The 55,646-nt window shown below is 60.4% G+C and carries 54 protein-coding genes, 1 pseudogene and 1 riboswitch (2 of these 56 only partly in view); of the genes and pseudogenes, 28 read left to right on the forward strand and 27 right to left on the reverse strand.

Translation table 11 applies throughout. The features are described 5' to 3' along the window. Window positions 1–62 carry the beginning of a 30S ribosomal protein S9 gene (gene rpsI, locus CAF63_RS09705; protein WP_007956794.1) on the reverse strand. 331 nt of this gene lie to the left of the window's left edge, so 62 of the gene's 393 nt are visible here — the first part of the coding sequence; its start codon is at window positions 60–62; its stop codon lies beyond the left edge, outside the window. Window positions 63–76: 14 nt separating this feature from the next. Beyond that, a complete protein-coding gene (rplM, locus tag CAF63_RS09710; protein WP_003228062.1) occupies window positions 77–505 on the reverse strand; it encodes a 50S ribosomal protein L13 in 429 nt (142 codons plus the stop codon). Between the two features lie 244 nt (window positions 506–749). Between rplM and CAF63_RS09715 the strand changes: the two genes are divergently transcribed. After that, window positions 750–1,790 carry an NADP(H)-dependent aldo-keto reductase gene (locus CAF63_RS09715; protein ID WP_085684717.1) on the forward strand — a complete coding sequence of 347 codons (1,041 nt, stop codon included), beginning with the start codon at window positions 750–752 and terminating at the stop codon, window positions 1,788–1,790. A 104-nt stretch (window positions 1,791–1,894) separates the two neighbouring features. Here CAF63_RS09715 and CAF63_RS09720 read toward each other — a convergent pair whose 3' ends face one another. Beyond that, complete coding sequence (locus CAF63_RS09720) at window positions 1,895–3,031, reverse strand: acyl-CoA dehydrogenase family protein (RefSeq protein ID WP_085684719.1); 1,137 nt, start codon at window positions 3,029–3,031, stop codon at window positions 1,895–1,897. 247 nt (window positions 3,032–3,278) lie between these two features. Here CAF63_RS09720 and CAF63_RS09725 point away from each other — a divergent pair, with 247 nt between their 5' ends. Further along, window positions 3,279–4,175 (forward strand): GlxA family transcriptional regulator, encoded by an 897-nt coding sequence (locus tag CAF63_RS09725; protein ID WP_170929381.1) that lies wholly within the window; start codon window positions 3,279–3,281, stop codon window positions 4,173–4,175. Window positions 4,176–4,238: 63 nt separating this feature from the next. Here the strand turns inward: CAF63_RS09725 and zapE are convergent, their stop codons facing one another. The 3 genes from zapE to CAF63_RS09740 form a co-directional block, all read right to left on the reverse strand. Then, window positions 4,239–5,333, reverse strand: a complete 1,095-nt coding sequence (gene zapE / locus CAF63_RS09730) for a cell division protein ZapE (protein WP_085606932.1) — start codon at window positions 5,331–5,333, stop codon at window positions 4,239–4,241. A gap of 90 nt (window positions 5,334–5,423) precedes the next feature. Then, entirely contained in the window at window positions 5,424–6,779 is a 1,356-nt protein-coding gene (locus tag CAF63_RS09735) for a tryptophan--tRNA ligase (RefSeq protein ID WP_085684722.1), read from the reverse strand. Between the two features lie 24 nt (window positions 6,780–6,803). Then, a complete protein-coding gene (locus CAF63_RS09740) occupies window positions 6,804–7,433 on the reverse strand; it encodes an alpha/beta hydrolase (protein ID WP_085684865.1) in 630 nt (209 codons plus the stop codon). Window positions 7,434–7,577: 144 nt separating this feature from the next. Between CAF63_RS09740 and CAF63_RS09745 the strand changes: the two genes are divergently transcribed. Next, window positions 7,578–8,012, forward strand: coding sequence for a YhcB family protein (locus CAF63_RS09745; protein WP_039766275.1), 435 nt, complete (start codon window positions 7,578–7,580; stop codon window positions 8,010–8,012). A 67-nt stretch (window positions 8,013–8,079) separates the two neighbouring features. Here CAF63_RS09745 and CAF63_RS09750 read toward each other — a convergent pair whose 3' ends face one another. Further along, complete coding sequence (locus CAF63_RS09750) at window positions 8,080–8,811, reverse strand: OmpA family lipoprotein (RefSeq protein WP_007956806.1); 732 nt, start codon at window positions 8,809–8,811, stop codon at window positions 8,080–8,082. 114 nt (window positions 8,812–8,925) lie between these two features. Beyond that, window positions 8,926–9,570 (reverse strand): MBL fold metallo-hydrolase, encoded by a 645-nt coding sequence (locus CAF63_RS09755; RefSeq protein WP_085684724.1) that lies wholly within the window; start codon window positions 9,568–9,570, stop codon window positions 8,926–8,928. A 201-nt stretch (window positions 9,571–9,771) separates the two neighbouring features. On the opposite strand from CAF63_RS09755, the gene CAF63_RS09760 reads away from it, so the two are divergent. After that, on the forward strand, window positions 9,772–14,613 hold the full coding sequence (locus tag CAF63_RS09760) for a matrixin family metalloprotease (RefSeq protein ID WP_085684726.1): 4,842 nt from the start codon (window positions 9,772–9,774) through the stop codon (window positions 14,611–14,613). Between the two features lie 81 nt (window positions 14,614–14,694). Here CAF63_RS09760 and CAF63_RS09765 read toward each other — a convergent pair whose 3' ends face one another. The 5 genes from CAF63_RS09765 to CAF63_RS09785 all read right to left on the reverse strand — a co-directional run bounded on the left by CAF63_RS09765 (window position 14,695) and on the right by CAF63_RS09785 (window position 24,247). Next, complete coding sequence (locus CAF63_RS09765; RefSeq protein ID WP_085684728.1) at window positions 14,695–17,427, reverse strand: LuxR C-terminal-related transcriptional regulator; 2,733 nt, start codon at window positions 17,425–17,427, stop codon at window positions 14,695–14,697. 187 nt (window positions 17,428–17,614) lie between these two features. Then, window positions 17,615–18,979: a DUF1329 domain-containing protein gene (locus tag CAF63_RS09770; RefSeq protein ID WP_085684732.1), complete on the reverse strand. Its 1,365-nt coding sequence runs from the start codon at window positions 18,977–18,979 to the stop codon at window positions 17,615–17,617. Window positions 18,980–19,005: 26 nt separating this feature from the next. Then, window positions 19,006–20,895 carry a DUF1302 domain-containing protein gene (locus tag CAF63_RS09775; protein WP_085684734.1) on the reverse strand — a complete coding sequence of 630 codons (1,890 nt, stop codon included), beginning with the start codon at window positions 20,893–20,895 and terminating at the stop codon, window positions 19,006–19,008. Between the two features lie 337 nt (window positions 20,896–21,232). Continuing rightward, a complete protein-coding gene (locus CAF63_RS09780) occupies window positions 21,233–22,915 on the reverse strand; it encodes a fatty acid--CoA ligase (RefSeq protein ID WP_085684736.1) in 1,683 nt (560 codons plus the stop codon). A 147-nt stretch (window positions 22,916–23,062) separates the two neighbouring features. Continuing rightward, complete coding sequence (locus tag CAF63_RS09785; protein ID WP_085684867.1) at window positions 23,063–24,247, reverse strand: MFS transporter; 1,185 nt, start codon at window positions 24,245–24,247, stop codon at window positions 23,063–23,065. A gap of 84 nt (window positions 24,248–24,331) precedes the next feature. Here CAF63_RS09785 and CAF63_RS09790 point away from each other — a divergent pair, with 84 nt between their 5' ends. After that, entirely contained in the window at window positions 24,332–25,105 is a 774-nt protein-coding gene (locus CAF63_RS09790) for a helix-turn-helix domain-containing protein (RefSeq protein ID WP_085684738.1), read from the forward strand. On the opposite strand, the gene CAF63_RS09795 is transcribed toward CAF63_RS09790, so the two are convergent. Next, window positions 25,089–25,718: a LysE family translocator gene (locus CAF63_RS09795; protein ID WP_064599339.1), complete on the reverse strand. Its 630-nt coding sequence runs from the start codon at window positions 25,716–25,718 to the stop codon at window positions 25,089–25,091. The genes CAF63_RS09790 and CAF63_RS09795 overlap by 17 nt on opposite strands. 179 nt (window positions 25,719–25,897) lie before the next feature. Between CAF63_RS09795 and CAF63_RS09800 the strand changes: the two genes are divergently transcribed. The 3 genes from CAF63_RS09800 (at window position 25,898) to CAF63_RS09810 (ending at window position 28,731) form a co-directional block, all read left to right on the forward strand. Beyond that, a complete protein-coding gene (locus CAF63_RS09800) occupies window positions 25,898–26,863 on the forward strand; it encodes a 2-hydroxyacid dehydrogenase (protein ID WP_085684741.1) in 966 nt (321 codons plus the stop codon). A gap of 33 nt (window positions 26,864–26,896) precedes the next feature. Continuing rightward, window positions 26,897–27,895, forward strand: a complete 999-nt coding sequence (locus tag CAF63_RS09805; RefSeq protein WP_085684743.1) for a class I SAM-dependent methyltransferase — start codon at window positions 26,897–26,899, stop codon at window positions 27,893–27,895. Between the two features lie 40 nt (window positions 27,896–27,935). Continuing rightward, window positions 27,936–28,058: riboswitch (yybP-ykoY riboswitch) on the forward strand. A gap of 88 nt (window positions 28,059–28,146) precedes the next feature. Further along, entirely contained in the window at window positions 28,147–28,731 is a 585-nt protein-coding gene (locus CAF63_RS09810) for a TMEM165/GDT1 family protein (protein ID WP_007956837.1), read from the forward strand. Between the two features lie 44 nt (window positions 28,732–28,775). Here the strand turns inward: CAF63_RS09810 and CAF63_RS09815 are convergent, their stop codons facing one another. Continuing rightward, entirely contained in the window at window positions 28,776–29,594 is an 819-nt protein-coding gene (locus tag CAF63_RS09815; RefSeq protein ID WP_085684745.1) for a M48 family metallopeptidase, read from the reverse strand. Window positions 29,595–30,945: 1,351 nt separating this feature from the next. On the opposite strand from CAF63_RS09815, the pseudogene CAF63_RS29205 reads away from it, so the two are divergent. Beyond that, window positions 30,946–31,143 (forward strand): annotated as a pseudogene (locus tag CAF63_RS29205) (HAMP domain-containing protein); the annotation flags it as partial. Window positions 31,144–31,254: 111 nt separating this feature from the next. Then, window positions 31,255–31,998, forward strand: coding sequence for a methyl-accepting chemotaxis protein (locus tag CAF63_RS29210; protein WP_371807400.1), 744 nt, complete (start codon window positions 31,255–31,257; stop codon window positions 31,996–31,998). Window positions 31,999–32,136: 138 nt separating this feature from the next. Here the strand turns inward: CAF63_RS29210 and CAF63_RS09825 are convergent, their stop codons facing one another. The 3 genes from CAF63_RS09825 to CAF63_RS09835 are packed head-to-tail and all read right to left on the reverse strand — an operon-like array spanning window position 32,137 to window position 33,249. Then, a complete protein-coding gene (locus tag CAF63_RS09825; RefSeq protein WP_085684750.1) occupies window positions 32,137–32,760 on the reverse strand; it encodes an SOS response-associated peptidase in 624 nt (207 codons plus the stop codon). A 36-nt stretch (window positions 32,761–32,796) separates the two neighbouring features. Further along, complete coding sequence (locus CAF63_RS09830) at window positions 32,797–33,057, reverse strand: putative signal transducing protein (protein ID WP_085684752.1); 261 nt, start codon at window positions 33,055–33,057, stop codon at window positions 32,797–32,799. Between the two features lie 9 nt (window positions 33,058–33,066). Further along, entirely contained in the window at window positions 33,067–33,249 is a 183-nt protein-coding gene (locus tag CAF63_RS09835) for a CPXCG motif-containing cysteine-rich protein (RefSeq protein WP_011335896.1), read from the reverse strand. Window positions 33,250–33,388: 139 nt separating this feature from the next. Here CAF63_RS09835 and CAF63_RS09840 point away from each other — a divergent pair, with 139 nt between their 5' ends. Further along, window positions 33,389–34,555, forward strand: a complete 1,167-nt coding sequence (locus CAF63_RS09840; protein ID WP_085684754.1) for a 1-acyl-sn-glycerol-3-phosphate acyltransferase — start codon at window positions 33,389–33,391, stop codon at window positions 34,553–34,555. Window positions 34,556–34,604: 49 nt separating this feature from the next. Here CAF63_RS09840 and CAF63_RS09845 read toward each other — a convergent pair whose 3' ends face one another. Continuing rightward, the gene (locus CAF63_RS09845; RefSeq protein WP_085684756.1) at window positions 34,605–34,883 is read right to left on the reverse strand and encodes a hypothetical protein; all 279 of its coding nucleotides are present in this window, start codon (window positions 34,881–34,883) and stop codon (window positions 34,605–34,607) included. A 193-nt stretch (window positions 34,884–35,076) separates the two neighbouring features. Between CAF63_RS09845 and CAF63_RS09850 the strand changes: the two genes are divergently transcribed. After that, a complete protein-coding gene (locus CAF63_RS09850) occupies window positions 35,077–35,283 on the forward strand; it encodes a hypothetical protein (protein ID WP_039766399.1) in 207 nt (68 codons plus the stop codon). 57 nt (window positions 35,284–35,340) lie between these two features. On the opposite strand, the gene CAF63_RS09855 is transcribed toward CAF63_RS09850, so the two are convergent. Next, window positions 35,341–35,925 carry a YajG family lipoprotein gene (locus CAF63_RS09855; RefSeq protein WP_085684758.1) on the reverse strand — a complete coding sequence of 195 codons (585 nt, stop codon included), beginning with the start codon at window positions 35,923–35,925 and terminating at the stop codon, window positions 35,341–35,343. A gap of 190 nt (window positions 35,926–36,115) precedes the next feature. Here CAF63_RS09855 and CAF63_RS09860 point away from each other — a divergent pair, with 190 nt between their 5' ends. Both CAF63_RS09860 and mqo read left to right on the forward strand, forming a co-directional pair. Next, window positions 36,116–36,349 carry a hypothetical protein gene (locus CAF63_RS09860; RefSeq protein WP_039766297.1) on the forward strand — a complete coding sequence of 78 codons (234 nt, stop codon included), beginning with the start codon at window positions 36,116–36,118 and terminating at the stop codon, window positions 36,347–36,349. A 699-nt stretch (window positions 36,350–37,048) separates the two neighbouring features. Beyond that, the gene (gene mqo, locus CAF63_RS09865) at window positions 37,049–38,557 is read left to right on the forward strand and encodes a malate dehydrogenase (quinone) (RefSeq protein WP_085684760.1); all 1,509 of its coding nucleotides are present in this window, start codon (window positions 37,049–37,051) and stop codon (window positions 38,555–38,557) included. A 75-nt stretch (window positions 38,558–38,632) separates the two neighbouring features. Here the strand turns inward: mqo and CAF63_RS09870 are convergent, their stop codons facing one another. From CAF63_RS09870 to CAF63_RS09880, 3 genes are all read right to left on the reverse strand, one after another. After that, window positions 38,633–38,920 carry a PA4642 family protein gene (locus CAF63_RS09870; protein ID WP_064383989.1) on the reverse strand — a complete coding sequence of 96 codons (288 nt, stop codon included), beginning with the start codon at window positions 38,918–38,920 and terminating at the stop codon, window positions 38,633–38,635. A gap of 63 nt (window positions 38,921–38,983) precedes the next feature. Beyond that, window positions 38,984–39,463 carry a hypothetical protein gene (locus CAF63_RS09875; protein ID WP_085684762.1) on the reverse strand — a complete coding sequence of 160 codons (480 nt, stop codon included), beginning with the start codon at window positions 39,461–39,463 and terminating at the stop codon, window positions 38,984–38,986. A gap of 193 nt (window positions 39,464–39,656) precedes the next feature. After that, window positions 39,657–40,214 carry a hypoxanthine-guanine phosphoribosyltransferase gene (locus CAF63_RS09880; RefSeq protein ID WP_085684764.1) on the reverse strand — a complete coding sequence of 186 codons (558 nt, stop codon included), beginning with the start codon at window positions 40,212–40,214 and terminating at the stop codon, window positions 39,657–39,659. 165 nt (window positions 40,215–40,379) lie between these two features. Between CAF63_RS09880 and upp the strand changes: the two genes are divergently transcribed. Next, the gene (gene upp, locus CAF63_RS09885) at window positions 40,380–41,018 is read left to right on the forward strand and encodes a uracil phosphoribosyltransferase (protein ID WP_085684766.1); all 639 of its coding nucleotides are present in this window, start codon (window positions 40,380–40,382) and stop codon (window positions 41,016–41,018) included. Window positions 41,019–41,020: 2 nt separating this feature from the next. Beyond that, window positions 41,021–42,295, forward strand: a complete 1,275-nt coding sequence (locus CAF63_RS09890) for a uracil-xanthine permease family protein (protein ID WP_085684768.1) — start codon at window positions 41,021–41,023, stop codon at window positions 42,293–42,295. A 174-nt stretch (window positions 42,296–42,469) separates the two neighbouring features. Here the strand turns inward: CAF63_RS09890 and hemH are convergent, their stop codons facing one another. Continuing rightward, a complete protein-coding gene (hemH, locus tag CAF63_RS09895) occupies window positions 42,470–43,495 on the reverse strand; it encodes a ferrochelatase (RefSeq protein WP_085684770.1) in 1,026 nt (341 codons plus the stop codon). A gap of 13 nt (window positions 43,496–43,508) precedes the next feature. Beyond that, window positions 43,509–44,411, reverse strand: coding sequence for a TIGR01777 family oxidoreductase (locus CAF63_RS09900; protein ID WP_085684773.1), 903 nt, complete (start codon window positions 44,409–44,411; stop codon window positions 43,509–43,511). 197 nt (window positions 44,412–44,608) lie between these two features. Between CAF63_RS09900 and CAF63_RS09905 the strand changes: the two genes are divergently transcribed. The 12 genes from CAF63_RS09905 (at window position 44,609) to CAF63_RS09960 (ending at window position 54,639) form a co-directional block, all read left to right on the forward strand. Continuing rightward, a complete protein-coding gene (locus tag CAF63_RS09905) occupies window positions 44,609–45,595 on the forward strand; it encodes an NAD(P)/FAD-dependent oxidoreductase (RefSeq protein WP_085684775.1) in 987 nt (328 codons plus the stop codon). Beyond that, on the forward strand, window positions 45,592–45,807 hold the full coding sequence (locus CAF63_RS09910; protein WP_085684777.1) for a TIGR02450 family Trp-rich protein: 216 nt from the start codon (window positions 45,592–45,594) through the stop codon (window positions 45,805–45,807). Before CAF63_RS09905 ends, CAF63_RS09910 begins: the two co-directional genes overlap by 4 nt. Window positions 45,808–45,917: 110 nt before the next feature. Continuing rightward, entirely contained in the window at window positions 45,918–46,880 is a 963-nt protein-coding gene (locus CAF63_RS09915) for a DUF523 and DUF1722 domain-containing protein (RefSeq protein ID WP_085684779.1), read from the forward strand. Then, window positions 46,880–47,821: a MerR family transcriptional regulator gene (locus tag CAF63_RS09920; RefSeq protein WP_085684781.1), complete on the forward strand. Its 942-nt coding sequence runs from the start codon at window positions 46,880–46,882 to the stop codon at window positions 47,819–47,821. The genes CAF63_RS09915 and CAF63_RS09920 overlap by 1 nt, the downstream gene beginning before the upstream one ends. A 20-nt stretch (window positions 47,822–47,841) precedes the next feature. Next, window positions 47,842–49,287 carry a deoxyribodipyrimidine photo-lyase gene (gene phrB, locus CAF63_RS09925; RefSeq protein WP_143492439.1) on the forward strand — a complete coding sequence of 482 codons (1,446 nt, stop codon included), beginning with the start codon at window positions 47,842–47,844 and terminating at the stop codon, window positions 49,285–49,287. Next, window positions 49,280–49,702 (forward strand): nuclear transport factor 2 family protein, encoded by a 423-nt coding sequence (locus tag CAF63_RS09930; RefSeq protein WP_085684785.1) that lies wholly within the window; start codon window positions 49,280–49,282, stop codon window positions 49,700–49,702. The genes phrB and CAF63_RS09930 overlap by 8 nt, the downstream gene beginning before the upstream one ends. Then, entirely contained in the window at window positions 49,699–50,481 is a 783-nt protein-coding gene (locus CAF63_RS09935; protein ID WP_085684788.1) for an SDR family oxidoreductase, read from the forward strand. The genes CAF63_RS09930 and CAF63_RS09935 overlap by 4 nt, the downstream gene beginning before the upstream one ends. After that, window positions 50,478–51,725, forward strand: coding sequence for an NAD(P)/FAD-dependent oxidoreductase (locus CAF63_RS09940; RefSeq protein WP_085684789.1), 1,248 nt, complete (start codon window positions 50,478–50,480; stop codon window positions 51,723–51,725). Before CAF63_RS09935 ends, CAF63_RS09940 begins: the two co-directional genes overlap by 4 nt. After that, a complete protein-coding gene (locus tag CAF63_RS09945; RefSeq protein ID WP_085684791.1) occupies window positions 51,722–52,528 on the forward strand; it encodes a DUF1365 domain-containing protein in 807 nt (268 codons plus the stop codon). The genes CAF63_RS09940 and CAF63_RS09945 overlap by 4 nt, the downstream gene beginning before the upstream one ends. After that, window positions 52,525–53,796: a cyclopropane-fatty-acyl-phospholipid synthase family protein gene (locus CAF63_RS09950; protein ID WP_085684793.1), complete on the forward strand. Its 1,272-nt coding sequence runs from the start codon at window positions 52,525–52,527 to the stop codon at window positions 53,794–53,796. Before CAF63_RS09945 ends, CAF63_RS09950 begins: the two co-directional genes overlap by 4 nt. After that, window positions 53,789–54,280, forward strand: coding sequence for a DUF2878 domain-containing protein (locus tag CAF63_RS09955; protein WP_085684795.1), 492 nt, complete (start codon window positions 53,789–53,791; stop codon window positions 54,278–54,280). Before CAF63_RS09950 ends, CAF63_RS09955 begins: the two co-directional genes overlap by 8 nt. 53 nt (window positions 54,281–54,333) lie before the next feature. After that, window positions 54,334–54,639: a YkgJ family cysteine cluster protein gene (locus CAF63_RS09960; protein WP_085684797.1), complete on the forward strand. Its 306-nt coding sequence runs from the start codon at window positions 54,334–54,336 to the stop codon at window positions 54,637–54,639. A 132-nt stretch (window positions 54,640–54,771) separates the two neighbouring features. On the opposite strand, the gene CAF63_RS09965 is transcribed toward CAF63_RS09960, so the two are convergent. Beyond that, window positions 54,772–55,290, reverse strand: a complete 519-nt coding sequence (locus CAF63_RS09965; protein ID WP_085684799.1) for an acyloxyacyl hydrolase — start codon at window positions 55,288–55,290, stop codon at window positions 54,772–54,774. 110 nt (window positions 55,291–55,400) lie between these two features. Next, window positions 55,401–55,646, reverse strand: partial view of a glutamate racemase gene (murI, locus tag CAF63_RS09970; RefSeq protein ID WP_085684801.1) — the 3' portion only. The gene runs 546 nt beyond the window's last position; 246 of the gene's 792 nt are visible here — the last part of the coding sequence; its start codon lies off the right edge, out of view; the stop codon is at window positions 55,401–55,403.

Here is a 55,646-nt window from a genome sequence, read left to right on the forward strand (position 1 = left end):
AGGAAAACGCGTGCGGTTGCGGTCTTGCGACGGCCAGTGCCGTAATTTTGAGTCGCCGACATAATGAACTATTCCGTTAAATCTTCAGTTCTTGGGGCTGCTGAGCAGTATGAGGGTGTGCAGCGCCCGCATAGACTTTCAGCTTACGGTACATGTCGCGACCCAGTGGGTTTTTAGGCAGCATGCCTTTAACCGCGGTCTCGATCACGCGCTCAGGGGCCTTGGCGATCAGCTTTTCAAAGTTGATCGACTTGATGCCGCCCGGGAAACCGGAGTGGGAGTAGTACATTTTGTCAGTGGTTTTAGCACCGGTAACACGGATCTGCTCGGCGTTGATTACGACGATGTAGTCGCCGGTGTCAACGTGAGGAGTGTACTCAGGCTTGTGCTTGCCACGCAGACGGCTCGCGATTTCGGTGGCCAGACGACCCAGGGTCTGACCAGCAGCGTCGACGACAAACCAGTCGCGCTTTACTGTTTCCGGTTTAGCAGTAAAAGTTTTCATTCTTTATAGCCTCAGGGGCCGCCTGTAAATAAGACGGCGGATCTTACTGAATAGTGCGTACTTTGACAAGTCAAAGGCAGCCGGATACAGACGCTTTCGGGGGCTCGGGTCGGCGCGTCCGTTCAACGGCAAGATTCTTCGGCGGCGGGGCATCACTTCCACTGCAGAAAGAGGTCGGCAATTATGCAGATTGCGAAAAAAATTTCAACCTGCTTTTATGCTTGTTTTGCCCAAGGAGCACCCGATGGACTATCGCCAGCTAGGCCGTACCGACCTGAACGTGAGTGCAATCTGCCTCGGCACCATGACCTGGGGCGAGCAAAACACTGAAGCTGAAGCCTTCGCCCAGATCGAACGGGCAAAAGAGGCCGGGATCAATTTCCTCGACACAGCCGAAATGTACCCGGTGCCACCGAAAGCCGAAACCTACGCCACCACCGAGCGCTATATCGGCAATTACTTCAAGAGCCGCGGCGACCGCGCCGACTGGATCCTCGCCAGCAAGATCGCCGGCCCCGGCAACACCATCGACTACATCCGCGACAAAAACCTGCGCCACAACCGCCAGCACATCACCGAAGCCGTGGACGCCAGCCTCAAGCGCCTGCAGACCGACTACATCGATCTGTATCAATTGCACTGGCCGGAGCGCAGCACCAATTTTTTCGGACAGCTGGGCTACAAGCACCAGACCGAAGCCAACCTGACGCCGCTTGAAGACACCCTCGAAGCGCTCGATGAGCAAGTGAAGGCCGGCAAGATCCGCCACATCGGTCTGTCCAACGAAACGCCGTGGGGCACGATGCGCTTTCTAGCCCTGGCCGAAGCCCGTGGCTGGCCGCGCGCTGTCTCGATCCAGAACCCCTACAACCTGCTCAACCGCAGCTTCGAGATCGGCCTGGCGGAAATCGCCATCCGCGAGCAGTGCGGCCTGCTCGCCTATTCGCCGCTGGCGTTCGGTTTCCTGTCGGGCAAGTACGAAGGTGGGGCGCGTCCGCCAAAAGGTCGCCTGAGCCTCTACAGCCGCTTCAGCCGCTATTTCAACCCGCAATCGGAAGCGGCGTGCAGCCGTTACGTGGCTCTGGCCCGTGAACATGGCCTGGATCCGGCGCAAATGGCGCTGGCCTTTGTGAATCAGCAACCGTTCGTCACCAGCAACATCATCGGGGCGACGACGCTGGAGCAACTGGACAGCAACATCGCCAGCTACGAGCTGAAGCTGTCGAGGGAAGTGCTGGAAGGGATCGAAGCGATTCACAGGGATCATCCGAACCCGGCGCCTTGATCAGCCGCTAAAAGCTTCGCGAGCAGGCTCGCTCCCACAGGTACAGCGTGATCCCTGTGGGAGCGAGCCTGCTCGCGAAGGGGCCAGTCAACTCACTGCAAAACTCAAAGCGACCGCGCAATGATCTCCTTCATGATTTCATTGGTGCCGGCATAGATCCGCTGCACCCGCGCATCCGCCCAGGCTCGCGCCACCGGGTATTCCCACATGAAACCGTAGCCGCCATGCAGCTGCACGCACTCGTCGAGCACCTTGCATTGCAGGTCGGTGCCCCAGTACTTGGCCATCGCCGCCGTCGGCACGTCGAGTTTGCCTTGCAGGTGCAACTCCAGGCAGCGGTCGACGAACACCCGACCGATCTGAATTTCGGTGGCCATTTCCGCCAGTTTGAAGCGGGTATTCTGGAAGTCGGCAATCGACTTGCCGAACGCCTTGCGGTCACGGGTGTAATCCAGCGTCCATTGCAGCGCTGCCTCGGCTGAAGCCAGACCGCCAATCGCCACAGTAAGACGTTCCTGCGGCAGTTCCTGCATCAGATAGGCGAACCCCGCCCCGGCCTGACCCAGCAGGTTTTCTTTCGGCACGCGTACGTCCTGGAAGAACAATTCCGACGTGTCCTGAGCCTTCATTCCGACCTTCTCCAGGCGCTTGCCCTTGTCGAAGCCCGGCGTATCCGCCTCCACCAGAAACAGGCTGGTGCCCTTGGCGCCAGCCTTGGGATCAGTCTTGGCGACGACGATCACCAAATCTGCCAGGAAGCCATTGGTGATAAAAGTTTTCGAACCATTGATCACATATTCGTCGCCATCCAGCACCGCCGTGGTCTTGACCCCTTGCAGGTCGGAACCGGCACCCGGCTCGGTCATGGCGATCGCGGTGACCATCTCGCCGGACACCAGTTTCGGCAGGTACTTCTGCTTCAGCGCCTCACTGCCGTAATGCAGGATGTACGGCGCAACAATGTCCGAATGCAGTGAGAAGCCGATGCCGGTCAGGCCCAGCCGCCCTACTTCTTCGATCACGACCGCGCTGTAAAGAAAGTCCGCCCCCAATCCGCCGTATTCCTCCGGCAAATGCGAGCAAAGCATCCCCGCCTCCCCCGCCTTGTTCCACAGCTTGCGGTCGATGTAGCCTTGTTTTTCCCATTGCCCATGGAACGGCACGGCCTCTTTTTCGAGGAATGTTCGTACGCTGTCGCGGAACAATTCGTGCTCGGGGCTGAACAAGGTTCTGGGAATCATGCGGCACCTTTTCTTTATTGTTGGGGGGGATCAGACCTTCAGAGACTAAGCCTCGCTTCCGATACAGGACACTGGACACATCCGACAAAAAATAAGACGATCCAGCCGTCTGGTGACCACTTTCCCTTATAAAAACAAAAGTTGAATTATGTCCAAGCAAGTCTCCACGCCCTTGCGGCGCGTCAGCATCCTGGCGATCGACCGGGTTTTCGCTTCCACCCTCATGCAAGCCAAGGATTTCTTCCATCTGGCCAGCCTGCGTTACGGCAAACAACTGGGCCACGGCCTGACTCCGGCGTTCGAAACCCGCCTGGTCAGCCCCGACGGCAAACCGGTGAACAGTTTCAGTGACGTGGTCATGCCGGTGGACGGCGGCCTGGAAAACGCCGACGTCATCATCCTCCCGGCCTTCTGGGACGATTTCGATACGCTGTGCCAACGTTATCCACAGATCCTGCCGTGGCTGCGCGAACAGCACGCACGGGGCGCCGTGCTCTGCGGCGAAGCCACCGGGGTGTTCTGGCTGGCCGAGGCCGGATTGCTCAACGGCAAGGAAGCGACCACCTACTGGCGCTTCTTCAATGCCTTCGCCGAGCGCTTTCCGCAGGTCTATCTCAATCAGGACAAGCATCTGACCGACGCCGACAACCTGTATTGCGCCGGCGGCACCACCTCAGCCTGCGATCTCTACATTTACCTGATCGAGCGCTTCTGCGGCGCCAATGTGGCCCAGGCGGTGGCCCGCGACATTCTTTATGAAGTGCAGCGCAGCTACGCGCCTGGCCGCATCGGTTTCGGCGGCCAGAAGCTGCATCAGGATGTGATCATCCTGCAGATCCAGCACTGGCTCGAGGAGCATTTCGCCGACAAATTCCGCTTTGAAGACGTGGCCCGCGAGCACGGCATGAGCATCCGCAACTTCATGCGCCGCTTCCAGACCGCCACCGGTGACAAGCCACTGCACTACCTGCAACGGCTGCGCATCGAGACCGCCAAGGGCTTGCTCTCCGGCAGTCGCAAGAGCATCAAGACCATCAGCTACGAAGTCGGATACGACGATGCGAGCTTCTTCGCACGGCTGTTCCGCCAGCACACCGAACTGTCGCCGAACCAGTACCGGCAGCAGTTCCAGCAAGCTGCCTGACGATTCGACCAGACACAAAAAAGGGCCTGCATTTGCAGGCCCTTTTTTGTTTGCCGAATTCGTTTAAGGCTTGTGTGCCCGGGACAGGAATTCGTGGGATTGCATCTCCAGCAGACGGCTGAGGGTACGCTGGAACTCGAATGTCAGACGCCCACCGGTGTACAGGTCTTTCAACTCGACTTCGGCAGAAATGATCAGTTTGACGTTACGGTCGTAGAACTCGTCGACCATGTTGATGAAGCGTCGGGCGATGTCGTCGGTGGTGACACTCATCTGTTCCACGCCACTGAGAAGCACGGCGTGGAAGATCTTGCCCAGCTCGATGTAGTCGTTCTGGCTGCGCGGACCGTCGCACAGTTCGCGGAAGTCGAACCAGGCCACGTCGTCGCAAGTACGCAGGGCGCGGATTTCGCGGTTCTCGATGATCAACACATCGTTTTCCACGGCAGCCGTGCATTCTGGCGTCAGCGCGCGGAAGCTCTTGCGCAGACTTTCATGAGCGGCTTCGTCGAGCGGAAAGTGGAACAGCTCCGCCTGCTCTAGGTGGCGCAGACGGTAGTCGACGCCGCTGTCGACGTTGACGATCTCGGTGTTCTGCTTGATCAGCGCGATAGCCGGCAAGAAGCGCGCGCGTTGCAGGCCATCCTTGTACAGGCCGTCCGGCACGATGTTCGAAGTGGCAACCAGCGTTACGCCGTTCTTGAACAGTTCTTCCATCAGCGTGCCGAGGATCATGGCGTCGGTGATGTCGGAAACGAAGAATTCATCGAAGCAGATGACCCGCGATTCAGTCGCGAAACGCTTGGCGATGATGGTCAGCGGGTTTTTCTCGCCGCCAAGGGTCTTCATCTCCTCGTGCACGCGCTTCATGAAGCGGTGGAAGTGGGTACGGGTCTTTTCCTTGAATGGCAGCGCTTCGAAAAAGGTGTCCACCAGGTAAGTCTTGCCGCGACCCACGCCGCCCCAGAAATACAGGCCCTTGACCGGCGTCTGATCCTTTTTGCCAAACAGCTTGCCCAGCAATCCCGGCTTGTTCTGCTCGGCCGCGATCAGGTCGTCGTACAGGCGTTGCAGATGACGCACGGCAGTTTCCTGCGCCGCATCGTGGAAGAAGTCCGGGCGTTTCAGATCAGCTTGATATCGTTCTAGGGGCGTCATAATTCGTTAGCAAGGCAACAAAAACGGGCCGTCACTGTAGCGATGGCCCGTGGGAATGGCAATCGGCCCTTGGTCGGGCCGGCCCGTTGATTATTCCTGAACCGGCGTCAGAGCGATCCGCAAGGCCTCGACTGCCGCATCTCGCGCAGCAGCATCGGCGAACGCCGGGCTGTCGCCGACGCACTCGCCTTCCAGCCACACGCTGAAGCTCAGGTCTTCGCTGCGTACATCCAGCGCCTGACCCGATTGCAGCTGTTTGGTCACCTGACCGGCGGTTTTACCGTCGGTGAAGTTGCGCGACAGCAGCAGCTGCTCGCCGTCAGCTGCCAACAGACGGAAACGGAAACTGCCGTCGTCTTCACGGAAGCTGACGAAACGTGCGGCTTTCGCGGCCTTCTTCTTGGTGGTCGCGGCCACCTGAACCTGATTGACGAATGAGCGCAGGCCAACCGCCTCGCGCAGCTCGTTGAGGAACGGCGTCGCCACCGCACGGGCCTTCTTGGCGCCGTGTTGCAGGATGTCTTCCAGATCTGCCGGACGCTCGATCAACTGGTGATAACGCTCGCGGGATTCGCCCAGCTCGTTGTCGAGCAACTGGAACAGACGGTTCTTCGCCTCGCCCCAACCCAGACCGCCCAGCAGCTCGCTGCGGAATTCGTCGGCCTGCGCCGGCGTGGAGAAGGCCTGGAACAGGGTGAACAGGTGCGAGTTGTCCGGATCTTTCGCTTCGCCCGGCGCGCGGGAGTCGGTGACGATGCGCGAGATCGCGTCCTTCATTTCCTTGGCGCTGGAGAACAGCGGAATGGTGTTGTCGTAGCTCTTGGACATCTTGCGACCGTCCAGGCCCGGCAAGGTGGCCACGCTTTCCTCGATCAGCGCTTCGGGCATGGTGAAGAACTCCTTGCCCTGGCCGAACAGGTGGTTGAAGCGCTGACCAATGTCCCGCGCCATTTCCACGTGCTGGATCTGGTCACGGCCGACCGGCACCTTGTGCGCGTTGAACATCAGGATGTCGGCCGCCATCAGCACCGGATAGCTGTACAGGCCCATGGTGATACCGGCATCCGGGTCTTCGCCGGTCTCGACGTTCTTGTCCACCGACGCCTTGTAGGCGTGGGCGCGGTTGAGCAGGCCCTTGGCGGCAACGCAAGTCAGCAGCCAGGTCAGCTCGGGGATTTCCGGGATGTCGGACTGACGGTAGAAGGTTACGCGATCCACATCCAGGCCACCGGCCAGCCAGGTCGCGGCGATTTCCAGACGCGAGCGCTGGATGCGCAGCGGGTCATCGCACTTGATCAGGGCGTGATAGTCGGCCAGGAAATAGAACGAGTCGGCATTGCTGTCGCGGCTGGCGAGAATCGCCGGGCGGATGGCGCCGGCGTAGTTGCCCAGGTGCGGGGTGCCGGTGGTGGTGATGCCGGTGAGGATGCGGGTACGGTTAGTCATGGGTAATCGCTTGTCAGACTGCAATCAATTCGAGAGACGCGGCAGGATCAGATCCTTGAGATCGGTCAGCTTGCCATGAAAAAAGTGTCCGCATTCTGCCACTTTCAGCAGCTCATGGGGGCGCTGGAGTTTGTCGGACCAGTCGTAGACCAGCTGCGGATCGATCACTTCGTCAGTTTCCGGCTGGATCACGGTCAGTTCGCCCCGCTGCGGCAGTTGATCCTGATCGCCCAGACGCATCACCGCCGGCGCAACCATGAACAGGTGCTTGAGCGTGATGCCTTGGGCTTCGAGACGGCCGCCGAGACTTGCCGCAACAAATCCACCGAAGGAGAAACCGAACAGGGTCAGCGGCAGGTCCGGGTGTTTTTCCAGCAGCCAAGCGGCAGCGGCCTGGGCGTCGTCGACCTCACCGGTGCCCATGTCATGGGAGCCTTCGCTGGCACCGACGCCGCGGTAGTTGAAGCGCAAGGTGATCAAACCGGCGTCGCGCGCGGTGCGCTGCAGGGTCGAGACGACCTTGTTGAGCATGGTGCCGCCCTGCACCGGGTTGGGATGGCAGATCAGCGCGATGCCGCGAGGCTGCTCGTTGTCCAGATACAAAGACTCAAGTTGCCCCACCGGGCCATCAATTACTACAGGGGTTTCACGCATCAGCAAGGAAGGAACTCCGTGACCTCGAATCGGGTCGACTCGTCTAGCAAATTGTCTGTGCCAGTCTATTGCGAGTGAATCGCGGTATACAGCGCAGGTTCGAGCCGTTAACGTAAAGCAAAGCCGTTTATAGAGGAAGGACTCGTGGAACACTCGCTCTTAGTTTGGTTGTTACCGACTCTTGCCCTGGTTGTGGGTGTCGCCATTGGTTTCCTGATCGCTCGCGTTGCGCCGAACGCCGCGCCCAGCCGCACGCAGCGTCAACTGGATGATATTCAGGAACGTTTCGACAGTTATCAGAACGAAGTGGTGACTCACTTCAACAGCACCGCCAATCTGGTCAAGAAACTGACCCAAAGCTATCAGGAAGTGCAGGATCACCTCGCCGAGGGCGCCAACCGCCTGGCCCTGGACGAGCAGACTCGTCAACGCCTGCTGGCTTCGTTGCACTCCGAGGCCGCACAGGCTCCACGGGAACGCCTGACGCCACCACGGGATCAGGAACCGCCGCGTGACTACGCGCCAAAGACCCCGAACTCGCCGGGCATGCTCGACGAGCATTACGGCCTGAAGAAGTAATCAGCCTTCGCGCCAACAAAAAGCCCCCGGACAATCACTTGTCCGGGGGCTTTTTTGTACCTGACGGTTACGGGTACTGCTGAACCGTACCCGGTTGTTGCTGACCACCGTACTGCTGGCCAGGGATCGCCTTCAGGTTGACTTCAACGCGACGGTTCTGCGCCCGGCCGTTGACGTCACCATTGCTGGCAATCGGATTATCCGGACCCGCACCGCGAGCACTCAAGTTGGCACCGCTGACGCCTTGAGAAGTCAGGTAGGTGGCCACGCTCTGCGCACGACGCTGGGACAGGTCCATGTTGTGCTGGCGACTGCCGGTGCTGTCGGTGTAACCGACGATTTCGATCTGGTTCTGGTTGAACTCTTTGAGCGAGTTAGCCAGGTTGTTCAGCGGCTGATAGAAGCTGGAAGCGATGTTCGCCGAATCGGTGGCGAACGTGATGTTGCCCGGCATGATCAGCTTGATCTGATCGCCCTGACGCTGCACTTCAACCCCGGTATTGGCCATGCTGGCGCGCAGTTTTTTCTCCTGCTGGTCGGCGTAGTAGCCGTAACCGGCGGCCGAGGCACCGACGACGGCTGCGCCGATCAGCGCACCCTTGCCGCGGTTGTTGTGGTCGATGGCGGCACCGGCCAGCGCGCCGGCCAGTGCTCCGAGGCCACCGTACTTGGCGGTTTTGCTCATGCCTTGGGAGCCGCCATCGGCCTGACCCTGATTGTCATACGGGTTGGGCGAGGCGCAGCCGGACAAGACGGCCACGGCAGTAGCGACAATAATCAAACGACGCGTGGTGAACATGGAGTGCTCCTACATTTTGCATTCTGTGGTGCAGCGGCCATTGGCAACTGGCCCGTGCGGGCGTTGGATCATGACAATGCACAAAAATTCCGCTGGGCACCCGTGACAAAATGTTTAGGCACGCACAAACGGGTTCTCGCGCATTTCATCCCCCAGACGCGTATCCGGCCCATGTCCGGCCACAACGGTCGCGTCCTCATCCAGGGTGTACAGCCGCTGCTTGATCGATCGCACGATGGTCGCCTGATCGCCGCCCCACAAATCCGTGCGCCCTACTCCGCGACGAAACAATGTGTCGCCGGCTATCAACAGCTTAGCCTCGGAAAACCAGAAGCTCATGGAACCTGGCGTATGCCCCGGGGTGTGCAGCGCCACGCCACAACCACAGGCCAGCTCTTCATCGTCGCTCAACCAGCGATCGGGAGACGGCACCGGGGTGTAAGGCACGCCGAACATCTGGCATTGCATCTCGAGGTTGTCCCACAGGAACTGATCCTCTTTGTGCAGATGCAAGGTGGCGCCGGTCTTCTCTTTCATCTGGCCGGAAGCCAGGAAGTGATCGAGGTGCGCGTGGGTGTGAATGATGCTGACCACTTTCAGGCCCAGCGCATCGAGGCGCGCCATGATCAGGTCAGGATTGCCGCCTGGATCGACGACGATGGCTTTTTTGGTGATCGGGTCGCCGATGATCGTGCAATTGCACTGGAGCGGGCCGACGGGGAAGGTTTCGCGGATGAGAGAAGGCGTTACAACTGACATGAAAAATCCTCGACAGGCGGCGGACAGCATTTTTTCAGAATTCTACTGCACACGCCGATACAGAGTGCCAGGCCAGTAATTTGACGCCACTAATCAGAAATAGTGGCCATATGATGTCAAATGTATAAATTCTGGTGCAAAATCGCGTTTTTTTTGTAGCGGCCGCATTCAGGAAGGGTCGCATAGCTCTCAGGAAATCCTATGCCAACGCCCAAGACGTATTCGATCAGTTTGCCCTCCACGCTGACAGGCAATGCCCTCGTCGACAGCCTCATCTCCGGCACCTATTGGCTGGGAGCCAACTGGAGTCCGACTGGGCCGACCAACCTGAGCTATAGCTTCATGGCACCGGTCACTTCGTATTTCGTGACCGATTACAGCCCCGACAACGAATACAACGCACTGTATGAGCTCACGGCCGGACAAAAAACCGCAATCACCAGCGCGCTGGGCGCCTGGAGTGCCGTCGCCAACCTCAACTTCACGCTGACCACCGACACCCTTTTCAACGTCGGTGACATGCGTTTTGGCGGCTATCGCTTGATGGACGACAAGACCGCTGCGTGGGCTTACTTCCCGGCCAATACGCCAGTCGCCGGCGATGTCTGGATCGGTCCGCAGACCAATGATCCGAACCCGGGCAAAGGCACCTACGACTACATGACGTTCGTGCATGAAATCGGCCATGCGCTGGGACTCAAGCACCCGTTCGACGCCAGCTCGACCAACAAGACCCTGCTCGACCCGACGCTCGATGATGTTCACTTCACGGTGATGAGCTACAACAGCAATTATTCCTACCAGCCAACCACGCCAATGGTGCTGGACATCATCGCGATCCAGAGCCTGTATGGCGCCAACATGGCGTGGCAGGCCGGTGACACTGTTTACAAGTGGGCAGCCAACCAGTCGATTTTCGAGACCATCTGGGATGGCGGCGGCAACGACACCATCGATGGCAGCAACCAGCTCGCGGCCGTCAGCATCAACCTCAATGAAGGCGCTTACAGCCAGATCGGCAAGGCGTTCATCGATTACAACAACCAGACCGCGATTAATGACGGGCTGGCGATTGCCTACGGGGCCAAGATCGAGAACGCCATCGGTTCTGCGTTCAACGACATCCTCACCGGTAACGCACTGAACAACACGCTTGATGGCGGCGCAGGTGCCGACACCATGTCCGGTGGCGACGGCGTCGACACCTACTACGTCGACAACGTCGGCGATGTAGTAATCGAAACCGATGCCTCGCTGACCGCCCTTGACCGCGTATTCGCGTCCATCGATTACACCCTCGGCAACAACGTCGAAAACCTGATCCTGACCGGCACCGGCAACCTCAACGGTACCGGCAACTCGGTCAATAACCGCATCACCGGTAACGATGGCAATAACATCCTTGATGGCAGCACAGGCGCTGACACATTGATTGGCGGACTCGGCAACGACACCTATATCGTCGACAACGTCGGCGACACCATCGTCGAAACCAGCACCCTGGCCGGCGAGATCGACAGTGTCTGGTCGTCGGTCGACTTCACCTTGAGCGCCAACATAGAAGTCCTCTCGCTTTCCGGTACCGCCAATCTCAACGGCACCGGCAACAGCGGCGTTAACTACATCAATGGTAATTCGGGCAACAACATCCTCGATGGTGGCGCGGGTGCCGACGTCCTGAATGGCGGCTTGGGCAATGACACTTATATCGTCGACAACATCGGCGACACGGTGACTGAAAGCAGCACGCTGGCCAGCGAAATCGACACCGTGCGCGCGTCGGTGAACTGGACTCTGGGCGCCAACCTGGAAAACCTCGTGCTCACCGGCGATGCGATCAACGGCACCGGTAACGCGCTGGACAACACGCTGACCGGTAACGCTGCAGCCAACACCCTCAATGGCGGCGCAGGTGCCGACACCATGATCGGCGGTGATGGCGTCGACACCTACTACGTCGACGACGTCGGCGATGTAGTGATCGAAACCGATGCCTCGCTGACCGCACTCGACCGCGTGTTCGCATCCATCGACTACACCCTCGGCGCCAACGTCGAAAACCTGATCCTGACCGGCACGGCCAACCTCAACGGCACCGGCAGCGCGGTCAGCAACCGCATCACCGGCAACGACGGCAATAACATTATTGACGGCGGCCTGGGTGCCGACACGCTGATCGGTGGTCTGGGCAATGACACCTATATCGTCGACAACGTCGGCGACACCGTCACCGAAACCAGCACCCTGGCGAACGAGATCGACACCGTACGTGCATCGGTTGACTGGACACTCGGCGCCAACCTGGAAAACCTCGTGCTCACCGGCAACGCCGTCAACGGCACCGGTAACGCGCTGAACAACACGTTGACCGGCAACGTAGCGGCCAACATCCTCGATGGCGGCCTCGGCGCCGACACCATGATCGGCGGCGACGGTGTCGACACCTACTACGTCGACAACGTCGGCGACGTGGTCATCGAAACCGATGCCTCGCTGACCGCGCTCGACCGCGTGTTCGCCTCCATCGACTACACCCTCGGCGCCAACGTCGAGAACCTGATCCTGATCGGCAGCGCCGTCAACGGCACCGGCAATGAGCGGGATAACCGCATCACCGGCAACGCCCTGGCCAACACCCTCAATGGCGGCGCAGGTGCCGACACCATGATCGGAGGTGATGGCGTCGACACCTACTACGTCGACGACGTCGGCGATGTAGTGATCGAAACCGATGCCTCGCTGACCGCACTCGACCGCGTGTTCGCGTCCATCGACTACACCCTCGGCGCCAACGTCGAAAACCTGATCCTGACCGGCACGGCCAACCTCAACGGCACCGGCAGCGCGGTCAGCAACCGCATCACCGGCAACGACGGCAATAACATTATTGACGGCGGCCTGGGTGCCGACACGCTGATCGGTGGTCTGGGCAATGACACCTATATCGTCGACAACGTCGGCGACACCGTCACCGAAACCAGCACCCTGGCGAACGAGATCGACACCGTACGCGCATCGGTTGACTGGACACTCGGCGCCAACCTGGAAAACCTCGTGCTCACCGGCAACGCCGTCAACGGCACCGGTAACGCGCTGAACAACACGTTGACCGGCAACGCAGCGGCCAACACCCTCGATGGCGGCCTCGGCGCCGACACCATGATCGGCGGCGACGGTGTCGACACCTACTACGTCGACAACGTCGGCGACGTGGTCATCGAAACCGATGCCTCGCTGACCGCGCTCGACCGCGTGTTCGCCTCCATCGACTACACCCTCGGCGCCAACGTCGAGAACCTGATCCTAACCGGCAATGGCAACCTCAACGGCACCGGCAACGCGGTCAGCAACCGTATGACCGGTAACGCCGGTGACAACATTCTCGACGGCGGCGCCGGCATCGACACGCTGATTGGCGGCTTGGGCAACGACACTTATGTCGTCGACAACGCTGGCGACATCATCACCGAGACCAGCACCCTGGCGAACGAAATCGACACCGTCCGTGCGTCGGTTGACTGGACACTGGGCGCCAACCTGGAAAATCTGGCGCTGACCGACAACGCCATCAACGGCACCGGCAACAGCCTGAACAACGTGCTCACCGGCAACGCCATGAATAACACCCTCAGCGGCGGCGCCGGTGACGACACCCTCGACGGCGGCCTCGGCGCCGACACCATGATCGGCGGCGACGGCGTTGATACCTACTACGTCGACAACGTCGGCGACGTGGTCATCGAAACCGACGCCTCGCTGGCCGCACTCGACCGCGTGTTCGCGAGCATCGACTACACCCTCGGCGCCAACGTCGAAAACCTGATCCTGATCGGCAGCACCAACCTCAACGGCACCGGCAACGCGGTCAACAACCGTATCACCGGCAACATCGGCAACAACATTCTCGACGGCGGCATGGGAGCCGACACCATGATCGGTGGCGCCGGCAACGACACCTACGTTGTGGATAACATCAACGATGTCGTGATCGAGCAGATCGGCGAAGGGCATGATCTGGTCAGAACCAGTATCAGCTACACCCTCGGCGCCAATGTTGAAGACTTGACGATGTTTGGCGACACATGGGGTGCACTCACCGGCAATGCGCTGGACAACACCATCACAGGCAACTCCGCCACCAACTACATCGATGGCGGGCTAGGCGCAGACACCATGATTGGTGGAGCCGGGCATGACGTCTACAACGTGGATAACATCAACGACGTTATCGTTGAACTCGCGGATGAGGGGATTGATACCGTCAACACCAGCATCGACTACACACTGGCGGACAACGTCGAAGATGGTCAGATGATTGGCAGTGCCAACCTGAATCTGACAGGTAATGCCATGGAAAACGTCTTGCACGGCAACGATGGCAACAACATCCTGTCGGGCGGTCTCGGCGCTGATCGCATGATTGGCGAGGGCGGCGACGATATCTTTATTGTGGATAACGTCAATGACCTCATCTTCGAGTTCCAGAATGGCGGTCACGACCTGATCCGCACTTCGGTTGATTACAACCTTTCGGATTACGTCGAGGACGGCACCCTGCTCGGCAGCGCAGACCTGACAATGTGGGGCAACAACCTCGATAACATTCTGACGGGTAACGCCGGCAACAACGTACTCGGCGGCAATGGCGGAACCGACAAACTGTTCGGTGGGGAAGGAAACGACACACTGTACGGTGGGTGGGGACATAGCACGTTGACGGGCGGTACCGGGGCTGACACCTTTGCCATCACTAACATGATCAATCTCGGAAAGGAATTCGGAACAAGCTCCTCGCAGAACGTCATTGCCGATTTCAACGCACTGGAAGGGGACAAAATCGATTTCTCCAAATTCGACATTGACCCGATGACCCTCGGCTATCAACACTTGACGTTCATTGGCTCCAGTGAATTCACCGGGCTGGGGCAACTGCGTTTTGCAGATAACGTCCTGTCGGGCAACCTGAGCGCAGACGCTGGGGGGCACTTCGAAGTGCAAGTGGTGGGCGTCAACTCGCTCAGTGCGAACGACGTCATCGTCTGATCCCTTAGCTGCCTGAAACATTCGAAGCTGAAAAATGAAAACACCCCGCCATCGCGGGGTGTTTCTTTTGTCCACTTTTTTCTAGGCCAACAGGCCCAGCTCTTTGGCCCGCGCCACTGCCTGCGTCCGCCGCTCAACCCCCAGCTTGCTGTTGATATGACTTGCGTGGGTTTTCACGGTGTGCAGCGAAATGAACAATTGCTCGCTGATTTCCTGATTCGAATAACCCTGGGCAATCAACCGCAGTACGGCCAGTTCGCGACTGCTGAGCTGTTCAGTGACCGTGGACTCCGGCATCTGCCGGGGCGGCGCTGGCGGTAGATGCTCGAGCAATTGCTGGCCTGCCAGTCCGGGGAACGCCAGCAATTGCCCACGCAACCAGTCCGTGTGCTCCCTGGCCAATCCATCGAATGGCTGCAACACCCCGCCGGCCGCCAGCTCCAGCGCCTGGCTCAAAGTCTTGCGTGCTTCCGGCTCGCGCCCGCCCGCCAGTAGCAACGCCACCTTTTGCGTTAACGCCATCACGCTGAGTAACTGGCGCCCGGTTTGCTCACCGTTTTCGTGCAGCACGTCCAACCGCCCTTCGGCGAGCATCGGCTGGCCGCGGGTCATGTCGAGCAGCGCTTGTTGCAGCTCAACGTGCAATGGCAGTTGGGGGTGAAACTCCGGCGGCGCAGCGGCGCGCTCGCCGGTGTAGGTCTGGCCCAACCGCGCAAGCCACGCCTCGGCCAGATCGGTGCGGCCCTGCGCCAGCCACAACTCACATTTGACCAGCGTGATCATTGCCAGATAGTAGATCGGCGGCACGTCCCAGATGTGCATCAGGCGTTCGGCTTCGGCCAGTTCGGCGAAAGCCTTGGCGAACTCGCTGCTGCTGCCATCCAGACGCGCGATCACGCAATGGCCGATCAATACGCTGATGTCGCGACAGGCCCGTGCCTCGCCGATCCCGGCCAACAAGCGCACGCGTGCGGCCTGAGGCTGCAAGCGCATCGCCAACAGAAAACCCTCGTACAGGGTCAGCCGCGCGCGCACCGCATACAAACGTTGTGGCGACAGGCCGCGCAACCGCTCCAGCCCCTGATGGACTTCATCGAGTGCGCGCAGGATTTCACCGCGTGCCTGTAACACCCGCGCACGATCGTAGTGCGCCAACGCTTCGAACAACGGGTTGCCGACGCGCTGCGCCAGCTCCAGGGATTCACGGTTGAGGCCGCGGGCGCGCCACAGATCGCCATTGGCAATGGCCAGATTAGACAGGGTCGATAAGCACATCAGCCGCTGGCCATAACGTTTAGCCGGCAGACTTTCCAGGGCTTCGCTGCAGTATCTGAGCGTCAGCTCACGATGGCCGCGGCCCCGGGCAATGATTCCGCTCAGTGCCAGCCATTGCGCCAGCATCGATTTTTGCGCGGTGGCGGAAGGTGCCGGCAGGAAGCGGCTCAAGTGGCTGGACAACTCTTCGGCGGCATCGAGCTGGCAGGCCAGCCCCAGCGCCCAACTGTAGAGAACGATCAACCGCGGTGTGCTGATCAACAGGCTGTCGGGCAAGTCCATTTTCCAGCGCAGCAGCATACCGACGTTTTGCTCGGCCAGCAGTTGCTCCTCCGAGAGGTTCTGCACCAGATTCGCGGCGACATCGAGGTGACCGGCGCGCAACGCCTGTTCAACCGCTTCATCCAGCAACCCCTGCGCGTTGAACCAGCGACAGGCGCGCAGGTGCAGCGTGGCCGTCGGCACCATCGCCCGAGCAATCGGCCGGCTGCGCAATAAATCAGAGAATAAATGGTGATAACGATACCAGTGCCCATGCTCATCCAGCGGCACCAGAAAGACCTGATGCGCCAACAGGAAACGCAGAATCTCGGCGCTGTCGTGGGCCTCACGAACGGCATCGCACAACTCACTGCAAAAACGCTCTTGCGGTGCGGTTTCATAGAGGAACGCCTGCACTTCGGCTGGCAGGCAATCAATGACTTCTTCCAGCAGGTAGTCGCGGATCAGCCCTTCCCCGCCGTTCAGCGCTTGTGGCAGCGCCGCATCGCTGCCGGCTTCGGACACCGCGAGCAGCCAGAAACGCAAACCGGCGACCCAGCCTTCGCTGCGCTGGATCAGGTTTTCCAGGGCTTCGCCGCGCAAAGAGCTGCTGTGGCGATCGAGTAACGTGAGGGCTTCGTCGTGGGTCAGGCGCAGATCCTGCTCGTGCAGTTCCAGCAACTGCCGGGACAGGCGCAGACGGGCCAGGTGCCAGTCCGGGCGCTGACGGCTGGTGACCATGACCAGCAGACCATCGGGCAAATGGTTGAGGAAAAATTGCAGGCAACGATCGAGGACCGGCCCTTGGGCGAGGTGGTAATCGTCGAGTACCAGCAGCAGCGGTGAGGTCGGTAGCAGGTGCAGTGCCAGCTCATCGAGCAAGCCGTCGAGCCATTCTTCGAAGGCGAACGGCTGGTGACGCTGGCGCATTTTCAACAAACCGAGTGCGCGGCTGCCGAGTTCGGGAAAGTAGTCCTGCAGTCCCTCGAGCAAGCGTTCGAGGAAGCGTCCCGGATCACTGTCGCGAGCGCTAAGTCCCAGCCACAGGCTTTGCCAATGACCCGGCAGGCTTTGACAGAACTCCACGGCCAGCGAGCTTTTGCCAAACCCGGCCGGAGCGCTGACCAGCAACAGACGTCCACCGAGCCCGGCTTGCAGGCGCTCGCAAAGTCGTGGTCGCAATACGTACCCATCAGGCAGCGGAGGACGGAAAAAACGCCCGTCCAATGCCGCGACGGCAACGCTTGCGGGACCCGGAAGTGGGGACAGATCAGTCATGGCCGGCTCTTGTTCGTATGGCTGTTGGCGGCGTAGCAGATGTCCGCAGACTAGCGTTAAAAGAGTCGGTTATGAAGGTCGTTGCTACAAATGGCTACAAAAAGGCTACGGAAAAAGCGACCGGCAAAAAAACGCCCCGAACGTGTCGGGGCATTTTCACGAGGATGCGGCCTCGGTTTACAGGAGCTTAGCGAACACCATCCTGACGCAGTGCAGCCGGGGTGAAATCACTGGTGGTGGCGGTGAAGCCGAAGTCATACGCCGATTTTTCTTCGTTCTTCATGCCCAGTGCCAGATAACGACCGGACTGCAGATCGTAAAGGGTCTCCAGGGTGTACCACGGTACCTGAACGTTGTAGTAGTCCTGAGCGTGAGCTTCCGCCACGCGCCACAATTGACCACGACCGTCGTAGTGGTCGATCACGGCCGCTTGCCAGGTATCTTCGTCGATGAAGAAGTCACGCTTGGCGTAGATGTGGCGCTGACCTTCCTTCAGGGTCGCAGTCACATGCCAGACGCGACGCAGTTCATAACGCGCCAGATCCTGGTTGATGTGCCCAGCCTTGATGATGTCGGCGTATTTCAGTTTCGGATCGTCGAGCTTGTAGCTGTCGGACGCAATGTACATCTCTTGCTTGCCCACCAGTTTCCAGTCGTAACGATCCGGCGCACCGTTGAACATGTCCAGGTTATCGGAAGTACGCAGGCCGTCCGCAGCAGTACCCGGCCCGTCATAGGACACTTGCGGGGCACGGCGCACGCGACGCTGACCAGCGTTGTAGACCCACGCCGAACGTGGTTCCTTCACTTGGTCGAGGGTTTCGTGCACCAGCAGCACGCCACCGGCCAGACGTGCCGGCGCAGTCACTTTCTGCTTGAAGTAGAACAGGATGTTGCCCGGGTTCGCCGGATCGTAATCCTTCATCTTGTCGCGGAACACGAACTGATCCTGGAAATACACCAGACTGAACGAGCCGTTCGGTTGCGGCGTGGCCTGGGTTACCAGACGGGTCACGCTGCCGCCGCGATAGCGGGTGATGTGGTTCCAGATGACTTCCACACCGGTTTTCGGAATCGGGAACGGCACGGCGGTATCGAAGTTTTCCAGACCGTTGCCGCCCGACACCAGCGTCGTGGTGGTGGCGTTCTTCTTGATGGCGGCGAACACCGCATCCGGCACGGTAGCACCGCGATGGGACGGATAGACCGGCATCTTGAAGGTGTCAGGGTAGCGCTGGAACATCGCGTACTGGCCCGGCGCGAGCTTGGCCTTGTACTGATCGACGTTCTGCTTGGTGATGGTGAACAGCGGTTTTTCACTGGCGTACGGGTCAGACAGGAAGCCCTTGCTGTCGACGGTGCCGGCATTTTTCGGCATCGGTTTCCAGGCCGGGATCGAGCCGTCGGCGTTACCGGCCATTTCGGCGCCCATCGGGGTCAGGCTCTTGCCCAGTTTGTCCGCTTCGGCGGCAGGCACCGCCGCCATGACGCTGGTCGCCAGCAGCGACAGGCCCAGAACACCGGCGTGGAACAGACTCTTTGTTATTTTCATAAATTCGTTCGTCCTGAATGCAGTGCTTAGAAGTTCACGCCAAGGCTGAGCGCCACGAAGTCGCGGTCATCCACAGTGGTGTACTTGCCGTCGAAGAAGTTGGTGTAAGCCAGGCTCGCGGTGTAGGTGTTCTGGTACTCGGCATCGACACCCAGGCTGACGGCCTTGCGACCTTCCTCGAAGTTACCGCCAGGGCCCGGCGAGTAGCCGCTGACGTCGTGGGACCAGGCCACGTTCGGCTTGAGGTTCACGCCAGCGAATACGTCGTTGTATTCCCAGATTGCACGACCGCGATAACCCCAGGACACCGACGTGGTGAAACCGTCATTGTCGCAGTTGCGGCTGCGGTTGTTCTGCGGCGAGCCAGGTCCGGCGCCATTGATGGTGCCGTTGTTGAGGATGTTGACGCAGGTGTTGGTGGTGCCTGTGGCTGGCAACTCACCCGGACCGTAGACCGGATCGCGGCCATAGCGTTTGTCGGATCGGCTCTCCAGACCGCCCACGTAAGTCGCGCCCACTTCACCCACCAGGGTCAGACGGCTCGCGCCCATGACCTGATCGAAGAAGTGCGTGAAGGTGGTTTGCAGTTGAGTGATTTCCTTGCGTTCGTAGCCATGCAGATCCTGGCCCGGTACGCCGTTGAGCAGCGATGCGTTCGCGTACGGGCCGCCCAGTGGACGTACACCGGCGAACAGGATATCGGTGGAGTTCAGTTGTACAGGTGCATTCGGGCGATAGCTGATTTCACCACTCCACGCAGTACCCGTAGGCAAGGTAGTGGAGAAGCTCAGACCGTAGAGACGGATGTCTTCAGGGTATTCGACGAAGTACTTCGAGTTGCCTGCGACCAACAGTGGTCCGAGCGCCTGAAACGGGCCTGGCAATGCGGCTACGGTGTTGTAGACCGATTGCGGCGCGCCGGTGGCACTGAAAATCGGCGCCCGGCTGTGGTAGTTCATGAAATAGGCACCGAATTCGGTGTCCAGCGGTTCGAACATGTACTTGAGGGACGCGCCCCACTGGCCGCTGTCGCGGGCATCGCGATCGCCGCCGCGTGGCACCAGCACGCCTTCTTCATTGACGTTGACGCCATTGGCAGCCAATGGTCCCAGGGCAATGGCCGGGATCTGCGAGCGTTTGTTCAGCACGCGCAGGTTGTCGGTGCAGCCATCGGCAATGATGTCCGGCTGGGAGAAGAAGGTGCCGCAGTTGTCGACGACAGTCTGATCCCACTCGAGCTGATAGAAGGCTTCGGCGGACAGGTTGTCGGTCAGGCTCTGGGACACGTAGAACATGTTGACCGGGATCAGGCCTTCCTTGATCTCGGCGCCCGGACGACGGAACGCGGACACGTCGATCGGGTTGATCGAGTTGATGCCGCCGCCGATGAAGGTACTTTCACCCCAGCTCACCACCTGTTTGCCCAGACGCACGGAGCCTGGCTGATCGGCGACCGAATAGTTGTGGTAGACGAAGGCATCGAGGATCTGACCGCCGGCGGACTTGGCGCCTTCCTTGCGGTTGTGGTCGCTGATGTCCTTGAACTCGCGGCTCTCGTCCTTCAACTCGAAGTCGTACCAGTATTTGCCACGGACGAACACGCCGGTGTCGCCGTATTTCAGTTCGAGGTCATGGATGCCCTTGAAGATCTTCGAGAAGGTTTCACCGCTCTTGAAGTTGGCATGGCCGTCGTCGGACGTCTGGGACAGACCGTGACCGCCGTTGTTGACGCCGATGAGGTTCTTGTTCGGGCTCTGGGTGGACCAGCTGGCACCGATCGACAGGGAGGAGTCGAACTGGCCTTCGATTTCACCGACGTTGAAACTGACGCCGAATGCGGGCCCGGCGAGCGAAGAAGCAAGACTGACGGCCAGAGGCAGCTTTGCCCGGCGCCAGAACTGGTTTACTGAGGTCATCGACGCTACTCCATGTGCATTATTGTTATGGCAGTGAGTACTTTTAAAAACGCCTGAAGGACCGGGCGCCAGAGGCTTCCCGAAATCGCTTCAATGTTGCATCGCCCCGTTTGTGCGTGTGCCCCGTTCTTAAAAATCCTTGAGCGGACTATAGCCAGCAGGTGGTACTGCTTGATCCCTCTAAAGTGTGATTTGCAGCTGCCGGCCACTCTGGAACAGTCCTTTCGCCAGTCCGACACATGTCGGCACGGCAAGGATGGCTGAAAATCCGGATTTGACAAGCCAAGCGCTTGCTTGGTGGGTCTGGCGCGCCGTTTTTCGGCGCGCCAGGGGACGCTCAGAGCGTCGAAAGGAAGGTGCTGTTGGTGGCCTGCCATTCGGTGATGTCGAGGCGGATGCGCTTCTTGTCGAGCTTGCCGACACTGGTCTTGGGAATTTCAGTAACAAGCGCGATCTGGCTCGGAATCGCCCACTTGCTCAAGTGCCCCAGTTCAACGAACGGCTTGAGGTGTTCCTTGAGCTCGCGCGCCCCGATGGCGTGCCCTTCGCGGACCACCAGCAAGGCAAACGGACGCTCGCCCCACTGCGGATCGGCAATGCCCACCACTGCTACTTCACGTACCGCGACGTGGCGACTGATCAGGTCTTCGAGGTCCAGCGAGGAGATCCACTCGCCGCCAGTCTTGATCACATCCTTGATCCGGTCGCGGATGTCGATCACGCCCATGCTGTCCAGCGTGGCGACGTCGCCGGTGTGCAGCCAGCCGCCGGCCCACAGCTCGGCGCCCTTTTGCGGCTCATTGAAATAACCTTCGGTCAGCCACGGTGCGCGCAGCACCAGTTCGCCCTGGGTTTCGCCATCAGCCGGGAGGAAATGGCCCTCGGCGTCGACGATCGCCGCTTCGACCAATGGCCCCGGCACGCCGGCCTTGATCCGGTAAGTGGTGCGCTCGTCTTCGGTGCCCGCCATCAATTCATCGTTAAGATGCGCGCATGAGACCAACGGCCCGGTTTCCGACATGCCGTAAGCGGCCGTCAGTTGAATGCCCTTGCTCTTGGCCGTTTCATACAGCGTGCGATTGAGCGCGCTGCCGCCGATGACGATTTTCCAGCCGCCGAAATCGGTGCCTTGCGCGCCCTTGGCGTTGAGCACCATCTGCAGAATGGTCGGCACGCAATGGGAGAACGTGACCTTTTCCTTGCGCCACAGCTCGACCAGGAACTCCGGATCGTAGCGCCCCGGATAAACCTGCTTGAGCCCGAGCATGGTCGCCACATACGGCAAGCCCCACGCATGCACATGGAACATCGGAGTGATGGGCATATACACATCGTTGGTGCCCAGCAGCCGCACGCTGTCGATGGCGCCCATGATGGTCGACACGCCCATGGTGTGCAGCACCAGTTGCCGATGGGTGAAGTACACGCCTTTCGGATTGCCGGTGGTACCCGTGGTGTAGAACGTGGTGGCGACCGAGTTCTCGTCGAAATCCTGGAAGTCGTACTGCGGACTCGCGGCCGCCAGCAGTTGCTCGTACTCCCCCACCAGATTCGGCAAATCCGCGGTTTTTTCCGGCAGATCGGTCAGCAGCAGGGTTTTCTCCACCGTGGTCAGGTGTGGCGCAATGGCCTGGTACAGCCCGACGAACTCGCTGTTGACCAGCACGAAGCGGTCCTCGGCGTGGTTCATGGTGTAGAGGATCTGCTCCGGCGACAGGCGCACGTTGATGGTGTGAATCACCGCGCCGATCATCGGAATCGCAAACATGCACTCGAGGTAGCGATGGCTGTCCCAGTCCATCACCGCCACGGTATCACCGGCCTTTACCCCGGCCGCCGTCAGCACATTGGCCAGCCGTGCGACGCGCTCGATCAGGGTCGGGTAGCTGTAGCGCAGCTGGTCACGGTAGATGATCTCGCGGGTTTTCTCGTAACGGGCGCCCGACATCAGCAGCCGTTTAATCAGCAATGGATACTGGTAGGCCCCTTCGGCGGGCGGAATAACGCGAGTCTGCAACATAAGAATCCCTTTTCTGACTGCACGGTGTTGGCTTTGGAGTTTCGTACTCTAGAACCCTTATACGTCAGCCAAATCAGCCAAAGGAATGATTTGCAGAGCCGTACAAATGCTAGCTTTGCGCCAGCATTTGCCGGGAGTCGTCACCGCTCAGGCCGTTTGCCCTACAGCCGCTTCAGAAGGTGTGCGTGGGAAAACCACTGCCGCAAGGAAAGTCAAAGCGCCAAAACCCGCCAGAATCAGGTAAAGCCCCACAAAACCATAGCGCGGTTCAACATAAGAAATCAGCGGAATCGCCGTCGCACTGGCACCGAACGATAAACAGTAACGCAGGGCAAATACCCGCGACTGCCATTGCGGCGCGACGAAGTTGGCGACCATCGAATCGTTCACCGTCACCTGGCCGAACACCACGAACATGAACGCCGCCCCGACGGCGATTACCGCCCAGCCATCGACATAGGCCAGCGCGAACAGCAACGGTGCCTGACACACCGTCAGCGCGATAAACGGCCATTTCAGACTGACGCGGTGCAACACCCGGCCGATGCTCAACTGGGCGATCGCACCAAAGGCATAGGCCAGGCTGACCACCACACCGAGGGTTTGCGGCGAGGCGAACAGGTCATGCAAGCGGTCTTGAAACAGTTTCGGATAGGTCATGGTGGTTGCGTTGAACACCACCCCGCCGGTGGCCGTGGCCAGAGCCAACACGCCGAACACCATCACCATCGAAATGCGCTGGCCGCCGGCGCCTTTGAGCGCGGTGTGCGGGCGCTTGGGGATCGGCTCCTCGCGCACCTGCAAGGCAAAACCGATTCCCAGCACGATGGCCACCGCTCCCGGGATCAGAAACGCCGAACGCCAGCCGAACTGTGCCACCAGCAACCCGGTAATCAGCGCCGAGAACGCCACGCCGAGGTTGCCCCACATACCGTTGATGCCGATTTCGCGGCCACGATTTTGCGCATAGGCCACCAGCATCGCCGTGCCGACCGGGTGATAGATCGCGGCGAAAATGCCGATCAGGGTCAGGCCGATGACCAGCATCGTCGGGCTGCTACTGAGACCTGTGAAGATTGCCGAAGCACCGATGCCCAAGAAAAACACCAGCATCATCTGCCGTCGACTCCAGTGATCCCCCAGCCAGCCGGCCGGTAGCGAACACGCGCCGAACGCGATGAAGCCGCCCAGCGACAGGCCGATCAGCGCGGCGTAGTCGAGGGCGAAGGCCTGGGTCATGCCAAGCACGGCGGCGGGAAAAATCAGCATGAACATGTGATCGATCACATGGGCGGCGTTGATGTAGCGAATGACGTTTCTGGACTGGTTCATGACGGCACGCTTTACGTTGTAGTGAGCGTTCATGCTAAGTTGGCCGGAAAGCGCATTCCTGCCAACCAAGTCATCGAATCCGACATGTTGATCAGCCATTTCGAACACGGACCGGTCAGTGCCTATCCCCGGGACTATCTGGACGGCTCGCACCAGCCGTTGCACCTGCACCGCGAGGCGCAATTGCTCTATGCCGTGAGCGGGGTGATGCGCGTGGTCACGGCGCAAGGCGCCTGGGTGCTTCCGCCGAGTCGGGCGGTGTGGATTCCGCCCGAAGTCGCCCACGAGATTTTCATGTCCGGCGACGTGCAGATGCGTTCATTGTTCATCGCCCCCGAACTGGCGCCGGCCAGCCTGCGAAACTGCTGTGTACTGGCGGTGACGCCATTGCTGCGCGAACTGATCCTGCGTGCGGTGCAGGGCCCGCCGCATGCCGACAATCCGCTGATCCAGCAACTGATGCTGGAAGAACTCGCCAGCCTCGAAAATCTGCCGCTGCACATCCCGATGCCCACTGACCGGCGCCTGCAAGGCATTTGCCTGGCGCTGTTGCGCACGCCGGACCATCCGAACACCCTGGAAGACTGGGCGCAGCAGGTCGGCGCCAGCTCACGCACGTTGGCGCGGCTGTTTCAGCAACAGCTGAAGATGAACTTCAATGCCTGGCGCCAGCAACTGCGCCTGATGGAAGCCCTGCCCCGCCTGCTCGCCGGGGACAGCGTGCAGAGCGTTGCGCGGGATCTGGGTTACGGCAGCGCGCGGGCGTTCAGCGCGATGTTTCGCCGTTTGCTCGGGGACAATCCCCGGGAGTACCTCAACGCCCTGAATCAGCTCAGCTCGATCAATGCATCTCGGTGAACGCGAGTTTCACGCCGATGGCAATCAGCACAGCGCCCATGGTGCGATCGAACCAGTGGCCCATGCGGGCGAAACCGGCACGCACGCGCTGCTGGCTGAACAGCATGGCCACCAGGCAGAACCAGGTGGCGGTCGCGACGGCGAGATAAATGCCGTAACCGGCCTGGACTGTCAGCGGGGTGTGCGGGTTGATCACCACAGTGAACAGCGACAGGAAGAACAGCGTGGCTTTCGGGTTCAGGCCATTGGTCACGAAACCCGAAGTAAACGCGCCACGGGCGGTGCGTTCGCCGGCCTCTTTGTGCAGATCATCGCTCACGGTTTTCGCTGGTTGCGCGCGCAGGGCCTTGAAGCCGATGTACAGCAGGTACGCGGCGGCTGCCCATTTCAAGGCGTTGAACAGCACGATCGATTGGGAAACGATCAGGCCGATCCCCAGCAGCGAATAACCGACGTGCAGGAAAATCGCCGTGCCCACGCCCAACGCCGTCCAGGTCCCGGCGCGCCGGCCATGGGTCACGCTTTCGCGCACCACCACGGCGAAATCAGGACCGGGGCTGGCAACGGCCAACAGGTGGATCAGGGCAACGGTCAAGAATTCGGTCCAGTACATGGGGGCTCCTTTGAAGTCATTACATTCCTGTGGGAGCGAGCCTGCTCGCGAAAAGGGAGTGTCAGCCGCCTCATTATTGCCTGACACGACGCCTCGCGAGCAGGCTCGCTCCCACAGGTGTTTCATCTGGTAGGCTCGGCAGATTACGCCTTCCCTTCAAAGCACAACAGGTACAGTTGATGACGAACGCCCACCGCGCCGTATTCCTCGATCACCCGTCACTGGATCTTGGCGATCTCGACTTGAGCCCTTTGCGTGACTGCTTCAGCGATCTGCAACTGTTCCCCCAGACGTTGCCTGCGCAAGTGAGCGACCGCCTGCAAGGGGCGACCGTGGCGATCAGCAACAAGGTCCTGATCGACGCCGCCGCCATGGCCGCCAACCCACAGCTGAAGCTGATCTTGATCACCGCCACCGGCACCAACAACGTCGATCTGGCCGCCGCCCGCGCCCACGGCGTTACCGTGTGCAATTGTCAGGGTTACGGCACGCCGTCGGTGGCGCAGCACACGATCATGCTGTTGCTCAACCTCGCCACACGCCTGGCCGATTATCAAAAAGCCGTAGGCGAAGGCCGCTGGCAGCAGGCGAAACAGTTCTGCCTGCTGGATTACCCGATCATTGAGCTGGAAGGCAAAACCCTTGGCTTGCTTGGACACGGCGAACTCGGTGGCGCGGTCGCGCGACTGGCCGAAGCCTTCGGCATGCGCGTGTTGCTGGGGCAGATTCCGGGGCGCCCGGCCCGTCCGGATCGCCTGCCGCTGGAAGAACTGTTGCCACAGATCGACGCCCTCACCCTGCACTGCCCGCTCAACGAACACACCCGGCACTTCATCGGTGCCCGCGAACTCGCCTCGATGAAACCCGGCGCTTTCGTAGTCAACACTGCGCGTGGCGGGCTGATCGACGAACAGGCCCTGGCCGATGCCCTGCGCAGCGGTCATCTGGGCGGCGCGGCCACCGATGTGCTGAGCGTCGAACCACCGACCAACGGCAATCCGCTGCTGGCCGTCGACATCCCGCGCCTGATCGTCACCCCGCACAACGCCTGGGGCAGCCGCGAAGCGCGGCAGCGAATCGTCGGCCAACTGGTGGAAAACACCCAGGCGTTCTACAGCGGTAAGGCGCTGCGGGTCGTCAGTTGATAAACTGCGGCACTTTTTTTCACAGGAGCAGTTATGGATCCGCGCAGTGAAGTACTGCTTCGTCAGGCCGAGTTATTCCAGGGTTCGGTGCTGCTGGCCGGTTTGCCTGCCGATGATCTGCTGGGGCGCCTGCCCGATGCGTTTGGCTGGTGCTGGCACGCCGGCGATCAGGCCGCACTCGAAGCCCGCTTCGAAGGCCGCAGCCATTTTGGCGTGAACGTGCCGGAACGCGAATTCACCAGCGCCGTGGTGTTTCTGCCCAAGGCCAAGGACCTGACCGATTACATCCTCAATGCCGTGGCTTCGCGCCTGGCCGGGCGTGAGGTGTATCTGGTCGGGGAAAAGCGCAGCGGCATCGAAGGCGCGTCCAAACAGCTCAACCCGTTCGGCAAACCGCGCAAGCTCGACAGCGCCCGACACTGCCAATTGTGGCAAGTGACCGTGGCCAACGCTCCCGAAGCCAAACCGCTGGAAAGCCTGGCGCAGACTTATGAGCTGCCGCTGGCCGAAGGCCCGTTGAAAGTCATCAGCCTGCCGGGTGTATTCAGCCACGGCCGACTGGATCGCGGCAGCGCCCTGCTGCTGGAACATCTGGACAAACTGCCGAGCGGCCATCTGCTGGACTTCGGTTGCGGCGCCGGTGTGCTCGGCGCGGCGGTCAAGCGTCGTTACCCGCACAATCAGGTCACGTTGCTCGACGTTGATGCCTTCGCTGCTGCCAGTAGCCGGCTAACCCTGGCGGCCAATGGTCTGGAAGCCGAGGTGTTGACCGGTGATGGCATCGACGCCGCACCGATGGGTTTGAACGCGATTCTGAGCAACCCGCCGTTCCATGTCGGCGTGCACACCGATTATTTCGCCACCGAGAACTTGCTGCGAAAAGCAGCCAAACATCTGAAAAACGGTGGCGAACTTCGTCTGGTCGCAAACAGTTTCCTGAAGTATCAACCGCTGATCGAAGAGCATCTCGGGGTCTGCGCGATCAAGGCCGAAGGCAATGGTTTCCGGATTTACCGGGCCAAGCGCGGCTGAAAATTAGCACTTGCCGAATGGATTCTGCCTAGGCAGAATCCGCTCCGTCCTAGGGGAGTAGTCTCCCACGAGCGCCAAGCTCGTCCGGCGTACGTCAACATACTTGATCCTCAGATCATGGCGTATGCGACCCAAGCGTCCGCACCAGACGGATCGCAGGGTTTGACAAGACCTATGACACGAACACCTTACCCGGGGCGGGAAGGCTGTACGTGTCATAGCCGTGTCGACCCGCCCCTTAGGAAATCCTGATGCTGGACTCGTTACTCGTTCCCACCGCAATCGTTGCCTTGGCCGAAATCGGCGACAAGACGCAACTGCTCGCGCTGATTCTCGCCGCTCGCTTTCGCAAACCCTGGCCGATCATCGCCGGTATCGTCGCTGCGACCCTGGCCAACCACGCGGCAGCCGGTGCGGTCGGCGCCTGGTTCGGCAGTTTCTTCTCCGATTCGGTCCTGCACTGGATTCTTGCCGCGAGCTTCGCCGCCACCGCCCTGTGGACGCTGGTGCCGGACAAGATGGATGACGATGAAGCCAGCACCGCCCGCAAGTTCGGGCCATTCCTGACCACGCTGATAGCGTTCTTCCTCGCGGAAATCGGTGACAAGACCCAGATCGCCACGGTGATGCTTGCAGCGCAATATCCAGAGCTGTGGCTGGTGATCATCGGTACGACGGCGGGCATGCTGATCGCCAACGTGCCGGTAGTACTGGCGGGTAATTTTGCAGCTGAGAAACTGCCGCTGACCCTGATCCGTCGACTGGCCGCCTCGGCGTTCCTGATCCTGGCGATCGTCGCGGTGTACAAGGCGATGCAGAGCAGCGGCTGGGTTTGATCCGGCAGATCGCTCCCGCACCGAGTGCGGGAGCGATCATGGCTTCAGGACTTGGGCGCTTTCTCGTAAAGCGGCATGACCTTCGGAATCGCCGCCTGCAACGCAGCCGTGCGGCTGCTGGAAGACGGGTGAGTGCTCATGAACTCCGGCGGGGCCCCTTCGGATGCCTTGCTCATCTTGTTCCACAAGGTGATTGCGGCGTTCGGGTTGTAGCCGGCACGAGCGGCCAGTTCCAGACCGATCAGGTCGGCTTCGTTTTCGTTGGCGCGGCTGTTGGGCAGCGTCATGCCGTAGTTGGCCACGGTATCGGCCAGCGCCAGACTGTCCTGACCCAGGCCGAGCAACGCACCGGCGCCCTGCTTGGCCATTTCGATGCCGTAGGCCTTGGACATGGCTTCACGACCATGCTCGCGCAAGGCGTGGGCGATTTCATGGCCCATGACCGCAGCGATTTCATCGTCGGTGAGTTTCAGGCTGTCGATCAGCCCGGTGTAGAAAATGATCTTGCCGCCAGGACCGCAGTTGGCGTTGAGCTCGTCGCTCTTGATCAGGTTCACTTCCCACTGCCATTGCGCCGCATCCGGACGGAAATTCGGTGCCTGGGCGATCAGCCGGTTGGCGATGGCCTGAATGCGCTTGGCATCGTTGCTGGTCTTGTCCAGCACGCCCTTGCTGGACGCTTCGCCCACGGTCTTCTGATAGGACTGGGCATACATCTGGTCGACCTCTTGCGAGGACAGCATGCTGAACATGTACTGCTTGCGCTCCACGCCCACGGCACCGCCGCTGGTGGTGTTGACCGACTGACAACCGGCCAGCAACAGCGCCGCGCTCAGTGCACTTACAACCAATGTCTTGTTCATTCAAAAGCTCCCTGAAAACCTGCCGCGTATCCTAGGCGGGTAATTGTATCGACGCCAGATACAACGGACGTGTTGCACGCACTTTCAGAAAACGCCCTCTGACCTGTAGGAAAAAATTCATACCCACCGGCAAACCCTGCGCATCCGCGTCGCGCACGGGTCCATTTGCGACATCCGCCTGCAATTACTCGTCCGCAACCTCATGGCGCAATAACGGCTGCCGATACAACAGCGCAGACGTCCTCTCGCGTGCGGAGCTCCCATGAAGTTCAAGTCGATCCAGTTTTCCGTGGCCGCCCTGGCCGGCGCCATCGTACTCAGCGTAGTCGCCGCGCTGGTGCTGTACGCGCTGTTCTCCGGCGCCCGCACCCAGGAAATGGTCCAGCAACGGACCCAGGCCCAGTTCGAGCAAGTCATCGAACAGCGCCTGACCTCGCTGGCTCAGACCCAGGTCAGCCAGATCCAGCGCGAACTGGAAGCGCCGCTGTTGATCGCTGGCGGACTGGTGCGGGTCAACGCCCTGCTCGGCACGCCGGGCGCCGATGGCCAGCCGCGACTGACCGTCAGCCGCGAGCAACTGATCAGCCTGATCAAGGAAAACGTCGAGAAGAATCCGAAGATTCTCGGCACTTACATCGGCTGGGAAAAAAACGCACTGGACCATAATGACGCGGCCTACGTCGGCACTCAGGTTATCGGCATCGACCCTGGCAACGGGCGCTTCCTGCCGTGGTGGTTCCGCAACGACGACGGCACCCTCGGCCTGGACAAACTGGTGGACGTCGATGACCAGAAAGTCCTGTCCACCGGCATACGCGCCAGCGAGTACTACCTGTGCTCGAAAGAAACCAAAAAATCCTGCGTGATCGATCCCGCCCCGTACAAGGTCGGCGAAAAGATCGTCATGCTCGCCTCCTTTATTGAACCGATCATGCTCAACGGCGCCTTCCAGGGCATCGTCGGCGCCGACCTGTCGGTGAACTTCATCCAGGAAATGCTCCTGGGCGCCAACCAGAAGCTGTACAGCGGCGCCGGGCAAATGGCCCTGATCGGCGGCAACGGCCGGATCGTCGCCTACACCAAGGATCCGAGCAAATTCGGCGAGAAGGTCAGCGACATCCTCGACGCCCAGCAGATTGCCAACATGGCCAACCTCAAGCGCGGCGAAGTGACCTATTCCGTCAATAAAGAGCAAGGCCGGATCGAGCTGTACCTGCCGTTCGGCATCGGCCAGACCGACGCGCGCTGGACGCTGATGCTGCAACTGCCGCTCGACGCGGTGATGGCCGATCTGCAAAAGCTCCAAGGCGACCTCGACGCCCAGCGTAAATCCGACACCTTCGGCATGGCCATGGTCGGCCTGATCATCGCCGGTCTTGGTTTGCTGGTGATCTGGCTGGTGGGCCACGGCATCGCTCGCCCGCTCAAACAAATGGTGACCATGCTCGATGACATCGCCCAGGGCGAAGGCGACCTGACCCGTCGTTTGACCAGTGATCGCAACGACGAACTCGGTTCAATCGCCAAAGGCTTCAACACGTTCCTGGCCAAGTTGCAGGCGATGATTACTCAGGTGGTGACCTCGGTGCAGAGCGTCAGCGATTCTTCGGAACACACCGCCGACATCGCCATTCGCACCAACATCGGCGTGCAGAAGCAAATGGCCGAGATCGATCAGGTCGCCACCGCCGTGCAGGAAATGACCGCCACCGCCCAAGACGTAGCGCGCAATGCGACCCAGGCTGCGCAAGCCGCCAGCCACGCCGATCAGGCGGCCAGTCAGGGGATGCAGATCGTGCGCGACACCTCCCATTCGATTGGCGTGCTGGCCGTGGAAATCGGCAAGGCCGTGGACGTGGTGCAGACCCTGGCCAAGGACAGCGAGAACATCAACGCGATCCTGATCGCCATTCGCGGAATCGCCGAGCAGACCAACCTGCTGGCCCTCAACGCGGCGATTGAAGCGGCCCGTGCCGGTGAACAAGGACGCGGTTTCGCGGTGGTGGCCGATGAAGTGCGCAACCTGGCTCAGAAAACCCAGAAGGCCACCGAAGAAATCCAGAGCATGATCCAGCAACTGCAACAGGGCACACGCGATGTGGTGCGGGTCATGGAGGACAGCCAGAACCGCACCGACGAAAGTGTGCAGCACGCGGCCAAGGCAGCCGAAGCGCTGGAGACCATTACCCAGGCAGTTTCGGTGATCAACGACATGAACACCCAGATCGCCAGCGCCGCCGAAGAACAGAGCGCGGTGGCTGACGACATCAACCGCAACGTGATCAATATCGGTCAGGTGGCGAATGAGGTGGCGGGTGGTGCGGATGAATCCAGTTCGGCGAGTGCGGATCTGACCAAACTGGCGGAACAGCAGCGGCGGTTGATCAATCAGTTCAAGGTGTAAAGACGCCGGAAGGTCCTTCGGACCTTATCGCGAGCAAGCTCGCTCCCACAGGTGAGCGTGTGATCACAAAGTGTGTGAGCACCGAAAATCCAGTGTGGGAGCGAGCTTGCTCGCGATTGGGCCGCGAGCAGCGACACATCAGGCCGGGGTCAAACACTCCGGCCCGTTGAGCTTCGGATCGTTGACCAGATTCGCCAGCACCCGCTCGCGCAAGGCGGCAGGCTCACTGGCGAGCAAACCTTGCAGGACATGCAGCGGCGTCTCGGGATCAAGCCACGCCGCCTGCCCGGCTTCATCGAGAATCAACGGTCGGCGCTGGCTGGCCGCCGGCTGCGTAATCACCGCCGTGCTCAGCCACACCTGCTCCTGCACCGGATACGCTTCCCAGATCGCTGCAAAAAACAACGAAGAACCTTCCCCCGGCGTCAGCCAGTACGGGCGCTTGCGCGTGGTGCCGCGCCATTCGTAGAAACCGTTGGCCGGCAGCAGGCAACGACGCAAACGCAGTGCTTCACGGAACATTGGCTGTTCGGCGACGGTTTCAGCCCGGGCATGGGCCGGCGTGCGCGACATGTCGGTCAGCCACGGCGGTGTCAACCCCCAACGGGCACGGGCCAGCGTGCGCTGGCCGTCGGGTTCGGCGCGCAGCATCAACACCGAATCATTGGGGGAAATGTTCCACTGCGCCTGTTGATCGGCAGGAAAACCTGGCAGGCTCGCAAAATCGCGGTTCCAGCGAAACAGGGCATAACGTCCACACATGGGCCAGCACGACTCACAAATAAAACGAACGCCAGCCTAACAGACCAGCGTCCCGGGATAGCTGTCCGGTTCATCGCCGGGCAGCGGCAGCGCAGCATTGTACGCACTGATCAGCTCGCGGGCGTATTCGGCCTGGTCGTCATCCACCGACAGGCCCAACAGACCGAAGATCGGCAACTCGCCCGTCCCGCCCAGCAAATCGCGCCCGACCAGATGCGCCTCGATGCCTTCGCTGGCGAGCATGCCCTTGAGCATCTCGCCTTCCATCAGGTTTTCCGGCTCGTAGATTCGCTGCATGTGCGCGCCTCACTCGTTTTCGCTGAAGACTTCCAGAAACCAGTCCTCTCCATGGACCTGCAATACAAAGGTGATCGGCCGACAGCACACCTGACAGTCTTCAATATAGGTCTGGTCGCCAGCGGAGAGATCCACGGTCGTCTCGACCTCTTCACCACAATACGGACATTCATATACTGCGCTTTCCAGCATCGCGGTCTCCCGGGTGACTTGTGCGTATAATCGCCGGTCTATTTGCAGGGCCATTTTTGTCTGTCTACTTTTTCAGACCGTGCCCCGTTGGTTTTCGATCAAAACCTTTACTTACCCTAGCCGTTTCCAACAAGAGAGCATGATGGGCGAATTCGATGCCATCCGACCTTACGACGACAGCGAAGTACCTGCGGTACTGGCGCGACTGCTCGGCGACAAGGCGTTTCTAGATATCCTCACCCACTTCCGCTTCCCGCGTTTTGCCGGTGCCTTCGGCTGGATGCTCAAACCACTTATAGCCCATCGGCTGCGTCGTGAGTTCGCCGACGTGACCTCCGTGGCCACTTTGCAGGACAAGGTCGAGTTCTACGTCGACCACACCATCGAGCGCGCCACCGACGGCGTGACCTACACCGGTGTCGAGCAATTCAAGTCCGGCAGCGCTTATCTGTTCATCGCCAACCACCGCGACATCGTGATGGACCCGGCCTTCGTCAACTACGCCGTGTACCACGCCGGCCTGCCGACGCCGCGCATCGCGATTGGCGACAACCTGCTGCAAAAGCCTTTCGTCAGCGATCTGATGCGTCTGAACAAGAGCTTCATCGTGCACCGTTCGATCACCGGGCGCCGCGAGAAAATGGCCGCCTATCAACTGCTGTCGGCCTACATCAACCACTCGATCCGCAATGACTGCGCCTCGATCTGGATCGCCCAGGCCGAAGGCCGCGCGAAGGACGGTGACGACCGTACCGAGTCGGCGATCCTCAAGATGTTCCACATGAGCCGCAAGGACGAGCCGTTCGGCGAAGTCATTCAGTCGCTGAACCTGACCCCGGTTTCGATCAGCTACGAATATGACCCGTGCGACCAGGCCAAGGCCCGCGAGCTATACATCCGCGCCACCACCGGCACCTACAGCAAGGCACCGGGCGAGGATGACGTGAGCATCGCCAAGGGCATCACCGGCTACAAGGGCCGGGTGCACGTGAACTTCGCCGCGCCGATCACCGAGCTGTTCGAAGACACCAAGCAATTGGCGGTCGAGATGGACAAGCAGATTCTCGGCGGCTACCGGTTGTTCCCGGTGCATTACCTGGCGTACGCGCAGTGGGCCGATGCCGATCCGCAATTGGACGTACCGACGGCTGCCGAGGTGTTTGGCGCCGAGGAACTGGCCAAGGCCCAGGAAGAATGGCAGAACCGTCTGGACGCCTGCCCCGAGGAGCATCGTCCGTATCTGGTGCTGCAATATGCGACGCCGGTGCGCAATCAGTACCGGGTCAAGGCTGGACTGCCGCTGTAAGCGGTATCGGCCAGATACAGGAACGGCGCCTTCGGGCGCCGTTCTTCGTTCAGAAGCGAGTACTGATCCAGGACACCAGCAACGCCAGGCCCAGGCAGGCAAAACCGAAGCGGTAGAAGAAGCGGTTCATGCGCAGGGTCGCCCAATCGAGCACCGGCTCCTGATCCGGCTTATGCTGACGCTGGGCCGCGATACTGGCCATCGCCCGTTGTTCACGGCGGCGGGTCGCGTGCAGCAGCCAACTGCCGGGGAAGGCCAACAGCAGGGCCAGCAGGTTGATCAGTTTGGCGGGATGGGCGGTAAACAGCGTCATCAAGTGCAGCGACATCACAGACCTCAATTTAAACCGGTATGGCGAACGCCAGACCGACGACCGCGGCGCGGATTCTACCGAAACCCTCCCCGACTGCCCTAGTCTTTGCGACAAATAACCCGTCAATCGACCGATGGCTGTCCTGTGTCACGGCATCGTCATTTGTTTCAGTCACCCTGCGCGCCTCGAAACCGACACGGAACGCGACATGCTTCACGCTGAAAACCAGGATCGCCTGTACCTCATCTCCCCGTCCGACGAACAACAGACCCTCGTCGGCAGCCTGGCCTTCAATGTTCAGGACCGTCACTGGCTGGTGTATTGCGCCCTCGGCGGGCACCAGCATGCGGACTTGCCCGAGACCGATCTGCTGACCGGCGTCAGCGTCCTCGACTTCTATTCGCAAGCCGCCTGAACGAAAAAAACCCGGGGCCATCACTGGCTCCGGGCTTTTTCACATCTGGCGCATGCCTTATTCGGCGAGGATCTGGCCGATGCTCGGATCCTTGAACAGGCGGGTCAGCGCATCACTCAATACGTCGCTGACCAGTTTGGTATTGGTTTCCTGATTCGGCGCCATGCCGAAGCGCTGGTCCAGCGACGCGCCGTAACGGCCGCTGTAGCGACGGTTGCCGCTCTGCACGTCGGAGCGGAAAGTCGCACCGATGGTGGCCTCGGTCACGTACATGCCTTCTTTCGGCGACTGGTATTTCAGTTCAGTCAGGGTCACGGTCAGTTGTGGAGCATTCATCGCGCCGTTGGACGGGGTGAAGCCCAGCAGACGCACGGCCGCTTCGGCCTGGGCCTGCAGCTTCGGCAGGATCTGCTCGCGCTGCACGGTGATGGCGCTGGTTTCCGGGTACAGGCCGCCACGGGTGCCGAGGGTTGGCGACGGACGACCGTCGACGACGCGAACCACGACAGGCTGGCCGTGGCCGACCGGTGCCAGCTGAGTGGTCAGCTTCGGTTCCGGGCTCAGTTGTTGCGGGCTGTGGGCGCAGCCAACCAGGGTCAAACTGGTCACAGTGATCAAACCGAACAACAGGCGTTGCAACATGCTCTTCTCTCCAGAATCAGGCACAGACAGGCCGGCAGTATAGCGGTGGGCCACTGCGGGTCACCAGCACTGATATCTATGACAAAACCCGCTGCCAGCGGTTCCTGTCACACATTCGTCACCCCCCATACACGTGCGCGTCACGGCCCTTTGCCAAGCTTGCTCACAGATCCCCAAAAGGAGCACTGCCATGCGCTATCTGATCTCGTTGTTCGCCCCACGCCCGCTGCACCGCAGCTTCGCCCTGCTCGACCGCAACGGCCATTGCCAGGCCTTCAAGCAATGCAGCCTGCAGCCAATGGGTGATGGTTGGGTCGAAATCGAGGAAATCCGCCTCAACTGGTTGCACCAACCCTTGCCTGCCAGCGCCCGGGTCGAACAGCAGCGCCCACGCGCACGTGCCCAGGCAATGTTGAGCATCTGACCGGATGCCTAATAAAAGTCATTAAACTCGACCAACTCCCCGCATTTCTTCGATACAATCTCCCCCCGATTATAAGGACGTCTCCTGATCGGGCCCCGCAACAGCGTCAATGCGCTTGCATTGGCATCCAAATCGCCCACAGAGAGCCGCCCACACAGATCGAGTGAAGCTGGCGTGCTTGCTGTTTCCCTGGCAAATCCCGCTTTTCGCGAATCTGCAGAGCTGTCATGACGCTCGGCCACTGATTGTTTGCCCCTCCGGGCACGGTGCCAGCCCCGGACAGCCCTTTTTGAGGTTCACGTCTTCAAAAGAGCGTGAAAAAAACGGGTTTTCACAACTTCACAAGAGTGTGGCGAGCAAATGAATAGTTTTGCGTCTGAACATGCACCATTAGCGTCTGAAACAGCCCAACGACACAGGAACGGGAACGCCTCGACTACCGGAGCCTGAAGCCTGTCCGCTACGGATTTGGTTGCACAAACGGATGTCTCGACCATAAGTCGAATTGCCAGCCCCGTGCCGAAATGAGTTCATGGGACTCTTTAAGCCAGGCCGCACGCATCCGTCGAAGTTGCGAAAAATTGCGAAGATTCGGACATGGCACACCTGACCAAGGATCCCCGGGGCTCAACTGATCTGCCCTGGACGCCTGGCAGCCATGCCGACAATTTGGTGCTGCAGATTTTGGAGACGCGTTAAATGGCGCATAACGAAGCAGTCGACGTAGTTCTGGTTGGGGCCGGCATCATGAGTGCCACCCTCGCAGTACTGCTCAAAGAGCTCGACCCGGCGATCAAGCTGGAAGTCGTCGAGCTGATGGATTCCGGTGCCGCGGAGAGTTCCAACCCATGGAACAACGCCGGTACCGGCCACGCCGGCCTGTGCGAGCTGAACTACACGCCACAGGCTGCCGACGGCACCGTCGACATCAAGAAAGCCGTGCACATCAACACCCAGTTCGAGGTGTCGAAGCAGTTCTGGTCGTACCTGACCAGGAAAGGCACGTTCGGCTCGTGCAAATCCTTCATCAGCCCGGTGCCGCACCTGAGTTACGTCGAGGGTGAGAAAGGCGTTTCGTTCCTCAAGGAACGTTTCAATACGCTGCGCAAGCACCACGCCTTCGCCGACATGGAATACACCGAAGACAAGGCGAAGATGACCGAGTGGATGCCGCTGATGATGCCGGGTCGTCCGAAAGACCAGGTGCTCGCCGCCACCCGCGTGATCAACGGCACCGACGTCAACTTCGGCGCCTTGACCAATCAGTTGCTCAAGCACCTGACCAGCGCACCCGATGCTCAGGTCAAGTACTGCAAGCGCGTGACCGGCCTCAAGCGTAACGCCAACGGCTGGACCGTCAGCATCAAGGACGTCAACAGCGGCAACACCCGTGAAGTCGACGCCAAGTTCGTGTTCCTCGGCGCTGGTGGCGCGGCCCTGCCGCTGCTGCAAGCCTCGGGCATCGAAGAAAGCAAAGGCTTCGGCGGCTTCCCGATCAGCGGCCAGTGGCTGCGTTGCGACAACCCGGAAGTGGTCAAGCATCACCAGGCCAAGGTTTACAGCCAGGCCGCCGTGGGTTCGCCACCGATGTCCGTGCCGCACCTGGACACCCGCGTAGTCGATGGCAAGAAATCCCTGCTGTTCGGGCCATACGCCGGTTTCACCACCAAGTTCCTCAAGCACGGTTCCTTCATGGACCTGCCGCTGTCGGTTCGCGCCGGTAACATCGGGCCGATGCTGGCCGTGGCGAAAAACAACATGGACCTGACCAAGTACCTGGTCAGCGAAGTGATGCAGTCGATGGAACAGCGCCTGGAATCCCTGCGTCGTTTCTATCCGGAGGCGAAAGCCGAAGACTGGCGCCTGGAAGTGGCCGGCCAACGGGTGCAGATCATCAAGAAAGACCCGAAAAAAGGCGGCATCCTGCAGTTCGGTACCGAACTGGTGGCTGCGAAGGACGGCTCCCTCGCCGCCCTGCTCGGCGCTTCGCCAGGCGCTTCGGTGACCGTTTCGATCATGCTGGAACTGATCGAGAAATGCTTCCCGGCCAAAGCCAAGGGTGAGTGGGCCGCCAAACTGGCGGAAATCTTCCCCGCCCGCGAAAAGGTCCTGGAAACCGACGCTGCGCTGTATCGCAAGATCAACACGCAGAACAACGTCGCGCTGGAACTGGTTGAAGCCAGCAACGAGACCGAAAGCTACGCCTGATTCGGCTCCATGAAAAACGCCCCGCACTCGATGAGTGCGGGGCGTTTTTTTATGCCTCGGGAAAACCGCGGGCTATCAGCCGCGGGCTTTTTCGATCAGCTCGATGTATTCCGCCGCGTTGCGTTGATCGCGGATCTGGTCGACGAAGGTCTGGCCGTGCTCGTCCTTGCCGTCCAGGTCATAACCGGCTGCAACGAAGAACGTCAGGAAACGCTCGAAATCATCAATGCGAAGGCCACGGTAAGCCTTGACCAGTTTGTGCAGCGACGGCGAGGTGGCGTCGACCGGCTCAAAATCGAGGAACAGCTTGATCTGCTCATCGCCGATCTCGTCACCAATCACTTGCTTCTTATCTTTACGCATTGCCGACTCCAGCTCGCAGACATTTCACGGGGCAGGCAGTTTACCCCTGCGCAGGCACAAGGCTCAACGCGAGCGCGTGCTGCCGGTGTGCAAATCGGCCCAGATGTGACCGTTGGCGTAGGTCAGGAACTGGCAATACACGGTGTCGTTGCGCAACAGATCAATCACCACCCGGTATTGGGCCAGCGGGTAGTAGAGCGTCAGAGTCTTGCTCTTGGCGTCATACGCCGGCTTTTTCAGGCTTTTACTTTCGCCATCGAAGTTGACCAGCACCTGATTGATCGTCGCTCCCTTGTTCAGGGATTTGCCTTTGAGGCGGATCATCAAGGACGAGGTGACCGGAATCGGCTGCTGATTGGACTGGCGCTGGGCCCCCACCACCACGGAATAGTCGGTGACCTGCAACAGTTGCTGCTGCTCGGGCTCGGCATCGCGCAGGGTCAGGTCGTCGGGCGGCAGGAATTGACTGTGCATCGGGGCGGCGGCCAGGGGCAGGCTGAGGGTCAGCAACAGGGCGGCGCAGCTGCGGATCAAGAGGCTCATGACGGGCTCCGGGGGACGGGGCCGAGCACTCTAGCATGGGTGTACACAAGTGGATCAGCACACCGAAAACAACTGTGGGAGCGGGCTTGCTCGCGAAGGCGTCGGGTCAGTTGAAATCTCTGAAACTGACACACCGCTTTCGTCGGATCGCCGCCCGGAGCAAGCTCGCTCCCACAGGGTGCAATGCGGGTGCTTACATGCCTTTGACGGCGAAGATCCCGTTGGCGTTGCGCCAGTAGCCTTTGTAGTCCATGCCGTAACCGAAGATGTAACGGTCGATGCATGGCAGACCGACGAAATCGGCTTTCAGGTTAGGACGGGCCTTGCGGTCGTGGTCCTTGTCGATCAGCACGGCAGTGTGCACTTTGCGCGCGCCGGCGTGACGGCAGAAGTCGATGATCGCGCCCAGGGTGTGACCTTCGTCGAGGATGTCGTCGATGATCAGCACGTCGCGGTCGATGAACGAGACTTCCGGCTTGGCTTTCCAGAACAGGTCGCCGCCGCTGGTTTCATTGCGGTAACGGGTAGCGTGCAGGTAGGACGCTTCCAGCGGGAACTGCAGATGCGTCAGCAGTTTGCCGGAGAAGATCAGGCCGCCGTTCATCACGCAGAACACCACCGGGTTGCTGTCGGCCAGTTGTTCGTTGATTTGTGCACCGACGCGGGCAATGGCAGCCTCGACTTCAGCTTCGGTGTACAGGCAGTCAGCCTCTCGCATGATTTGACGGATATGCTCGAGATCAGCGGACATGGCGCTCTCCAGGGGGGACGGATTTCGGAAAAGCGGGCAAAGGTACGCATCAACCGGGGCCGAATCAAGCATTTGTGGACTAACGTACTGTATGTCCTATAGGACATCACCCTCGGATAGATTAATCTAGGCCGGTTTTTTTGCCCGCCGCCGGAGCCTTTCCCCATGTCCATCCAAGAGATCCGCCATCCGCTGATCCGTCACAAACTTGGCCTTATGCGCCGTGCAGACATCAGCACCAAGAATTTCCGCGAGCTCGCTCAGGAAGTCGGTGCCCTGTTGACCTATGAAGCGACCAAAGACCTGCCGCTGGAAACCTACGATATCGAAGGTTGGTGCGGCACCGTGCCGGTCGAGAAAATCGCCGGCAAGAAGATTACCGTCGTGCCGATCCTGCGTGCCGGCATCGGCATGCTCGAAGGCGTGCTGAGCCTGATCCCGGGCGCCAAAGTCAGCGCCGTCGGCGTTGCCCGTAACGAAGAAACCCTGCAGGCCCACACCTATCTGGAAAAACTGGTTCCGGAAATCGACGAACGCCTGGCGATGATCATCGACCCGATGCTCGCCACCGGCAGCTCCATGGTCGCGACCATCGACCTGCTGAAGAAGGCCGGTTGCAAGGACATCCGCGCAATGGTGCTGGTTGCCGCGCCGGAAGGCATTGCCGCTGTCGAGAAAGCTCATCCGGACGTGATCATCTACACCGCGTCCATCGATCAGAAACTCAACGAGCACGGTTACATCATTCCTGGGCTTGGCGATGCCGGTGACAAGATCTTCGGCACCAAGCAGAAGGACGCGTAAGCATGCAGCAAGAGTTTAACGATCCGCTCTGGCGCACGGTGCTGTCCGGCGCACAGATGCTGTTCGTGGCTTTCGGCGCCCTGGTGCTGATGCCACTGATCACGGGCCTGGACCCGAACGTGGCACTGTTTACCGCAGGTTTAGGCACGATTCTGTTCCAGATCGTCACCGGGCGTCAGGTGCCGGTGTTCCTGGCGTCGAGCTTCGCTTTCATCACCCCGATCATTCTCGCCAAGGGCCAGTTCGGCCTGGCGGCGACCATGGGCGGCGTGATGGCGGCCGGTTTCGTCTACACCTTCCTCGGCCTGGCCGTGAAGATCAAAGGCACCGGGTTCATTGACCGTCTGCTGCCGCCAGTCGTAATTGGCCCGGTGATCATCTCCATTGGCCTGGCCATGGCGCCGATTGCCGCGAACATGGCGATGGGCAAGGCTGGTGACGGCTCGGAGCTGATCCATTACCAGACCGCCATGATGATCTCGATGCCGGCGCTGCTGACCACGTTGATCGTGGCGGTGTTCGGCAAAGGCATTTTCCGTCTGGTGCCGATTATTTCCGGGGTGCTGGTGGGCTTTGCCCTGTCCTTCTACTTCGGCGTGGTCGACACCGCGAAGATTGCCGCAGCACCATGGTTCGCCCTGCCAGCCTTTACCGCTCCGGAGTTCAACTGGCAGGCGATCCTGTTCATCGTCCCGGTGGCGCTGGCCCCGGCCATCGAGCACATCGGCGGCGTGATTGCGGTCGGCAGCGTGACCGGTCGCGACTACCTGAAGAAGCCGGGCCTGCATCGCACCCTGCTCGGTGACGGCATCGCCACCACGGCTGCCGGCCTGTTCGGCGGCCCGCCCAACACGACCTACGCGGAAGTGACTGGCGCGGTGATGCTGACCAAGAATTACAACCCGAAAATCATGACCTGGGCAGCGATCTTCGCCATCGCCCTGGCGTTCATCGGCAAGTTCGGCGCCCTGCTGCAAAGCATTCCGGTGCCGGTGATGGGCGGGATTCTGTGCCTGCTGTTCGGTTCGATCGCGGCGGTGGGGATGAACACCCTGATCCGCCACAAGATCGACCTGGGCGAGGCGCGCAATCTGGTGATCGTTTCGGTGACCCTGGTGTTCGGTATCGGTGGTGTGCTGGTCGGCACCGGCACCGGTCCGGATGATTTCGGGCTCAAAGGCATCGCGCTGTGCGCGGTGGTGGCGATTGCGCTGAACCTGCTGCTGCCGGGCAACGACAGCTGGAAACAGAAGAAGGCGGATGAGCCGCTGATCTAAGCCTTGGCATCAAGATCGTTCCCGCGCGGATCCCCCCACACTGATCGTTCCCACGCTCTGCGTGGGAATGCCTCTGGGGACGCTCCGCGTCCAGTGACGCGGAGCGTCACGGGCTGCATTCCCACGCGGAGCGTGGGAACGATCAACGCCTCGACGTGGGAACGATCATCACTTTTAGAGCGCCAGTGGCGCCCGCTCACAAAGTGTTGCCAACGCCTTCGCCCATTGCGGGTCGTCATTCAGACACGGCACCAGCACCAACTCTTCTCCCCCCGCCTCGCGGAACTGCTCCTTGCCGCGATCGCCGATCTCTTCCAGGGTCTCGATGCAATCGGCGACAAACGCCGGGCACATCACCAGAATCTTCTTCACGCCACTTTTGGCCAGCTCATCCAGCCGCGCTTCGGTGTAGGGCTCGATCCACTTCGCCCGGCCCAGCCGCGACTGAAATGACACCGACCATTTACCGTCTGGCAAACCCATGCGTTCTGCGAACAGCGCCGCTGTGCGCAGGCATTGGGCACGATAACAGGTCGCCAATACGGCCGCCGAGGCGTTCTTGCAGCAATCTTCATTTTTGAAGCAATGATTGCCGGTCGGGTCGAGCTTGGTCAGATGCCGCTCCGGCAAACCGTGGAAGCTCAGCAACAGGTGATCGTAATCCTGCTGCAAATGCGGCTTGGTGCTAGCCACCAACGCGTCGAGGTATTCCGGATGATCGTAGAATGGCTGCAACACCGACAGCTGCACATCGAGCTTCTTCTCACGCACCACCCGCTTGGCTTCTTCTATCACGGTGGTCGTGGTGCTGTCGGCGAACTGCGGATAAAGCGGCGCGAGGGTGATGCGTTTGTGCCCCGCCGCGACCAGCTTCATCAAACTTGTCTCAATCGACGGCTCGCCGTATCGCATGGCCAGCTCAACCGGGCCGTGAGTCCACTGCGCCTTCATCTGCTGCTGCAGGCGACGACTGAGCACCACCAGCGGCGAGCCTTCATCCCACCAGATCGAGGCGTAGGCATGGGCCGACTGCTCCGGGCGCTTGATCAGGATCAGCGACACCAGCAGACGCCGCACCGGCCACGGCAGGTCGATCACGTACGGATCCATCAGGAATTGATTGAGATAGCGGCGCACGTCGGCCACCGACGTGGAGGCCGGCGAACCCAGGTTGACCAGAAGCAAGGCGTGATCGGTCATGCAACGTCCTATTTCAGAGGCGGCTGGAAAGATCGTCCAGGGCCGCGCGTAAATCCGTGAACCGGAAAGTGAATCCCGCTTCCAGCAAGCGTTTTGGCGTGGCGCGTTGGCCACCCAGCAACAGCAATGACATCTCACCGAGCCCGACCTTCAAGGCGAGGGCCGGCATCGGCATGAACGCCGGGCGATGCAGCACGCTGCCCAGCGTCTTGGCGAATTCGCGATTGCGCACCGGTTTCGGCGCGCACGCATTATAAGGACCGCTCGCCTGATTGCGGTGCAGAAGAAAATCAATCAAGGCGATTTGATCGTCGATATGAATCCACGGCATCCACTGCCGACCGTTGCCCAAAGGCCCGCCCAGCCCGAGCTTGAACGGCAGCAGCAGGCGCGACAAAAAGCCGCCCTCGGCCGACAGCACCAGCCCGGTGCGCACCAGCACCACACGAATATCCATCGCTTCGGCGCGTTGCGCGGTTTCCTCCCAGGCAACGCACAACTGGCTGGCGAAATCGTCGATCACCGGCGGTGAGTCTTCGGTCAACTCACGCTCGCCGCCGTCACCGTACCAACCCACGGCCGAACCCGAGATCAGCAGCGACGGTTTCTGCCCGCGATGTTCCAGCCACGCCAGCAACGATTCGGTCAGCGTGATCCGGCTGCTCCACAACAGCGCCTTGCGTCGATGGGTCCACGGCCGGTCGGCAATTGGCGCGCCGGCAAGGTTGACGATCACGTCGACCGGCTCGTCGCCAAGGTCCTCCAGACGCGCAATGCCACACACCTGGGCGCCACAGATGTTCGCGACTTTTTCCGGACGACGACTCCAGACCGTCAGGCGATGCCCCTGCCCGGACCAGTGCCGGCAAAGCTGGCGTCCGATCAATCCAGTACCGCCGGTCAGCAATATGTGCATGACTTCTTCCTCGCGTGGCGTTTTACCCCGATCACTAGTCTATTTTTATAAACAGGGATCTTTTCTATCGGGCAGGCTCTATTGTTTAACCATAGGCCAAGCTGTCAGAACGAGAACGCTGGAAGTTATACCAAAAAACAAAATTGTACAGGTTTCATCCACGGCGTAGTCTGTACAGAAAGGTAAACGAGGCCCCTATGACTGTACCTATCGCAATCATTGGCACCGGCATCGCCGGACTCTCCGCCGCCCAGGCCCTGACGGATGCCGGGCATACCGTTCAGTTGTTCGATAAAAGCCGCGGCAGCGGCGGGCGCATGTCGAGCAAACGCAGCGACGCCGGCTCGCTGGACATGGGCGCGCAATATTTCACCGCCCGTGACCGACGCTTCGTGACCGAAGTCCAGCGCTGGCAAAGCAAGGGCTGGGTCGCCGAATGGGCACCGCAGCTCTACACCTTTCATGGCGGGCAATTGAACCTGTCGCCGGACGAACAGACCCGCTGGGTCGGCACGCCACGCATGAGCGCCATCACCCGTGGCCTGCTCGGCGGACTGGAAGTGCACTTCGCCTGCCGGATCACCGAGGTCTATCGCGGTGAAGAGCACTGGCACCTGCAAGACGCCGAAGGCTTCACCCACGGGCCGTTCAGCCACGTGGTGATCGCCACGCCGGCGCCTCAGGCCACTGCTTTGCTGGCCGCCGCGCCGAAACTCGCCGGCGCCGCCGCCGGGGTGAAAATGGACCCGACCTGGGCCGTCGCCCTCGCCTTCGACACGCCGCTGGATACGCCGATCGAAGGCTGTTTCGTGCAGGACAGCGCCCTCGACTGGCTGGCCCGCAACCGCAGCAAACCGGGACGCGACACCACGTGCGACACCTGGGTCCTGCACGCCACCAGCACCTGGAGCCGGCAGCATATTGACCTGCCCAAGGAAGCGGTGATCGAACAGTTGCACGGCGCGTTCGCCGAATTACTGCACAGCGCCATGCCGGCCCCGACCTTCAGCCTTGCCCACCGTTGGCTGTATGCCCGGCCGGCCAGCAGTCATGAATGGGGCACCCTGGCCGACGCCGATCTGGGCCTGTACGCCTGTGGCGACTGGTGCCTGTCAGGAAGGGTCGAAGGGGCGTGGCTCAGCGGTCAGGAGGCTGCAAGACGCTTGCACGAACACCTGCAGTGAACCGCATCAACCCGCGCAAATTGCTGCTGTCGAAATGGACAGCAGCCCACCCGCAAAACCGTGAAAAGCATTTTCTGGTCACCGAACTGTTCCGCGATGAGGACGGCACGGTCCTGGAAATCGAGTTGCAAGCAGTGCTGACCCGGCGTACCGAGCAATGCGACTGGCATGCTCTGCAAGATGATTCACGCTGGAAAATGGGCTGGTGCTGAACATCGCATAAACTTGTACAAACCATTTGACTTGTACACCTTTGAATCTATGCTTGAAGAATGTTGTACAGATTTACTCGTCTGTACAGGTTCAGATTCGAGGTTGCTGCATGTCCGACTCATCGACGTCCCTGCCAAAAATCGCCATCAGCGCCTGCCTGATGGGGGCCGAAGTTCGCTACAACGGTGGCCACAAGGAGTCGCGGTTGTGCAGCCGCACCCTGGCCGAGCATTTTGAATTCGTTCCGGTATGTCCTGAAGTAGCGATCGGCCTGGGAATTCCTCGCGAGCCGATCCGGCTGGTGGGCGACCCCGCCCGGCCTGAAGCGGTCGGCACCGTCAATCCAGCGATCAATGTCACTCAGCCACTGGCTGCTTACGGCGAGAAAATGGCCGGGGAGCTCAGTGACATCTGCGGCTACATCTTCATGCAGCAATCGCCATCCTGCGGACTGGAGCGGGTCAAGGTCTACCACGCCAACGGCGCACCGGTGAATGGTGGCGGGCGCGGCATTTACGCCGACGCGTTCTGTGCGCAGCACCCGGACCTGCCGGTGGAAGAAGCCGGGCGTCTCAACGATCCGGTGCTGCGGGAAAATTTCATCACCCGCGTACTCGCCTACCGCGAATGGCAGCAAGTGCTGAAGCAAGGCTTGAGCCGCCGCGCCCTCACCGACTTTCACTCGCGCTACAAATACCTGCTGATGGCCCACAACCCGGTGCAATACAAGGCGCTGGGCAATCTGTTGGGCAACATGGGCCGGACCGACCCGATCGAACTGGGCCCACGCTATTTCAGTGAACTTATGGCGGCGCTCAAGAAATGCGCCACCCGCCGCACCCACAGCAATGTCTTGCAGCACATCAGTGGCTACCTGAAACAAGTCATCACCCCCGAAGACAAACAGGAAGTGCAGCACGTCATCGGCCAGTACCGGCACGGCATCGTGCCGCTGGTAGTGCCGCTGACGCTGCTCAAGCATCACTTTCGCCTCCACCCGGCCCCCTACATTGCGCAGCAGGTGTACCTGCAACCGCATCCGGAAAACCTCAGCCTGCGAAACGCCATTTGATGAACGACACCCCCGACACCAGCGCCCGGGAAGACCTCGGCGCCGACTTCAAGAAAGCCCTCGACGAAGGCTGGCTGCCGATCCGCGAAGTCGCGCGCCAGACCGGCGTGAATGCCGTCACCCTGCGCGCCTGGGAACGGCGCTACGGGCTGATCGTGCCGCAGCGCACGCCCAAGGGCCATCGTCTTTACAGCGCCGAACATGTGCAACGCATCCAGAACATTCTCACATGGCTCAACCGCGGCGTTGCGGTCAGCCAGGTCAAACCGTTACTCGACACGGCGCAGGCATTCAACGAACCGGTGGAGGATGAATGGCATCCGTTGCGCCAGGCCGCCCTGCTGGCGGTCACTCACCTGAACGAGCGCAGCCTCGACGACAGCATCAATCAGGCGATGGCGTTGTATCCGCCGCGCACACTCTGCGAGCAATTGCTGCTGCCACTGCTGAACGATCTCGAACAGCGCTGGCAGGACCAGTTCGGCGCGCAGATGGAGCGCGTGTTCTTCTTTGCCTGGTTGCGCAGCAAATTCGGCGCACGCATCTACCATAACAATCGTCAGTTGCGCACTGCGCCGCTGCTGCTGGTCAATCAATCGGACCTGGCGCTGGAGCCGCATCTGTGGCTCTGCGCCTGGCTCATCAGCAGCGCCGATTGCCCGGTACAAGTACTCGACTGGCCGCTGCCGGCCGGCGAACTGGCATTGGCAACCGATACCCTGCAAGCCCGTGGCGTACTGCTGTATTCCAGCAAAGCCCTGAACCTTGCCCAACTGCCGAAACTGTTGAATGGCATCAGCTGCCCGAAACTGATTGCCGGACCAACGGTGTGCATTCACCACGCCGAGTTGTCCGCCAGAACTTCCGAAATCGCAGATCTGCTGCTGGCCGAAGATCCTCTTTCGGCGCATCGGGCACTCGTTCAGCGTGGGTTGATTTAATGATTCAGACCGAGACCGACATGCAATTGATCTGGCTGCGCAGCGACCTGCGCCAACACGACAACACCGCCCTCGCGGCCGCCGCCGAGCGTGGCCCGACCGTGGCCGTGTACCTGTTGAGCCCGCAGCAATGGCAGGAACATGACGACGCGCCGTGCAAGATCGATTTCTGGCTGCGCAATCTGCGCGAGTTGAGCAAAAGCCTTGGCGACCTGAACATCCCGCTCTTGATCCGCACTGCGCCTCACTGGGATCAAGCACCCGCCGTGCTGCTCGAACTGTGCCGGCAACTGAAGATCGAGGCAGTGCACGTCAACGAGGAATACGGCATCAACGAAAGCCGTCGCGATGCAGCCGTTGCCAAGGCGCTGCAAGCCGAAGGCATAACGTTCCATAGCTACCTCGACCAATTGCTGTTCAAGCCCGGCAGCGTGCTGACCCGCACCGGCACTTACTTTCAGGTGTTCAGTCAGTTCCGCAAAGTCTGCTACGAGCACCTGCACCGTTCGATGCCTTCGCTGAAACAGGCGCCGGGCAAACAGTCAGCGCTGAACATCGCCAGCGACCCCCTTCCAGAAGCCATCGAAGGATTCCCGACTCCCGGCGAATCCCTGCGCGCCCTGTGGCCCGCCGGTGAAGCTGAGGCGCGGCGCCGCCTCGACACGTTCGCCGATGCACAGATCGACTATTACAAGAGCGAACGTGACTTCCCGGCCAAACCCGGCACCAGCCAGCTCTCGCCTTATCTGGCCGCGGGTGTGATCTCGCCGCGCCAGTGCCTGCACGCTGCCCTGCAAAGCAATCAGGGCGAATTCGAAAGCGGCAAGGTCGGGGCTGTCACCTGGATCAACGAACTGCTGTGGCGCGAGTTCTACAAACACATCCTCGTCGGTTACCCACGGGTTTCACGGCATCGCGCCTTCCGCCCGGAAACCGAAGCCTTGGCCTGGCGCGATGCCCCAGAGGAGCTGGCTGCCTGGCAGGAAGCTCGCACTGGTTTGCCGATCATTGATGCGGCGATGCGCCAACTGCTGGAAACCGGCTGGATGCATAACCGGCTGCGGATGGTGGTGGCGATGTTTCTGACCAAAAACCTGTTGATCGACTGGCGCGAAGGCGAGCGTTTCTTCATGCGCCACCTGATCGACGGCGACCTGGCGGCCAACAACGGCGGCTGGCAGTGGAGTTCCTCGACCGGCACCGATTCGGCGCCGTACTTCCGTATTTTCAACCCGGTCAGCCAGTCGGAAAAATTCGACAGCGAAGGCCTGTTCATCAAGCACTGGTTGCCGGAACTGGCCGGCCTGGACAAGGAAGAAGTCCACAACCCGGCCAGTGCCGGCGGGCTGTTCGGCGTGGCGGACTATCCCGCGCCAATCGTCAATCTGAGCGCATCACGGGAACGGGCGCTGACAGCGTTCAAGAACCTACCGTCACGCGCATCTCAAGGAGTGAGCGATGAGTGAATTTCTGCGCGGTTTCGCCCTGCGGTTCGCACAGTTGGACAAAGACAACTTGCGCACCCTGGACAAGCTGTACAGCGAGGACATTCATTTCACCGATCCGCTACACGAAGTGCAGGGGCTGACAAACCTGCGCGCTTACTTCAGTGAGTTGTACGCCAACGTCAACGAACTGCGCTTCGATTTCCACGGCTTCGACCAGATCAGCGACGGCGAAGGCTATCTGCGCTGGGTCATGAGCTACCGCCACCCGCGTCTGAGCGGTGGGCAACTGATCCGCGTCGCCGGCTGCTCGCACCTGCTCTGGAGCGACAAGGTTTACCGCCACCGGGATTACTTCGATGCCGGAGCGCTGCTTTATGAACATTTACCCGTATTGGGCCGAGTGATTGCCTGGCTGAAAAGGAGATTGGGATGAGTCGTACAGCTCCACGGCGTTATTGGCTGACCGGTGCTAGCAGTGGCATCGGTGCGGCATTGGCAGAAGAAATCCTCAAGACCGGTGCACATCTGGCGGTCAGTTCCCGCCAGGTCGCACCGCTCAAAGTGCTGTCGCAACGTTATCCGGGACAGGTACTGGTGGTGCCCGGCGATCTGACCAACAGTCAGACCGTGCGCGAAATCGGCGAACAGATCGCAGCGGACTGGGGATCGCTCGATACGGTAATCCTCAACGCGGGCACCTGCGAATACGTCGACGCCCGTCAATTCGACGCGTCGATCATCGAACACGTAGTACGCACCAACCTGCTCGCCAGCAGCTATTGCATCGAAGCCGCCCTGCCCTTGTTGCGCAAAGGCACGGCACCGCATCTGGTGGGCATGGCCAGCTCGGTGACCTATGTGCCGCTGCCCCGCGCCGAAGCCTATGGCGCATCGAAGGCCGGGCTTCGCTATCTGTTCGAATCCCTGCGTATCGACCTGGCGGACGAAGGCATTGAAGTGACCGTGATCAGCCCCGGTTTTGTAGAGACACCGCTGACCGCCAAAAATGATTTCCCGATGCCTCTCAGTTGGCCTGTGGATAAAGCTGCACGGCACATCTTCGCCAAGCTGAAAGATCGACCGCTGGAAATCGCCTTTCCGGCACTGTTCATGGCGGTTCTGTGGCCACTGTCGAAAATGCCTGCGCGGGTACAACTGGCGATTGGCAAACGCATGGTGCGCAGCAACCCTCCGCTCAAGGACGCAACATGAAGATCGCCATTGTCGGCAGCGGCATCGCCGGTTTGACCTGTGCCTATCTGCTCGCTCGTCGGCATGACATTACGGTGTTTGAAGCCGATGCCCGGATCGGCGGCCACACGCACACCGTGCCTGTGACCGTGGACGGGCGCGAATACGCGGTGGACACCGGTTTTATCGTGTTCAACGGCTGGACGTATCCGAACTTCATTCGTTTGCTCGGCCAGTTGGGGGTGGCGTTCAAGCCCACCGAGATGAGTTTTTCGGTCAACGATCCGGACACCGGCCTGGAATACAACGGCAACAATCTGAACAGCCTGTTCGCCCAACGCAGCAATCTGCTGTCCCCCGGATTCTGGGGCATGTTGCGCGACATCCTGCGGTTCAATAAAGAAGCCCGGCGCGACCTCGCCGAACAGCGGATAACCGCCGACACCACACTCGATGATTACCTCAAGGCTGGCGCTTACGGCGAGCGTTTCATCCTGCATTACATCGTGCCGATGGGCGCGGCGATCTGGTCGATGCCGATGGCCGAAATGCTCAATTTTCCGTTGCAGTTCTTCGTGCGCTTTTTCGAGAACCACGGGTTGCTATCGATCAGCAATCGGCCGCAGTGGCAGGTGATCGAGGGCGGCTCCAGTGCCTACATCGCTCCGCTGACCGCGTCGTTCAAGGAGCGCATCCGCCTGAACTGCCCGGTGGGCCGGATTGATCGCGACGCGCACGGCGTGGTTATCCACAGCCCCGCCGGCATCGAACGTTTCGACAAAGTGGTGCTGGCCTGTCACAGCGATCAGGCGTTGCGACTGCTGGGAAATCCTGACGTTAAAGAACGGGAAATCCTCGGCGCCCTGCCCTACGCCGAAAACGAAGTGGTGCTGCACACCGACACCCGCCTGCTGCCCGCGCGCAAACGGGCCTGGGCCAGCTGGAATTATCGCCTGGGCGGCGCCGGTCATACCCAGGCCGCCGTGACCTACGACATGAACATCCTGCAAGGCATCCAGAGCGACACCACGTTCTGCGTCAGCCTCAACCAGAGCGCCGGGATCAGCCCGTCCAAAGTGCTCGCGCGCTTCACCTACGCCCACCCGCAATTCAGCCTCGCGGCGGTGGCGGCGCAGCAGCGCTGGGCCGAACTCGACGGCGCGCAGCATACGCATTATTGCGGCGCCTATTGGGCCAACGGTTTTCATGAGGATGGCGTGGTCAGCGCTTTGCGCGTGGCCGCATCCTTCGGGGAAAGCCTGTGAACAGCGCGCTCTACAGCGGCTGGATCGCCCATCGGCGATTTGCCCCGCGCCGTCATGAATTCCGTTACCGGATCGGCATGCTGTACCTCGATCTGGCTGAACAGGAAGCGGTGCTGGGCCTGTCCCGACTGGCGGGCTCCAGCCGCTTTGCGCCGTTTTCATTTCGCGAAACCGACTACCTGAAAACCTTCACCGGCCGCGGCGTGCGCCTGAGCGATGCGGTGCGCCAGTTGGTGGGCGAAGCCCTGGGCCACGCGCCGCAAGGTTCGATCTGCCTGCTGACCCAGCCGCGCAGTTGGGGCCTGTCGTTCAACCCGGTGAGCTTTTTCTATTGCCACGAAGCCGACGGCCAACTGGCGGCGATTCTCTGCGAAGTCAGCAACACCCCGTGGCGCGAGCGTTTTCACTACGTGCTGCCGGCCCAAGCGCCGACCAACCTGCAGGATTTCCACCAGCACTTTGCCGTGGCCAAGGCGTTTCATGTGTCGCCGTTCCTGCCGCCGGACCTGGAGTACCGCATGAGCTTCAGCCCTGCCGCGCAGGTCCTGGGTGTGCACATGGCCGACTGGCAAGGCGAGCAAAAACTGTTCGACGCCACTCTCGACCTGCGACGCGCCCCCCTTGATCGACGCCACTTGCACCGGCACCTGTGGCGTTTTCCCTGGATGACCGCCAAGACCGCGCTCGCCATCTATTGGCAGGCGCTGCGTCTGTTGCTCAAGCGCACACCGGTGTTTGTGCACCAGCGCGCCGACGACCGCTTTCGAACCGCCACCGTACCGCCCCGAGGAACGCCACCATGAAATCCACTAGCGTCTCGGCCAAAGCCAGCCTGCTCAGCCCCCACGGTCTGAGCGGCTCGCTGCTGCGCCGGGGAGTACTGCGCCAGCTGGAGCAGCTCAAACAGGGCCAACTGATCGTCATCGAGAACGGTGAACGCCACGTCTTCGGCACGCCGGGCAGCGCTTTGGTGGGGGAAATTCAGGTTATGGATCAGGCTGCCTGGGGGCTGGTCGCCGGCAATGGTTCGATCGGTGCCGGTGAAGCTTTTATTCATGGTTACTGGCGCTCGCCGGATCTGACGGCGGTGGTGCGGGTCTTCGTCAGCAACCTTGAAGTGCTCGACGCAATGGAAGGTGGCCTGGCCCGGCTCAGTCGTCCGCTGGTGCGCGGGCTGCACTGGCTCAATCGCAATACGCGCAAGGGCTCGCAGAAAAACATCGCCGCGCATTACGACCTCGGCAATGACCTGTTCGAGCAGTTTCTCGACCCGACCATGATGTACTCGGCCGCGCAGTTTCTCCGCCCGGACGACAGCCTGGAGCAGGCGCAACTGAACAAACTGGAGCGGATCTGCCAGAAGCTTGCGCTCAAGCCCGACGACCATCTGCTGGAAATCGGCACCGGCTGGGGCAGCATGGCGCTATACGCTGCGCAGCGTTACGGCTGCAAAGTCACCACCACCACGCTGTCGAAGGAGCAGTTCGCTTTCACTGCCGCGCGTATCGAACGCCTCGGCTTGCAGAATCAGGTGACGCTGTTGCTCGAGGACTACCGCGACCTCACCGGCCAGTACGACAAACTGGTGTCGATCGAGATGATCGAAGCGGTCGGCCACCGCTTCCTGCCGACTTACTTCAAACAGTGCGCACACCTGCTCAAGAGCAACGGCCTGATGCTGCTGCAAGCGATCACTATCCGCGAACAGCGCTACGAGCAGGCGCGCCGTAACGTGGACTTCATCCAGCGTTACATTTTCCCCGGCGGCGCCCTGCCCTGCGTGCAGAAAATGCTCGAGATCGTCAGCCGCGATACCGACATGAACCTGTTGCACATGGAGGATTTCGGCCTGCACTACGCCCGCACTCTGCGCCTTTGGCACGAGAACTTTCGGCATGCTCAGGGGCGTCTGACCGAATTGGGCTATGACGATTACTTCCTCAGGCTGTGGGAGTTTTACTTGTGTTATTGCGAGGGCGGATTCCTCGAACGCACCATCGGCACCGCGCAACTGTTGCTGGCCAAACCGGCAGCGATGACTGCGCCATTGCTGGGCCGGTTCGATGCTTGAGCGGTTGGTCAATGCGGTTCTTTTCCAGATTGGCTGGCTGGCCTGCGTGCTCGGCGGTAACAGTTTGTGGTTGTTGCTGGCACTGGCAGTACTGGTGATTCATCTGCGCTGGATCAGCAGCTGGGCGCAGGAAGGTCGATTGATTCTCAGCGTGGTGATCATCGGCACGGCGGTGGACAGCGTGTTGCGCGGCATGGGGGTTTTCGAGTTCAAGGATCTGTCACCACTGATCCCGTTCTGGCTAATGTTGCTGTGGGCCTTGTTCGCCACAACATTGCGCCATTGCCTGCAATGGAGTGCCCGACCGTGGTGGCTGGCGAGCCTGCTCGGCGCAGCGGGTGGCGCGCTGTCGTATGGCGCGGGTGAACGACTGGCCGCCGTGCATTTTCCGCTCGGAGAGTCGCCGACCTTGATCGGCATCGCCTTGCTGTGGGCAATGCTGTTTCCACTGCTGCATTACCTGTCCAGGCGCCTGGACCACTAAACGTCTGTCAGGCCTTTCACACGCTCTTTGCGCTCTGCCGTACACTGGCGCCCATGAAAACCATTCCCCATCGGCAAATCGCCGACCCCGTGGTCACGTGTTCGACCTGCGCCGCCTGCTGTTGCCAGCTTGAAGTGATGCTGATCACCGACACCGGCGTGCCCGAGCGTTTTATCGATACCGACGATTGGGGTGGTGAGGTGATGCTGCGTCTGGACGACGGCTGGTGTGCGGCGCTGGATCGCGACACGATGATGTGCACGATCTACGAGAAGCGTCCGTTGATTTGCCGCGAATTCGAAATGGGCGCCCCGGAATGCATCGAAGAACGCCAGGGGATTGCCACGGCGTATCGCTGACAATTCAGTCATCACAAAACAATTGTGGGAGCGAGCCTGCTCGCGATAGCGGATAACCAGTCAACACAAGTATTGAATGTTAAATCGCAATCGCGAGCAGGCTCGCTCCCACATTTTTCACATGAAGCCGTTTTACAACGGCATCGTGTAATGCAGCGAGTAGCTTTCGACCCCATCGTTGTCGCTGCTCAGGCCGGCGTTGGAATAGTGCGTCGCACGGATCCCGACTTCATGCCCGCCATTGAAGCGCAGGCCGAAACCAAGGCGGTCTTCGAACTGGAAGGAACCGCCGAGCTTGTTGTCTTCGTATTCGGTGTTGGAGAACAGCGCCACGCCGATGCCCGCCTCGACATACGGTTTGACCGACTGACCGGCAAACTCGTAAACAAACACCGGCGAGAACGACAGGCTGTTATTGCTGGAGGTCTTGTCACCTTCCCAATAGGTGTAGGCGCCGCTCCAGTAGCCGGTCAGGCGACCGACATCGCTTTGCAGCCAGCTTTTGTCCCAGTCGAAATTCATCCCCAGGCGATAGGTCATCGTCGAATCACTGGTGGCCCCCACCCCGAATTCAACGCCTGCGGCTTGTGCGGTAAAACTGTGCCCCATCAGTGCAGCCGCAATTGCGGCCAAGCAGAATAGTCGCTTCACTTGAAACTTCCTTTTCCGGAACGATCGTTTGGTTTTCTTGTTGCCTGACGCTATAGAAATCTGCGCTTAAAAAGAAGTTCAGCTTATTTTTAGGTTATTTCACATTTTTTTTACAAACCGAAGCTTTGCACATCGCCAGGCGTCTGTCCCAGCATCGGCAGGATGTTTTTCAACGATCGCGGGTCGGCACTGGTCCAGAACTGCACGGGACGATTCGGGCCGTCAGCCAACAGACTCCGCTCGGCCAGCAGGCGCTTAAGTTGCCGCGCCACGGCGGCGCCGGTGTCGATCAGACTGATGTCGTCAGGGAGCATCGTCTTGAGCATCGGCTTGAGAAACGGGTAATGGGTGCATCC

The sequence above is a fragment of the Pseudomonas sp. B20(2017) genome (genome assembly GCF_002113125.1).
GTDB lineage: Bacteria > Pseudomonadota > Gammaproteobacteria > Pseudomonadales > Pseudomonadaceae > Aquipseudomonas.

What these genes read in the sequence shown, in the direction of transcription:
- mqo (WP_085684760.1), top strand. Translation starts at nt 37,049, where the DNA reads ATGGCGCATAACGAAGCAGTCGACGTAGTTCTGGTTGGGGCCGGCATC.
- CAF63_RS09950 (WP_085684793.1), top strand. Translation starts at nt 52,525, where the DNA reads ATGAAATCCACTAGCGTCTCGGCCAAAGCCAGCCTGCTCAGCCCCCAC.
- CAF63_RS09855 (WP_085684758.1), bottom strand. Translation starts at nt 35,925, where the DNA reads ATGTTGCAACGCCTGTTGTTCGGTTTGATCACTGTGACCAGTTTGACC.
- CAF63_RS09830 (WP_085684752.1), bottom strand. Translation starts at nt 33,057, where the DNA reads ATGCAGCGAATCTACGAGCCGGAAAACCTGATGGAAGGCGAGATGCTC.
- CAF63_RS09790 (WP_085684738.1), top strand. Translation starts at nt 24,332, where the DNA reads ATGTTGATCAGCCATTTCGAACACGGACCGGTCAGTGCCTATCCCCGG.
- CAF63_RS09775 (WP_085684734.1), bottom strand. Translation starts at nt 20,895, where the DNA reads ATGACCTCAGTAAACCAGTTCTGGCGCCGGGCAAAGCTGCCTCTGGCC.
- hemH (WP_085684770.1), bottom strand. Translation starts at nt 43,495, where the DNA reads ATGACCGATCACGCCTTGCTTCTGGTCAACCTGGGTTCGCCGGCCTCC.
- CAF63_RS09770 (WP_085684732.1), bottom strand. Translation starts at nt 18,979, where the DNA reads ATGAAAATAACAAAGAGTCTGTTCCACGCCGGTGTTCTGGGCCTGTCG.
- CAF63_RS09905 (WP_085684775.1), top strand. Translation starts at nt 44,609, where the DNA reads ATGACTGTACCTATCGCAATCATTGGCACCGGCATCGCCGGACTCTCC.
- CAF63_RS09860 (WP_039766297.1), top strand. Translation starts at nt 36,116, where the DNA reads ATGCGCTATCTGATCTCGTTGTTCGCCCCACGCCCGCTGCACCGCAGC.
- CAF63_RS09785 (WP_085684867.1), bottom strand. Translation starts at nt 24,247, where the DNA reads ATGAACCAGTCCAGAAACGTCATTCGCTACATCAACGCCGCCCATGTG.
- CAF63_RS09835 (WP_011335896.1), bottom strand. Translation starts at nt 33,249, where the DNA reads ATGCTGGAAAGCGCAGTATATGAATGTCCGTATTGTGGTGAAGAGGTC.
- CAF63_RS09760 (WP_085684726.1), top strand. Translation starts at nt 9,772, where the DNA reads ATGCCAACGCCCAAGACGTATTCGATCAGTTTGCCCTCCACGCTGACA.
- zapE (WP_085606932.1), bottom strand. Translation starts at nt 5,333, where the DNA reads ATGACGCCCCTAGAACGATATCAAGCTGATCTGAAACGCCCGGACTTC.
- CAF63_RS09880 (WP_085684764.1), bottom strand. Translation starts at nt 40,214, where the DNA reads ATGTCCGCTGATCTCGAGCATATCCGTCAAATCATGCGAGAGGCTGAC.
- CAF63_RS09810 (WP_007956837.1), top strand. Translation starts at nt 28,147, where the DNA reads ATGCTGGACTCGTTACTCGTTCCCACCGCAATCGTTGCCTTGGCCGAA.
- rplM (WP_003228062.1), bottom strand. Translation starts at nt 505, where the DNA reads ATGAAAACTTTTACTGCTAAACCGGAAACAGTAAAGCGCGACTGGTTT.
- CAF63_RS29210 (WP_371807400.1), top strand. Translation starts at nt 31,255, where the DNA reads ATGGCCGAGATCGATCAGGTCGCCACCGCCGTGCAGGAAATGACCGCC.
- CAF63_RS09805 (WP_085684743.1), top strand. Translation starts at nt 26,897, where the DNA reads ATGGATCCGCGCAGTGAAGTACTGCTTCGTCAGGCCGAGTTATTCCAG.
- CAF63_RS09720 (WP_085684719.1), bottom strand. Translation starts at nt 3,031, where the DNA reads ATGATTCCCAGAACCTTGTTCAGCCCCGAGCACGAATTGTTCCGCGAC.
- CAF63_RS09955 (WP_085684795.1), top strand. Translation starts at nt 53,789, where the DNA reads ATGCTTGAGCGGTTGGTCAATGCGGTTCTTTTCCAGATTGGCTGGCTG.
- phrB (WP_143492439.1), top strand. Translation starts at nt 47,842, where the DNA reads ATGCAATTGATCTGGCTGCGCAGCGACCTGCGCCAACACGACAACACC.
- CAF63_RS09900 (WP_085684773.1), bottom strand. Translation starts at nt 44,411, where the DNA reads ATGCACATATTGCTGACCGGCGGTACTGGATTGATCGGACGCCAGCTT.
- CAF63_RS09845 (WP_085684756.1), bottom strand. Translation starts at nt 34,883, where the DNA reads ATGTCGCTGCACTTGATGACGCTGTTTACCGCCCATCCCGCCAAACTG.
- CAF63_RS09940 (WP_085684789.1), top strand. Translation starts at nt 50,478, where the DNA reads ATGAAGATCGCCATTGTCGGCAGCGGCATCGCCGGTTTGACCTGTGCC.
- CAF63_RS09815 (WP_085684745.1), bottom strand. Translation starts at nt 29,594, where the DNA reads ATGAACAAGACATTGGTTGTAAGTGCACTGAGCGCGGCGCTGTTGCTG.
- CAF63_RS09800 (WP_085684741.1), top strand. Translation starts at nt 25,898, where the DNA reads ATGACGAACGCCCACCGCGCCGTATTCCTCGATCACCCGTCACTGGAT.
- CAF63_RS09735 (WP_085684722.1), bottom strand. Translation starts at nt 6,779, where the DNA reads ATGACTAACCGTACCCGCATCCTCACCGGCATCACCACCACCGGCACC.
- CAF63_RS09755 (WP_085684724.1), bottom strand. Translation starts at nt 9,570, where the DNA reads ATGTCAGTTGTAACGCCTTCTCTCATCCGCGAAACCTTCCCCGTCGGC.
- CAF63_RS09935 (WP_085684788.1), top strand. Translation starts at nt 49,699, where the DNA reads ATGAGTCGTACAGCTCCACGGCGTTATTGGCTGACCGGTGCTAGCAGT.
- CAF63_RS09825 (WP_085684750.1), bottom strand. Translation starts at nt 32,760, where the DNA reads ATGTGTGGACGTTATGCCCTGTTTCGCTGGAACCGCGATTTTGCGAGC.
- CAF63_RS09850 (WP_039766399.1), top strand. Translation starts at nt 35,077, where the DNA reads ATGCTTCACGCTGAAAACCAGGATCGCCTGTACCTCATCTCCCCGTCC.
- CAF63_RS09740 (WP_085684865.1), bottom strand. Translation starts at nt 7,433, where the DNA reads ATGCGTGAAACCCCTGTAGTAATTGATGGCCCGGTGGGGCAACTTGAG.
- CAF63_RS09795 (WP_064599339.1), bottom strand. Translation starts at nt 25,718, where the DNA reads ATGTACTGGACCGAATTCTTGACCGTTGCCCTGATCCACCTGTTGGCC.
- CAF63_RS09840 (WP_085684754.1), top strand. Translation starts at nt 33,389, where the DNA reads ATGATGGGCGAATTCGATGCCATCCGACCTTACGACGACAGCGAAGTA.
- CAF63_RS09875 (WP_085684762.1), bottom strand. Translation starts at nt 39,463, where the DNA reads ATGAGCCTCTTGATCCGCAGCTGCGCCGCCCTGTTGCTGACCCTCAGC.
- CAF63_RS09960 (WP_085684797.1), top strand. Translation starts at nt 54,334, where the DNA reads ATGAAAACCATTCCCCATCGGCAAATCGCCGACCCCGTGGTCACGTGT.
- CAF63_RS09915 (WP_085684779.1), top strand. Translation starts at nt 45,918, where the DNA reads ATGTCCGACTCATCGACGTCCCTGCCAAAAATCGCCATCAGCGCCTGC.
- CAF63_RS09920 (WP_085684781.1), top strand. Translation starts at nt 46,880, where the DNA reads ATGAACGACACCCCCGACACCAGCGCCCGGGAAGACCTCGGCGCCGAC.
- CAF63_RS09765 (WP_085684728.1), bottom strand. Translation starts at nt 17,427, where the DNA reads ATGACTGATCTGTCCCCACTTCCGGGTCCCGCAAGCGTTGCCGTCGCG.
- CAF63_RS09930 (WP_085684785.1), top strand. Translation starts at nt 49,280, where the DNA reads ATGAGTGAATTTCTGCGCGGTTTCGCCCTGCGGTTCGCACAGTTGGAC.
- CAF63_RS09890 (WP_085684768.1), top strand. Translation starts at nt 41,021, where the DNA reads ATGCAGCAAGAGTTTAACGATCCGCTCTGGCGCACGGTGCTGTCCGGC.
- CAF63_RS09870 (WP_064383989.1), bottom strand. Translation starts at nt 38,920, where the DNA reads ATGCGTAAAGATAAGAAGCAAGTGATTGGTGACGAGATCGGCGATGAG.
- CAF63_RS09780 (WP_085684736.1), bottom strand. Translation starts at nt 22,915, where the DNA reads ATGTTGCAGACTCGCGTTATTCCGCCCGCCGAAGGGGCCTACCAGTAT.
- CAF63_RS09750 (WP_007956806.1), bottom strand. Translation starts at nt 8,811, where the DNA reads ATGTTCACCACGCGTCGTTTGATTATTGTCGCTACTGCCGTGGCCGTC.
- CAF63_RS09715 (WP_085684717.1), top strand. Translation starts at nt 750, where the DNA reads ATGGACTATCGCCAGCTAGGCCGTACCGACCTGAACGTGAGTGCAATC.
- upp (WP_085684766.1), top strand. Translation starts at nt 40,380, where the DNA reads ATGTCCATCCAAGAGATCCGCCATCCGCTGATCCGTCACAAACTTGGC.